Below are 57671 nucleotides of genomic sequence, written 5' to 3'. Positions count from 1 at the left end.
AGCGGTATGAACTGCCGAGCGACCCCACGCTGTACGTGGTGGCCGCATCGCGTACGGACCCCACGGTGGCTCCGCCGGGATGTGACTGCCTGAAGATTCTCCCGCATATCCCCTACATTCGGGAGGATCGCCCCTGGGGACCGCAAGATTATGAGGCCCTCAAAGACAGGGTCCTGAGCAAGCTGGAGCGCATGGGGCTCAAAGACCTGCGCAGGCATATCGTTTATGAGCACGTTCTAACGCCCCCCGATATCCGGCGCCTTTACCATTCCCATCGGGGATCCATCTACGGGGTCGTCAGCGACCGTTGGAGGAACCTTGCGTTCAAGGCTCCCAAGCAGAGCCGTCGTTACCCGAACTTGTTTTTTGTGGGCGGCTCGGTGAATCCGGGCGGCGGAGTACCGATGGTGCTGCTCTGCGGGCAGAATGTGGCCAAACAGGTGATGGCATGGGACCGGAGCTGATCCTGCCGCTGGCAGCGCTGGGAGTATCCTCGATCGGATGGGCGTTGATCCCATATCTTCGAACGCCCCTACCGGCGCCCGAGCGTGCAGGCCGACGGCGACTCACCGTGATCATTCCAGCCCGGAACGAGGAGCATAACCTTCCACGGCTCCTTGAATCCCTTCGTCGGCAGCCTGCTCCACCCGACGAGGTGATCGTGGTGGATGACGCTTCCACGGACCGTACCGCTGCCATTGCCCGGGCTCACGGTGCCCGGGTGATCTCCTCAGCACCGCTTCCCGATGGCTGGCGTGGGAAACCCTGGGCATGCCAACAGGGCGCGGACGCGGCCGGCGGAGAAATCCTTTTGTTTTTGGATGCCGATACGTGGTTTGAGGCCGGCGGCTTGGACAGGGCGTTGTCCATGTATGCCGGAGGCGCTTTCTCCCTGGCCCCCTATCATGTAATCCGTAAGCCCTACGAGGAATTGTCCATGTTCTTCAACATCCTTATGGCCCTGGGAGCGGCGGGGACGACTCTGTTCGGCCCCATGTTGTTGGTGGATCGGGAGAGCTACCGGCGTGTGGGCGGGCATGCACGTGCAAAGGAACGTATTCTGGAAAATGTGTGGTTGGGCGAGGCTTTTCGTGAGGCCGGTGTGCCTGTGCACAGCGGCGTGGGGCGGGGGATTCTGTCCTTCCGCATGTATCCGGGAGGGGTACGAGAACTGGTGGAGGGTTGGCTGAAGGGATTTGCCTCCGGAGCGGGTAAAACCGGCAGACTCAGGCTGTTCATGATCATCACCTGGCTGACAGGCCTGACGGCCGTGGCGCTGGGCTGCTGTGTTACCCAGGGGGCATGGCCCTGGGCGGTTGCCTATGGTGCGTGCGTTGTTCAGGTTGCCTGCCTGGCCCGTCGGGTGGGCTCGTTCGGAATTCCCGCGGCCGTCTTATACCCGCTTCCGCTGCTTTTCTTTTTCGCGCTTTTCCTGACGGGAACGGCGCGCCGCGGTGGGGAGGTGTCGTGGAAGGGACGAACCATCCATGCTGACTGAGCTTCCCACCTGGCTGACTGCTTTGTTGAACGTGATCGGATGGCCGGTGATCCAGTTGGGTTGGGCATGGATCTTTACCCGGCTGCCGTCCCGGTGGTTCCACCCGCCGCGCGGATTTGCCTGGGAAGCACAGGGACGGCTCTACGAACGCCTGTTCGCCGTCCGTCGTTGGAAGGATCGACTGCCGGATGGCGCTGCCTGGTTTCGGCACGGTTTTCCGAAATCGGCTTTGAGATCCTCACAAACCGACTACCTCCGAGCCTTTCTCGTGGAGACGTGGCGGGGCGAGCTGTGTCACTGGGCTGCACTGGCCTCCACGCCGGTCTTTGCATTATGGAATCCTCCCTGGGCCATCCTCATCATGACCCTTTGCGGGCTGCTGTTGAACATCCCGTGCATTCTGGCCCAGCGCTATAACCGGATCCGATTGCGGCGGCTGGTCGAAAAGCGCGTCACCACTTCGTCTTGATGCCGCAGGCCCGCAAAAGGCACCAGCCGCGTGCGGCCTCGTACAGGCAGAATACCCCGAGCACGGCCAGCAGGGCGGCCAACCGACGATCCTGACCAACCGCCCACCAGGCAACGCCAAGCAATACAATCCCGACCGCGGCTCGCAACCATCGGCCCGTGGGCCCAATATTGGGTTGAGAAGACTTCACGGTCGCAATGTAGCACTTCACAACAACCGGTAAACACGGCAGGTTCGCCAGCCCCGGCGGGTATGCGGAACAGCACTTCTCGATCGTGGCCTGAGACCCGGACGGATTGTAGGCTGGCAGGCGGGTGCGACGGTCCACTTCGGTGAACCGGCGCCGCGAACTGCAGTTGGACCCTCGTGAATTCCCGGCACCCTCACGGCTGCCGTCCAATGACGCCCTGACGCCTGATCCTCGCCAGGGGCTCACGAATTGTGCAGGCCCTCCAGAACGGCAGACTTGAACAAGCGGGTCGCTTGGGGTCTGCTGGGGCCGTTGGTATGCGAACGTGCATGCTCCGTGGCTTGTTGTGGGTTCCGGGCCTGCTGCTTCTGACGAGCGGGATGGTGCTCAGCGCGCACGCCGTGGATGCGACAGCGGTGAAACGCCTTCTCGCCGACCCGCCCCGCCATTACACCAGCGCGCCCCTGTGGGTGTGGAATGACGCGATGACCGAGGAACAGGTCCGTGACACGCTGCGCGACCTTTGCAGCCAACAGATCCGACAGGTGTTCATCCACCCCCGGCCGGGCTTGATGACCCCCTACCTGGGGCTGGAATGGTTCCGGCTGTGGAAGGTGGCCCTGGACGAGGCCGAACGCCTGGACATGAACGTTTGGATCTACGACGAGAACTCATACCCGAGCGGTTTTGCCGGTGGATGGGTGCCGGAGCTGATGCCCGAGTCCCGCGGCATGGGCCTGCATTTCTTCGAAACCAACGCCCCGCCCGAATGGACTACCGACACGGTGGCCGTGTTCCAGCTGGGGGATGACGATGCCCGCGATGTGTCCGGCCGGGTAAGGTCGGGCGAGACTCTCCCGCACGGTCGGTATTGGGTGGCCGTGATCCGGCAGGCCGAAAATTCACCATGGCACGGCAACCGTTTCTACGTGAACCTGCTGACCGAGGGCGTCACGGAGAAGTTCCTTGAGGTCACGCTCGGGGCCTACAGGCGGGAGGTGGGCGGCCAGTTCGGCCATCGGATTCCGGGAGTGTTCACCGACGAGCCGAACATCCGGCCTGCGGGAGGATTCCCATGGTGTCCCGACCTGCCGGAGCAGTTTGAAAAGCGGCGCGGCTACGATTTGTTGGCCCATCTGCCGGCACTGGCGCGCGAGCTGGGGGACTGGCGGCGGGTGCGCCATGACTACTTCCGCACCCTCAACGAGCTTTTCATTGAGCGGTGGGCCAGGCCCTACTACGAGTGGTGCGAGGCGCACGGATTGAGCTTCACCGGCTACTATTGGGACCACGAATGGCCTCAATGCCTGAACGTTCCGGATAACATGGCCATGGCCGCCTGGCAGCACATCCCGGGGATCGATTGCCTGATGAATCAATACGCCGAACACACCCGTGCCCAGTTCGGTAACGTGCGGTTCTGTCGGGAAATCTCCAGTGTGGCCAACCAGCTCGGCCGCAAACGCACACTGGTGGAGCTCTATGGGGCCGGGGGATGGGACTTGCGGTTCGAGGATATGAAGCGCATTGCCGACTGGCTCCTGGTGTTGGGAATCAATCTCATGGACGAGCACCTCAGCTATGTGACCCTACGGGGCGCCCGTAAACGCGATCATCCCCAGAGCTTCAGCTATCACGAGCCCTGGTGGGAGGCCTACCAGGTTCATGCGCGCTACCTGGCGCGGCTCTCGGCCGTCATGTCCCAGGGCGAACAAATCAACCGCATCCTGGTGCTGGAACCGACGAGCACCGCCTGGATGTACCAGGGCCATGAGGCCGGGCTTCGGCAACTGGGCGATTCGTTTTTCAACCTGTTGATGCGCCTCGAGGCGGCCCAAATCGAATATGACCTGGGTTGCGAGTCCATTCTGGCCGAGCACGCCGCCGTGGAAGGCAACCGGCTTCGTGTGGGCCGGCGCCTCTATGATGTGCTCGTACTGCCGCCGCTGTGCGAAAACATTTCATCCAATCTGCTGGAGCTGGGGGATCGTTTCCGGGAGGCTGGCGGCCGGGTGTTGTGCCTGAGAGCGGCCCCTGCGCGCGTGGACGGTGCACTCTCACCGCGCCCGGCCCATTGGGCGACCCGGACTGGATGGGTTGCCACGGACCCATCCCGCGTAGTGGAAGCACTCCATCGCCTGGCGCCTCCGCAGGGGGTTCGGATCATCCGCGCGGCGGCCGACCGGGGCATTCTTTTCCATCACCGCCGTCACATCGACGACGGCCAGATCCTGTTGCTGGTGAACACCAGCATGCAGGAGCCCTCGGCCGGCACCATTGAATCGGACCTTCAGGGTGTGGAAAGATGGGACCCCTACACGGGTGCCGTGGAGCCGTACCCATTTCAGAACACTTCGAACGGGCTCAGGGCCGACTTTCGGTTGCCGCCATCCGGAAGCCTTTTGTTGTTCCTGTCACGGCAACCGCTGGAGCCCGGACGACCGGTGAGGGAGGAAATACGTCCGGTGCCGCCCATCCGGTTGGCCGGAGGTTTGGCCACCCATCCGGCGGGACGGGAAGAGGACGTGGATGCCTTTCTGGAAATCCAGCGGCTGGAACCCAACGTGCTGACGTTGGATTACGTGGACGTGTCCGCAGCCGGGGAGACACGATCGAACGTGTATTTTTACCGCGCCAACCAGTTTGTGTGGCAGAAACATGGTGTGGAACGCAGCCCGTGGGACAACGCCGTTCAGTTCAAGGACGAGTTGATCTCCAGGACGTTTCCGCCCGATAGCGGCTTCACGGTCAGCTACCGTTTCTCCATTGAAGGCGCCGTGCCACCCGACCTGGCTCTTGTTGTGGAACGACCCGACCTTTACACCATCACCTGCAACGGCCGGGCGGTGGAACCGGTACCGGGTGCCTGGTGGCTGGACAAGGCTTTCGGCCGCATCTCCCTGGCTTCGACCGCACGAACCGGAGAAAACGTGGTCACGCTCACGGCCCGGCCCTTCACCATGCTGCACGAGCTGGAGCCGGCTTATGTGCTGGGCAGCTTCGCCCTCAAACCGGTGGCGCGGGGATTCGCGATTACGCCGGACACCCCGATCCAACTGGGCAGAGCCCAACCCCGACCGGCTCACGGCTACAACCCTGACGGGACAGCCTGGCTGACCGTCGGCATCGGATTCCAGGAGGGCCGGGAGGACCGCGCTCCATACGTGATCTTTGATCTGGGCCAGGTGACGAATGTGAACCGGATCAAGATCTGGAACTACAACGAGGCGCACGTGCGCGACCTGACGTTGCGGGGCGCCGGGAGGATCCGAATCAGAGCCGGCGCGGAGCCGGACTCAATGAACGAGGAGCTGGGCACGTTCCATCTCCGGCGGGCTCCGGGCGGTGCTTATGACACGCCCGACATCCTGCCCGTGAGCGACCGGGCGGTGCGGTACGTGCGCCTGGACATTTTGTCCAACCTTCGTGGTGTTGAATACCCGGCCGAAGGTACGCCGGAGGACCACGGTTTTGTGGGCCTTTCGGAAGTTCAGTTCTACACCGCTGAGGACCATCGATTGGCGAACGTGAGAGTGCATCAGGTGTCCAGTGAACTGGCATCGCACCGGCGAAATGCCATCCATTTGGTGGATGGCAGTGGTCTCGACGAAACCCATGGACTGGGTTGGAATACCCAGGGCCACCCGTTCTATGGTGCGGGGGTTGCCTATCGCCAGCGATATGCGTTGCCCCACCCGGAGGGCCGGTACTTCGTCCGGCTGCAGGGCTGGCAGGGCAGTGTGGCGCGGGTGAATGTTAATGGCCAACGGGTTGGATATATCCTGGCACCGCCCTGGGAACTCGAGGTTACCCGGCAACTCCGTCCCGGCACCAACGTGGTCGAAGTTGTGGTGATCGGTACCCTCAAGAACACCCTCGGCCCCCATCATGGGGATCCCCGTCCGGGTAGTGCATGGCCGGCCATGTTTCAGGAAGGTCCCGAAGAAGGCCCGCCACCCGGCGTGCGCTACAGCACGATTGCTTATGGTTTGTTCCGGCCATTCCGGCTGGAGCAGCACCTGCCGCGGACCGACCTCCGGCCGGAAGGGTTGTGAGTCGTCGTACGGTACACGGTTGGATCTGGAACTGATTTGACTTCTTACCAGGTTCCACAGACCAACCGGTTGGGATCACAGGACAGCATGGCCTCTTGCTTGTCGTGAATCTTTCGCGGGTGCATGCGCATTTTGGTGTGATCTTTTTCACGCGAAACCACGGAAAAACCCGGGCCATGGCGCGGTCCGGCCATTGAGGCGCCCGCGTTGAGTCTGAGGTTCTTGCGGTGGCAGTTCCGAGGGTGCCGCAGGCGTTGCCGGGATCCTCAGCGTACAAGGCCCTGGTGACTGAAATGTTTGCACCAAGATGCGGGATTTTCCGCGATTCAAAATGGCGGAACAGTATCAGCACCGGCCTGACGCGAAATGCGATGGGTGCTCTCCGGGCGACCGTGCCTGGAGGGGCATCCGGTCCCACGGCGTGCAGAGACGACACGGGGAGTGAGGACCCGACCGACCCGAACCAGATGACCAGGTTTTACTGCTCAGATCTGGCCCATTGCCCGATCGGGTGTAGAAGCAGCGCGAATCCGTACTCTTGACCGACCGTTGACACCGTGACTCGGGCACGAACGGTCGCCCGAGGGGAGCGGTCCCCGGGTCCGGCAGCACCTGCGGGCCGTCGAACAACGGTTGTTCTGTTCTTCGACCCTATGAACAGATCGTTGGCGGCCACCCACTCGCGCAGGTTGGGTGGGAGCAGCAGTGGGGCATCGCGGTCAATGGAAAGAAAGCGTGTCGCCTAACCTTTCAGATGCGGTCAGCCGCGCTCCTGTTAAACGGTGGGATAAAAACATCGCCCTCCCCAGGTCCGACAGGCTGCCAGTGGACCGCCATGCTTGGCCCGCGCCAAGACTTGTCGTTGCAGCTTTCGTGGTGGTTCGGCTGGCGTGCTGCGAGCGGTCAGGGCTTTGGTTTGGCGCCCCGTGCGCATCCACACTGACCTATCCGCGGGTGAGGCTTACGGACGATTTGGGGCATGACGTGGCATGAACAAGTGCGAGCGGGGTGGCATTGGCGGCGCACTGGAAGACGCGGGTGGGGCGAACCGGCGACCGGGCGGCTTGGGGCAACTGGATGGGCAACCATGCCGGGCTTATCGGGCTGATCCTTGCCCCGATCGGGCTGCCGGTGCACCGGGCAACGGCCGGATCCGCAGTGGCAAAGGCGAAGGGAATTGGATCCGGGACGGCCGGGCCGGACCGGGCGCTTCGGCACCCTGGGAGGTGGACGCCAGGGGTTAAGGCCCCTCTGGGCGTGTCATGGACTTCGGGCCCGGTTCGGCTGCGGGCCCTCGAGCCTCGCGCGCCTTTTCGAATTCCTTCGGATTCTGCGTCCGCGGGCTTGTATCGGATCCAGGCCGATTTGGGGCGCCTGACGGCTCGTTTCCCATCGAGTGCAAGTTCCTCTTGAAGCGGGGGCAGGGTTGGCGCAGAGTGAGAGGCGCCAGGGCCCACGGAATGCGGACAAACGAACCCCGCCAGGGCCGGAAGGCAGCAACGGTAGTTTGCTCTGCATCTGCCGTGGTCACCCTGGCCTTTGGATTTTCCCGTCTCCACGGGGGGCGTTCCTGCTGGAGGCGCGGTTTTCGACCCCGGTCATGTCTTATCAGGTCATAGCGCGCAAGTATCGGCCGCAACGGTTCAGCGAGGTGGTGGGTCAGGAGCATGTGACGCGGACCCTGGCCAATGCCATTGCCCAGAACCGGATTGCCCATGCGTACCTGTTTTGCGGGCCGCGGGGCACGGGCAAGACGACCATTGCGCGGATCTTTGCCAAGTGTTTGAACGCCACCAACGGGCCCACGGTGGAGTTCTCCGATGACGATCCCCGGTGTCGCGAGATCGCCGAGGGCCGTTCCCTGGACGTGCTGGAAATTGACGCTGCCAGCAACCGGGGCATTGACGAGATTCGCAGTCTTCGTGAGACGGTCCATTATGCGCCGGCCCAGTCCCGATTCCGCATCTACATCATCGACGAGGTGCACATGCTGACGCGGGAGGCGTTCAATGCGTTGCTCAAGACGCTGGAAGAGCCCCCCGATCACGTGAAGTTCATGTTTGCGACCACGGAGCCGGAGAAGGTTCCCGCCACGATTTTGTCCCGTTGCCAGCGATTTGATCTGCGGCGCATCCCCACCGCGCTGATGGTGCGGCACCTGGCGCACATCGCGCGGCTGGAGGGGGTGGAGATCGACGAGGCGGCTCTGTACGCCATTGCCCGCGGGGCGGACGGGGGGCTGCGGGATGCGGAGTCCACGCTGGATCAGTTGATCAGCTTCTGCGGCAGGCGAATTCAGGAGAGCGACGTGCTTTCGATGTACGGGCTGACCGCCCGGGACCAGTTGCTGGGTCTCAGCGGGGCGATCCTGCGCGGCGACCGCATCGGGGTGGTACGGTTGCTGGATCAATTGCTGGGGCAGGGCAAGGATCCGGGGCGCCTGTTGGGCGACCTGGTTGGGCATTTTCGCAATTTGATGGTCTGGCAACTGGCGGGGGACGATGCCGAACTGTTGGACCTGTCCGAGGCGGAGCGGACTGCCTTGAGGGAACAGGCGGGGTTGGTGACCTGGGAAGGGGCGGCGCGGATTGTGGAGGTGCTGGCGGATGCCGAGAACCGGCTGGGCGACGCGGTGTCGCGGCAGGTGATGCTGGAAGTGGCGCTCTTGCGGGCCATTGAGGCTCGGCAGGCGGTGAGTCTGGAGTACGTGCTGGAGAAGCTGCGAGCGCTCCGGAATGGTTTGGAAGTGGAATCGAGGGAGTCGGCGACGAACCCCGGCTCGACGCCGTCCGCCGGTGGGTTTGGGGGGCAGCAGGACCTGGAGACGGCTGCGGTGAGTGGGCTGGATCAGTCCGTCCCGGATGCGCGCCCGGCTTCTGCCACCGCCGCTGCGGCTGGTCCTCTAGCCTCCGGAGCCGCACCAGCCTCCACGCCCACCTCGGACGAGGCGTTCTGGGCCCGGCTCCTTGACACTGTGGGCCGTGCCAGCCCGTTTTTGCGGAGCTATCTTGAGCATGCGTACCTGGCCCGGCGCGAGGGTCAACGAGTGGTGATTGGCTTCCCGCGGGAGTGGCAGGAGTACAAGGCGTTGGCGGACACACCGCAGTTCCGCCAGGTTTTGGAGACCAAGCTGCGGGAGCTGGGGATGCCAACGGCTGAAGTCACGTTTGTGGTGGCAGACCCGCCGGTGACGCAGCCGAGTCCGGGGTTGGCGGATGCACCGGCGACCGGAGTCGGGGCTGGCGGTGCTCCGCAGACGCCGGAGGCGGGGGCGGGGGCTGTCGGTGGCGCGTCGGGGACGAGTGGGACCCGGCCTGCGGCCCGTGCGCGCAAACCCGCCGGTGAGACGCCGGCGCCGCCCCTCAAGCTGGACCCGGAGGAGTTCAAGAACGATCCGTTGATTCGGCAGGCTTTGGAGATGTTCAAGGCGCGAATCGTCAAGCAAGGTTGAGCGGAGCAGGTCGGGACGGGGCTGAGCCCCTCGGCCGCCGGCCGCCTCGGAGAAAGGAGCACGTCCATGTCGAGCCTGGGTAAAATGATCAAGCAGGCGGCACGCCTGCAGCAGCAGATCGAGCAGGTGCAGAATCAGTTGACGCAGCGGACCGTGGAAGCGACCAGCGGGGGTGGCGCGGTCAAGGTGGTGGTTCGCTGCGACGGTACGCTGGTGAGTCTGAAGATTGACCCGCAGGCATTGAACCCTGCGGATGCCAGCCTGGTGGAGGACATGATCCTGAGCGCGGTGAACCAGGCGCTGAACCGGGCCAAGGAGATTGCCAATGCGGAGATGGCCCGGGTCACCGCCGGTTTTCAGTTGCCGGGGCTGATGTGAACGGGGTCCATGGGCGGCAGGGAGGTGCCGGAGTTGAAACCGGAGCTTGCATGAACGGTTGGCCGGAACCGTTGACAGCCCTGATCACGGCGCTGACGCGTCTGCCCGGTGTGGGGCGTCGCTCGGCGGAACGGATGGCGCTGTTTCTGGTGCAACGCGAACCGGCGCTGGCGCAGGAGCTGGCCGACGCGATTCTCCGCGCCCGCGCGAGCATTCACGCCTGCACCCGTTGCGGGGCGTTGACGGAGGCATCGCCCTGCCGACTTTGCACGGACCCGCGCCGGGACGATTCGTTGCTTTGCGTGGTGGAACGGCCGACGGACGTGCTGAGCATCGAGCGTTCGGGCAGCTACCACGGTCGCTACCATGTGCTCGGGGGGCGGATCTCGCCGCTGGAGGGGGTCGAGGCGGACGACCTGCGGATTGCCGCCCTGGAACAACGCCTGCAGGCCGAGCCGGTGCGGGAATTGATTCTGGCCCTGGGAACGGACGTTGAGGGCGAGGCCACGTGCCACTATCTGGCCAGGCGGCTGGCCCGGCCGGGTCTGCGAATCACGCGCATCGCCCACGGCCTGCCGGCGGGCACCGGGTTGGAATACGCCGATGAAGTGACCCTGGGCCATGCCCTCCAGGGCCGGCGGGAGATGACCTGAGCCGGAACCGGCGGGTCTGCGGACGAGTTTCCATGACAACTGTACGACCTGAAATCGTGGTGTTCGACCTAGGAAAGGTGCTGCTGGACTTTGATTATCGGATTGCCGCGCGACGGATTGCCGAGCGCAGTCGGGCGACCGAAATCGAGGTTCGGGATGTGCTGGATTCCCCGGATCTGCTGTGTCGGTACGAGAGCGGTCGGATCGGCCGGGAAGAGTTTTTCGAGACGGTGCGGGCACGCACCGGGTTCCGCGGCGACCTGGCCGAGTTCGCCCATTGCTTTGCCGACATTTTCTGGCCCATCGAACCCATGGTGGCGGTGCAGGCCCGTCTGCGGGAACGCGGGATTCCCACCTGGTTGTTTTCGAACACGAACGACCTGGCCATGGAACACATCCGCCGGCATTTCCCCTTCGTCCACAACTTCGACGGCGTGGTGCTCTCGTACGAGGTGCGGTCCATGAAGCCGGCTCCCGGCATGTACGAGGTCCTGGAACGGCTGACCGGCAGGCAGGGCCCGCAGATTGCCTATTTGGACGATCGACCCGAAAACGTACAGGCGGGTTTGGACCGCGGTTGGCAGGCGTGGGTTCATACCGACCCGGAATCCAGCCGGCAACGCCTTGCCGAGTTGGGGCTGTTGTGATCCGGTCCCCCGGCCGCCGACCGGGTGAAACCGGCAATGGGCGGGATCCCTGGCACGGGCCGCTTGTGGGGGGTGGTTGGTGGCGCCGCCCGGCAGGGGGTGGGGGACTGCGGCCGATGCTTTTACGGTTGCCGGTGCCTGGATTTTGGCCTAGCTGTAGGGCCAAACCAGAACCTGAGGAAGGAGGGCGTGATCATGAGCGTGTTGGCATGGATCGCATTGGGTTTGTTTGTGTTGGTGTTGCTTGCGGTGTTCTGGCTGATTGGTGCCTACAATCGGCTGGTCACGTTGCGCAACCGGTTCAAGAACGCGTGGGCGCAGATCGACGTGCAATTGAAGCGTCGTTATGACCTGATACCGAACCTGGTGGAGACGGCCAGGGGTTACCTGAAACACGAGCGCGGCACGTTGGAGGCAGTGATCGCCGCGCGCAACGCCGCCGTGCAGGCCAGCGGTCGCGTGGGGGCCAATCCGGCCGATCCCGAAGCCATGAAAGCCCTTGTGGCGGCCGAGGGAACACTGGCCGGCACGCTGGGCCGGTTGTTCGCCCTGGCCGAGGCCTACCCGGATCTGAAAGCCAATCAGACCATGGCGCAGCTGATGGAGGAACTGACGTCCACCGAAAACAAGATCGCCTTTGCACGCCAGGCATACAACGACGCCGTGATGGTTTACAACACGCAGCGGGAGAGTTTCCCCACCAACATCGTGGCCGGAATGTTCAACTTCGGGCCGGCTGAACTGTTCCAGGTGGAAAAGCCCGAGGAACGTGCTGCGCCGCGGGTGTCGTTCAGTTGACCGGTGGCTTTCGCGGGCTGCGCGTACCGGGACGGTTCCGGTTTCCCTGCCCCTGACGATTTCATGGCACGGGATGCACGGCAGCTCGGAGAAGGCCGGCAACAGTGGGAAGATTCTCCGCGATAGTTCCGGGCCGTTGGTTCATGGATTTCTTTTCCGCACAGGATCAGGCTCGAAAGCGAACCCGCCGGCTCGTACTCCTCTTCACCCTGGCGGTCCTGGGGATTGCCCTGGCTGTTTATGGGGCCATTTGGGGTTGGTTGCGGCTCATGGAAGACCCCGGGTCGCGGGGCAGAGGGGCGCCGGCACGGGCTTCATGGTGGGAACCCCGTGTGTTTTTGTTTTGCGTGGGCGGCACGCTGGCCGTGGTGGCGACGGGCAGCTGGATCCGGATCCTCTCGCTCCGGTCCGGCGGGCGCAGCGTGGCGGAGAGCCTGGGTGGGCGGTTGATTCGTCCCGACACCCGGGACTTTCACGAACGCCGCCTGCTCAACGTGGTGGAAGAAATGGCCCTGGCCTCGGGTTTGCCGGTGCCTCCCGTGTATGTGTTGGATGATGAGCCCGGGATCAATGCATTTGCCGCAGGGTATCATCCCACCGACGCGGTGATTGGCGTGACCCGCGGTTGCATGCAGTTGCTGAACCGGGACGAGCTCCAGGGCGTGATTGCCCACGAATTCAGTCACATTCTCAACGGCGACATGCGGTTGAACATCCGGCTGATCGGCTGGATTTTTGGCATCCTGTGCCTCAGTGAAGTGGGGCGGATTTTGTTGCGCTTTCGGGGCCGCAACAATCCGGCGCCTTTGTTGGGGTTGTTGCTCATGGTCCTGGGATCGCTCGGGGTCTTTTTCGGGCGTCTGATCCAGGCCGCGGTCAGCCGTCAACGCGAGTACCTTGCCGATGCTGCGGCGGTGCAGTTTACCCGCAATCCCCAGGGCCTTGCCGGTGCCCTGAAGAAGATCGGGGGACTGGTGCACGGGTCCGTGGTGCGGCACCCCCGGGCTTCCGAGGCGGCCCACCTCTTTTTCAGCTCGGCCCTGTACAGGGCCACCCTCTGGTGGGCCACGCATCCGCCATTGGAGGAGCGGATCCGCCGACTTGATCCCGCGTGGGACGGAAAGTTCCCCGTCGTGACCCTGACACCCTCCGGCGAACCGTTGGGGCGCGAAACGCTCGCCCGCGGGGGGCCCGCGCCGGACCTGGCAAGTGCGCTTTGGGGTGGGGGACGTGTGCCGGCCGGGGCCGTGGCGGCCCGGGTGGGTCGGCCCGGACCGGCTCAGCTGCGTTTTGCTGCGGCTCTGAAGTCCGTGCTGCCCCATGAGGTATTGGAAGCGGCCCGCGACGTGATCGGCGCCCAAGCCGTCGTGCTGGGCGTGGGGCTCAGTGCCGACCCCGAGTTGCGGCATCAGCAGAAGATGGGACTTCAGACCCGTGTGCCGCCCGGCGTGTACAATCGCCTGTGCGCCCTGGAACCCCTGCTGGCAGGGATACCACCGGGGGCCCGGTTGCCGCTGGTGCAACTGGCCCTGCCGGCGCTCCATGGCATCGAGGCGGAAGATTTTGTCTTGTTCAGCCACGCCCTGCGCTGGTTGATGGAAAGCGACCGGCAAATTGACCTGTTCGAGTACACGCTGCAACGAATGGTGCGGCGCCACTTGACGGCCCGGTTTTACCCCGAGCGCGCCCGGCCGGTGCAATACTACGCACTGCGGCCCTTGGAGCCTGCCGTCCGGGTGGTCCTTTCGGTCCTGGCGCGTGCGGGTCATTCGGATCCGCGGCAGGCCGAACACAGTTTTCAGGTTGGATGGCAGTCCTTGTTTGGAAACGCTCCGGCGCCGCCCCTGCTGCCGGCCGAATCCTGCGGTCTGGCGCAGCTCGATGCGGCGCTCGAACGTCTCGCCCACGCTTCACCGGCGATCAAACGCCGTGTTTTGGAAGCTTGTGCGGCAGCAGCCTCGGCGGACGGGCTGCTCGAGGTTCAGGAGGCCGAGCTGCTCCGTGCCATCGCCGACGCGTTGGATTGCCCTGTGCCACCCTTCGTGGAGGGCCTGCAGCCGGCGTCTTGAAGCGTGCCACGCCGCTGCGGCCTCCACGGTGACCCGTTTTCAATCCGGGCTGCGGGCGGGGCCGATGTACTTCGTTGCGACGACCACGTTGTCGAATTCCACGACATTGGTGATCTGACGGGCCCAGCGGTCGGTGATGTAGGCCTCCAGCGTGAGTGCGTTGGCCTGCAGGATGTCCGTCCGGCGCCAGGAAATGCCGGTCCAATGCCCCTGCAGTTGGCCGTCGATCCAGAACGCCTGTTCGCCATCCGCAACGCCCGGTGTGTTCTGTCGAAGCATGAACTCCACACAGATCCAGCGGTTGGCGGGGATCAACGGGGCGGTGGGAACCTCAAACGTGTTACCCCAGAAGCGGCCGTCGGGGGAGGGGCGCATCCGGTACCAGTAACTGTAGAACTGCCATCGGCCCGGGGCCGGCCACCGACCCCAGTTGCCCCACGGTTCCAGGGCCGTGGAGAACCGTTCGTCGCCGGCAGGCTTTTGGCCGGCACCGCCAAACCCGGACCAACGATCAGCACCGCGGAGGCCACGGTTGCCCCGCAGGGTCACAAAGTGGTGGATGTAGTCGCAGGGAGGGACAAAGCGTGTGTAGAATCGGACGAAGACCGTTGGAGCGGGTTGGAACCACCGGGTGAGACCGCCCCCGGTGTCGCGATCCAGGTGCGCTTCGACCCGCAGGCACCGTTGACCCAGAAAGGCCGGCCCGCCGGGCCGGCTCCAACGCAGCACCGCCCCGGCCGGATTGCGAACCTCATCCCACCGGTTTTCCAAAGGCCCCGTTTCGAAGTCGTCGGTAAACCGGACGTCCGGGTGTTCGCCGAGACCACGATCTGCTACATGGGCAGCGGCAAGGCCCGGCCCCTGGGGCAGCGCACTTTGGACCACCTTCCGGGGATTGTCCTCCTCCGGCTGTGCCGGCAGTGATGCGGTTGCGGCCAGCGCCACGAGCATGCCCAATCCGATCCTGCAAGGCCCCAACACCAACCCCTTGACCGACCGAGAGTTGCACAACGTTCCCGCTTTTCGCTGTGCCGCGACGTGGTCCCGGCGTTTTCGCGACGGGGCAGGTTCAGGCAGCCGCCACCGCGGGTCGAGGAACAGCTTCACGGAGGGCAGCGTGCCCACGGCAGCCTCCACGTTGCAAGCCCCGGCGTAGCTGCGCAGGGGGCTTGATCCGGTTCGGAGCCAATGGACCTCGGCGCCGGGCGCCCGGTGCGAGGCAGCTCTTTCCTCCAATTCCGGTCAGTAGGGGAGGGGGAATCGCGAGGTGAGCTCCCGCACCCGCTGTCGGACCTTGGCGATGGCTTCGTGATTGTTCAGGTCCATCAGCACCTCGCTGATCATGTCGGCAATGGCGGCCATCTCCGGCTCTTTCATCCCCCGCGTGGTGACCGCCGGTGTACCGATGCGGATGCCGCTGGCCAGGAAAGGGGACCGGGTTTCGAAGGGGATGGTGTTCTTGTTGACGGTGATGCCGGCTTCGTCCAGTGCGGCCTGGCAATCCTTGCCCGTCAAACCCCGTGCACCCACGTCCACCAGCATTAGGTGATTGTCGGTGCCGCCGCTGACCAGCCGGAACCCGTTTCGCTTGAGTCCCTCCGCCAGGGCCCTGGCGTTCTTGAGGATCTGTTCCTGATAGGCGCGGAAGGACGGCTGCATGGCTTCCTCGAAGCAAACCGCCTTGGCCGCGATGACATGCTCCAGCGGGCCGCCCTGGATGCCGGGGAACACCATGGCGTCGATTTCCTTGGCGTATTTTTCACGGCACAGGATCAATCCGCCCCGCGGCCCGCGCAGGGTCTTGTGCGTGGTGGTGGTGACAAAATCCGCATACGGCACCGGGCTGGGATGCAGTCCGGCCGCCACAAGGCCGGCGATGTGCGCGATGTCGGCCAGCAGATAGGCTCCGACCTCCTGGGCGATCTGGGCCATCCGGGCAAAGTCAATGATCCGCGGGTACGCACTGGCCCCGACGGTGATCATGCGCGGCCGATGCTCCCTGGCGAGTCGCAACAACTCATCGTAGTCAATCAGCTCGTCCTCGCGCCGGACGCCATAGTGGATGACCTCGAAAAACTTGCCGGAGAAATTGGCCCGGTGCCCGTGCGTGAGATGGCCCCCGTGGCTCAGGTCCATGGTGAGGATCTTGTCGCCCGGCTTCAGGAATGCGAAGTACACGGCCATGTTGGTGGCCGAGCCGCAATGGGGCTGCACGTTGGCGTGTTCGGCGCCGAAGAGTTTCTTCGCGCGGTCAATCGCCAGTTGTTCGATCTGGTCCACGAACTCGCAACCGCCGTACCAGCGCCGGCGGGGATAACCCTCGGCATACTTGTTCGTCAGCACGGATCCCTGGGCTTCCAGGACGGCCGGGCTGGCGAAATTCTCACTTGCGATCAATTCGAGGTTCTCCTGCTGGCGCAAACGCTCCTGTTCAATCAGGGCGGCCACGGCCGGGTCCACGTGCCGAAGGCCGGTTCGACCGGCGCAACAACTCTCCAGCTTGTGCACCCGGCGTTCGTGTCGGCCCCCTTCGAACTGGGCCTGGAGGAACGCGTCAATCATGGCCAGCGCCTGCTCCGGAGTGGTGCGCCGTCCGGAGAAGCAGAGCACGTTGGCGTCGTTGTGACGCCGAGCCAGGGCGGCTTCTTCCACGTCATGCACCAGGGCGGCCCGTACACCCGGCACCTTGTTGGCGGCGATGCTCATGCCGATGCCGGTGCTGCAGCAGAGGATCCCCCAGCGAGCCCGCCGGTCGGCCACAGCCCTCGCCACCGCGTGGGCGTAATCCGGGTAATCCGTGGAATCAGGGCTGTGGGTGCCAAGGTCCAGAACCTCCGTGCCGCGTTGCTGCAGGGCCTGCACCAGTGCCTGTTTCAGGGCAAACCCGGCATGATCGGCGCCCACGGCCACCGGCCCCGCCTCCCAGGCGGTTCGCTGCGCCTCCATCAGATCGCGTTCCAGGACGGGCAAAAGGGTCTGGATGGCGTCGCGGATCTGGTCCCGGCACCGGACGTACACCTCATAGGAACCGCCGATGGGGTCGCTGATGTCCTTGTCGAAACCCTCCACCGAATCGTCAAACTCACGCAGCAAAAAGGTCTTTTCGGCGGCTTCGGGAAACAGCAGGAGAATCCCCTCCACATGGCCGTGCGTCATGCCGAAGATGTAGTCCGCCTGGGCCACCAGATCGGCCGTGAGCGAGCGGCTTCGGTGGCCGGAAATATCGATGCCGAGCTCCTTCATGGCCTGGACGGCATGGGCACTGGGGGGTTGACCTTCGAGGGCGCCCAAGCCTGCGGAGAGGACCCGATAGTCGCCGCGGCCCTGAACCGCATGGCGGAAAAGCCCCTCGGCCATCGGACTGCGGCACACATTGCCCGTGCAAACAAAGAGAATCGTCTTCATTCAACCTTCGCAAACGGAGGGTTTAGTTTGGCGCCCCTGGACGGTTCGTCAACGGCGAACTATGCAGTCGGGACCGTGCATTCGCAACCGGCCCTGGCGGAGCGATGAGACGGCGACTTCCGGAGCCCGGTCCGGGGACCCGGGCGCCCGGGTGAATCGGGACTGGCGGCCAACCCGACCGGCGCGGGAGCAGGTGGTTTTCTTCCATTCCCGGCGGGCCCGGCGGGCCGTTTTCCCGCCCGCCCTGGCGGACAAAATTGGGTTGCACTGGCGCAAAAAAAGTGTTGGCCTGAACCGATCACACGGGCAGTCTCCTGATCAACTGTGTTGTCTATGCAAAGGTTGAATCGTATGCGGGCACTAACAACGGCGATGATGCTTTTTGGGGGCAGCTTCGTTTCGGTCATGGCCAGCGAGGCGGAATTGAGGCTGCCGAGTTTGCGTGAGGTTCATTTTCCCGCCCTGGGCGGGGTCAGTGGCTACGCCCTGATGCTCCTGGGCATCGCGGTGTGCGCCATCGGGGCGCTGTTTGGGCTGGTGCAGTACCTGCAGACGAAGGCGTTGCCGGTGCACGAGGCGATGCGGAATGTCTCCAACCTCATTTGGGAGACCTGCAAAAGTTACCTGATCCAGCAGGGGAAATTCCTGGCCCTGCTTTGGGCGCTGATCGGGATCTGCATCATTTATTACTTCGGATCGCTGCGGCACATGCCGGCCGGTAGCGTGTTGGTGATCCTGCTTTCCTCGGTCCTGGGGATCCTGGGCAGTTACGGGGTGGCCTGGTTTGGCATGCGGATCAACACCCAGGCCAACAGCCGTTCTGCGTTTGCCGCCCTGAAGGGTTTGCCCTGGCCGCCTCTGGCGATCCCCATGCGCTCCGGCATGAGTGTGGGCCTGCTCCTGATCAGTGTGGAGCTGTTCTTCATGATCTGCATCCTGGTCTTCCTGCCGCCGGAGCTGACCGGTCCGTGCTTCATCGGGTTTGCCATCGGCGAGTCGCTGGGTGCATCGGCCCTCCGTATCTGCGGCGGCATCTTTACAAAGATTGCCGACATCGGGTCCGACCTCATGAAGATCGTCTTCAAGCTGCCGGAGGACGACCCGAAGAACCCGGGCGTCATTGCCGACTGCACCGGGGACAATGCGGGCGACTCGGTGGGGCCCACGGCGGACGGGTTTGAGACCTATGGCGTGACGGGGGTTGCCCTGATTGCGTTCCTTGCGCTCACCTTGGGGTCCGAAGGCCTGACCGGGGCCATTTGTGCCAAGCTGATCACGTGGCTCTTCGTGATGCGCATCATGATGATCGTGACCTCGCTGGTGGCCTACGGGCTCAACCAGGCCATCTTCGGGGCCAAATACGGCACGGCCCGGGATTTCCACCCCGAAAAGCCGCTGACCTGGTTGGTGTGGTTGACCTCGGCCATTTCGATCGTTCTCACCTTTGTGGTCAGCAAACTGATGCTGGGTGACTTCCAGGATGTGCATGGTCAGCCCCAGCCGGATCTGTGGTGGGTGTTGTCGGTGATCATCTCCTGCGGTACTGCGGCGGGCGCGCTGATACCGGAGTTCACCAAGATTTTCACCAGCACCAACGCCAAGCACACCCAGGAGATCGTGACCGCCTCACGGCAGGGCGGCGCCTCGCTGAACATCCTGTCGGGTTTTGTGGCGGGCAATTTCTCGGCCTTCTGGCAGGGCTTGTTGATGCTGACCCTCATGCTGGTGGCAGCCCTGATGGCGGGCCATCAGGCGCTTCAATCCATCATGCCCGAGGGCATCGGGTTCGCCGCGCCGATCTTCGCCTTTGGCCTGGTGGCGTTCGGCTTCCTCGGCATGGGCCCGGTGACCATTGCCGTGGACAGCTTTGGTCCCGTGTCCGACAACGCCCAGTCGGTGTACGAACTGAGCCAGATCGAGTCGGTGCCCAACGTCGAACAGGACATCCAGAGCAAGTTCGGGTTCAAACCTGATTTCAAGGCCGCCAAACACAATCTGGAGAAGAACGACGGGGCGGGGAACACCTTCAAGGCCACGGCCAAACCCGTGCTGATTGGCACGGCCGTCGTGGGGGCCACCACGATGATCTTCGGGATCATCCTGTTGTTGGACAAGGAATTCGGCGACGTGATCAGCAAGTTGTCGCTGGTCCAGCCCGAGATCGTGCTGGGCTTCCTGATGGGCGGAGCGGTGATCTATTGGTTCACCGGGGCATCGACGCAGGCGGTGGTCACCGGTGCGTATCGCGCCGTGGTGTACATCAAGGAGAACCTTGACCTCAGCGCCAAGGCGGCCTCGATGGAGGACAGCAAAGAGGTGGTCCGGATCTGCACCGTGTACGCCCAGCGGGGCATGATCAACATCTTCATTGCCATCTTCTGCATGTCCCTGGCGCTGGCCTTCTTCAACGCCTACTTCTTCATCGGTTATCTGATCTCGATTGCCTTCTTTGGTTTGTTCCAGGCCGTGTTCATGGCCAACGCCGGTGGTGCCTGGGATAATGCCAAGAAGATCGTGGAGGTGGACCTGCGCCAGAAGGGCACCGAGCTTCACGCCGCCACCGTGGTGGGCGACACCGTGGGTGATCCGTTCAAGGACACCAGTTCGGTGTCCATGAACCCCATCATCAAGTTCACCACGCTTTTCGGATTGCTGGCCGTTGAAATCGCCGTGGCCATGCAGAAGGCCGGGAAGGTCGGGCTGAAGACCGGGATTGCGGTGGTCCTGCTGATCATCGCCCTGGCCTTCGTGTACCGTTCCTTCTACGCCATGCGGATTCCCGAGGAGAAGTAAGCGCACTCTGGCTCAGACAGCGGCCGGGTGGTTGGCGAGCCACCCGGCCGTCGCTTTTGGGGGAGCTGCTTTTTTCACCTCAATCAACCAAAAACCACGAACGCGAACTGCGCCTCCCAGCACCTCCGGCCCGGATATTCCGTCTGCCCATATGCCCGGCCCGGACCGTCACGCCCCGATCCACAGCAGCGGCGCAGCGTCCCGGCTGGCGCCGGTCAGGGTACCTGGTTGGAGCGCCCGGCTGTCGGGGTCAACCGGCAATTCGCCAGCTCAATGACCTGGCCCTTCAGCCCTTTGAGTCTTCCCTGAACAGTCACGTCCTGGCCAACCCGCAGGAGCGGACGCCGGGCACCGGACCGGTCTGCAGCCATCAATGCCGTGCCCGCCTCTGCGACATAGACACCCTGAAGTTCATCCGGGAGCTCGACCACGCACCGAATCCGCATGGCAGGCTGACCCGTTTCCAGCAGGACATGGAAGTTCCGTGTCAGGAGGGGCTTCTCGAAACCTGCGATGCGCCCGCGGACCTGCAACCGAAGATTCGAAGGCACCAAACGGGCCCCGGCAGCGTCGCCATGGAAGTAGAGGGCGAGGGTTTCCGCCGGCACCAACTGGCCCTCCCGCAAAGCGGGGAGGGGAATGTTCGAAGGCTGTCCTGCGGTGTTGGGACGCATCTCGGCCGACCCCGCTGCGGTCGGGTGCGTGGGCGGCGTTGCATGGGTGTCGTCGGCCGATCGGGTCTCGGCGTGGGCGGTCGCGGATCGAAGTCGCTCCAGTTCGGCTTCCTTTCGCAGAAGCTCCTCGTAACGCCAGCGGGGCAGGGTGACCGTGTCCTGCTCGCCGGCTGCGTCCGTTGGGTGGACCTGACCGACGACGAGCAGTGCGGCCGTCCACGCCAGGGAGAGATTCCGGTTTCGCATGGCCCTGCCATAGCCCCGGGCACGCTTGATGTCAAACCGGCCGTTCGGGGTAATGGGACGATGGCAGGGCCGGAAGGCATTCCGGCCATGGTGAACCAGCGGTCTCGCTCCCGCCGGGGCGAATCAGGCGAAAAGATCCTGCAGGGGATTCAGGTGGACTTCACCCTTGGGGTTCAAAACCTGCCTCAGGTACTGAACCGCATCTTGCGGGGTCCGGACCGAGCGGGGCAGGGTGGCCGCAGCCGCGTTGGGGTGCCCGCCGCCTTGCAGTCGGGCGGCGATGGCCGAGGCTTCACCGTGACGACTTCGCAGGCTGACGGCCATGGCGCCATTACCGCGGCGGACAAGGGTCATCAAGACCGAGTACCGCACGCCGGGATCATCCAGCAACGCGTGCATAATGAGGTTGGGATTGCCCACCACGGTTTCGACGAGGCCCACGCCGGGGGCGATCTCCACGATGTTTTCGCGGCTCCAAGCAAGACCGATGGGGTTTTCGACCTGTCGTTTGACCCGCATCACCTCCAGCAACGGGTGGTCCAGCAATCGTTCGATCTGCTCGTCCACCAGAGTCATGAGATTCCAAAACCCGTAAATCTTGACCAGGTTGGCATAGTCGCTGGCCAGCTCGAAGTCGGGGTCGCTGTCCAGAAAGAGGTCGGCCACGTTGCTCAGGTGCACCAGCCGGTCGAGTTGGGGCGAACCGAGGCCGGCCTGCCGGCACAGCTCGTAACAAAGCAAGGCGGCGGACTTGTGCGGATCATGAATCAGGTGGGCGTGCTTGGGCGGGGTCTCGTACGGGTGATGATCGATGATGACCCAGTGCGGACGGTCCATCCGACTTTCCCAGCTCAGGTCCGTGACCCAGGCGACTGTCTCATGCATGGGGCGTTGCCGCAAGCCGTGATAACTCCACGCCTCTAGGCGGGGGCGTTCTCCGAACTCGGCCTCGGCCAACCGACGGAGCAAAACCCCCGCCAACAGACCGTCCAAATCACTTTCATGCGTCAGAATGACGTCCGGCTTGGGCAACGGCACCATGGAGGCAACCTTAGGTGAACCCATCGAGGTTGGCCAGCCGCGTTTCATTCGGGCTGGAGGTTTTGGGCCTGCGAAACCCCGCAGAGCAGCCGAGGTCGGCCTGCCGGCGTCAGATCAGGAACCGCCTCCGCTGTCGAGCCGGACGCTCAGTCGGTAATAACGCGCACGGGAGACGCCCAGGGGCACGGTCCACGTTCGCACCGAGGAGTCCAGGTCCACTGCGCCGGAAACCCGCGCGTACGGTCCATCGGGCGACTCGGCCTCCCACAGGGTGTACAGGCGGCCGGGTTGGGGGTCCCACTCCAGTCGCAAGGTGGCCGACTCCAATTCCGGCCGGATTTCCAACCGCAGCTGACTGGCAGGGTCGGACGGGTCTAATCCGGCGATGTACGACTGCCACAGCGGCAATCCGTTGGCGCCCGTGCTCTCGACAGCCGTCTCAAAATCATTCGTATAGCCGAGGGCCGCCAGCCACCAAAGAGGTGTGGGATGATTGGTGGTGGTGAGCTCAACAAACCGTGCCACCAGCGTCATGTCCTGCGTCACGACCAGGGTGATCGGATTGGTGGTGGCCCGGACGTCTCCACCCCATTCCGCAAAGGCAAACCAGTTCCGCGGCACGGCCTGAAACGTCACGAAAGCGCCTTCTGTGAAGGTCCCGCCCCCGGGTTGAACCTCACCCCAGTCCGGCGGTTCCGACGTGACCTGGACGAGGAACTGGCGGGGTGCACGTACTTCGAGGCTGACCGGGCGTGGAATCGGACTTTGGCTGGCTGAAAGATTTTGGAAGCTCAGCGTGGCGGTGTAGATCCCCGGTGCCAGGCCCGCGGCCTCCGGGGTGAGGGTCGCCTGCACAAGGCGACTTTCGCCGGGAGCCAGGTCTGCCTCGTGGGGCAGCGCCTGTAACCAGGCTGCGTCCGATTCCACGGCAAACCGAAGGCTCGCATTTCCGGAGTTCGTTACCACATACACCGCTTCGGCCGGGGTGAAGGGTCCGCCCTGCGGTCCACCGGCCGCCCAGCCTTCTTCCGGAAAAACCGCCAGGGTAGGGGATTCCGGCGCTGCAACCCGGACCTCAAAAGTGCCCAAAACCGTCTCCGGCGTGGCGTGGCCCCAGACATCCTCAACAGCGCCTGCGACCAGGGTCACGGTGTAAATCCCGTTGTGCTCGGGTTCCCATGCCCCGTTGGGAGCCGGAATCGAGTAGGTGGCGGTGATCCGGGCCGCGTCCATGGGCGCGTCCGCACCGACAAAGGCCGCCCATTCCGCATAGCCATTGGGGCCGGTGATCCAGAGGTCGGCCGAGTCCAGGCTTGCCAGGCGCACGGCGGTTTCGTCTTCAAACTCCACGGTGCAAGAGTGCGTGATTGTACCCGCCAGGGTGATGTCGGAAACCCGGAGAACCGGCCGCGGTGGGGCTTGATCCCATACACCCTGGCCCAGCACCTGTACGTCGTCCAGGTGCCAGCCCAGGTCGGACTGGGATGGGTTGGAACCCAGGCCCCAGCGAACCTGCACGGCCCGAGCGCCCACGACCGGGGCCGGCAGCTCGTATTGCACCTGTCGCCATGCGTTGTCGGTGACAGCTCCGTTTGCAGACCAGACCCTTATCCAGTCCGTTCCATTGGTGGAGACCTCGATCACGGCGGAATCGCCGCGCCGCAGGCGCAGCCACCGCTGAAAACGCAGGCTCAAGCTGGTCGCTCCCACGGTGGAGAAGGGCGGGGTGGTGGCGTAACGCATGGGCAGGTTGTTCTCGTAATTCCCGGACAGGTTGTACCCGATGATCCGCGATCCGGTGGCGCCGCCGGTGGGCCCGCCGCTGGAATACGCGGGAACGCCGTATTGCCAGAGCGGATCCAAAGTCCAACCCGGATCTTCGTCCATTCTGGCCTCGTAATAAACAATGGGGACTGCCACGGTAAACCGCCCCAGAAGCCCGGCGGACACCCAGCCCCCCTCGATATCGCCGACCGCGCCGCCCACCATCCACACCTCGTACGTTCCATTGTCCGCCACAGACCATGCGAGCCCGTTCGGAGGGGGCAGACTGTAAACGGCCGTGACCGAGGCCGCGTTCGTGACGGGATTGACGCTTTCCAGCCGCACCGGCTGCGCGTATCCGTTGGGCCCGGTCACCCACAAATCCCCATCGCCCACGGTGCTCACCTGGATGGCGGCATTGTCCGAGTAGACCACGGTCAGGAGTTGCCGAGCCTGACCGGGCTCGGTGATGTCGGCCACGGTCAGCTCGGCCACCGGCGGCACCACAACGCCCGAGGGATCCGTGACCCAACCTTCGATAAAGTACTGGCCGAGGCTGCCGTAGGCGGAGTAACCGGACGGAACCGGTGCGAACGGGTCACCGGCACCGCTGTTGCGGACGACCAAGAAGTACATACCGGCCTGTAACTGGGTGGAGATCGTAGCGGAAGTGGTATCGGGCGGGTTGTTCGTGAGCAAAAGATTGCCGGCTGAGTCGTAAAGTTCCACGGCCAGGTCAAGATTCCCGCCCCGCGTGCCGGACGGCATGACCCAGGGCCAGACGGTCAGGCGAACCGGCCCGGTCCCGGTCACTAAGGAGAACCAGTCCGCGTCGTCGTTTTTTTCGATTACGCCCTTGTTGGCGCGGTTGGTGTTGGCGGGATCGGTTAGAGGGGTTGTGGAAACGATGTTGGTGCCTCCGGTCAGTACCAGGGCCGTGGCCGTTGCGGGCGTTTGGCCGTGGTCGTCGGGCCGGTAGGTCAGCTTGGAGGCAATCACCGCGAGATCATCCTGGGTATTGTTGGCCAGATAGTATTCGCCCTTGCTCCACTGCGTAACGTTGCGGTTATAGCCGGCCCCCATGATCGGCGCCCAGGAAATGTCGCCGGATCCGTGTCCGGCGTAGTATTCCACGCCGTCGGTCCGGCCATCGTGGCTGAGACCCAGGTTGTGCCCGGCCTCATGCGACGATGCCTCTGCGATGTACGATTCCACGAATCCCAGGTTGTTGGCATACACCCAGCAGGGCCGGTACCGGGCGTAGAAAAGGGTGCCGAACACGTTCACGTAACTGACACCGCCGGCGTCGCTGGACGGGTTGGGGTCTCCGTTGGCGTCGGTGTTTCGAGTGATCAGCACCATTGCCGTGCGATTGTTGAACACGGCCGGACGCTCCGTGGTCACGTCCACGTCAAACGGTGCATAGTCCTCGGCCACTCGTTGCCAGACCGCCCGGATCACCGCCTGCTCACTGTCGCTAAAGGTGGTAAAGTCCGCGTCCATGCTGAAGGGCAGGGCCGGGATGACCGCTCGGCCCAGGTCGGTATTCCACTGCGTGTTGGTCACCGTCTCCCCGGCAAAATTCAGGAAAATTACGTTGGGCGCGCCCGGCCGGCTGTGGAACTTGAGGGAATCTGGAAACGGGCTTACCGGAAGGGGGGCCTGCGCTGTCCCCGGGCTCGGCTCAGCCGGAGCTGCGGACGCCGGCATCGGCGTCACAACAAAGCGGCACCGATAAAACACCCCGCCGTCGGCATCAACTTCAAGCGAGTCGCAATCCGCGCCGGTGAACTGAAAGCTTTGCAACCATGCCACAGCCCTCTGCCGCGCCTCCGGAGCCAGGCGTGCCAACGAAGCTCGCAACCGGCTTTCGGGAAGCTCCTCCCAGCTGCGCCATTGACCGGGCACAAACTGTTGGGCTGCCGGTAGCGGGACCGCGGCATTGGCCGGGGAAAAACCTCCACAGCCCATGGCAAGGAGAAGCATCCAAAGGCCCCATCGCAACTGGCTCTGGTTAAAAGACCTGTGCTGCCGACTCATGGTCATCTCCGTAGATTTTCCAGCGGGTGGCTGCGTCCAACGCCCACGCATTACGTTTACATCACCTTCAATCCATATACCATCGGCACGGCACGGCCCTTCTTGAGGGCTTTTACACCCGATCCTGAACCGCGGTTCCAGGGACTTGCCGGCTGCCGAAATCCTGCCAGGTCAGCTCCCTCCAAGGCGTAATGGTACCCGGCGCCCTTTGCCGTTTCACCGGGATCTGCGGATCCATCCACGTAAAGGCGCGATGGGGCAAGGTCGGTTCCCTCATGATCGGCCCCGGACAGGCCTAACCCTGGTCCAAGAGGACATCTGCAGAGGAGACCCGCCGGGCTTGGTCCGACTCCCTGGGGTTGGAATGCGTGGTCAATGGCCAAGGGTGCCCATCACTCAAGCCGCGCCCCTACGAGGCCCGCGGCCATGGCATGCTGGCTGAGCGGTTGAGACCCCAGCGCCTGCCCACGATCTGCCCGGTTTGCAGGAATACAGAGCCAGGGAACCCAACCCTGCCGCCGGCCGCAAACCGCATCCACGCCCACGGCTCGGGCAGGCCTCGCCGCGATTCGGAATGGGCACCGACCGACCCGCTCAGGCCACGGGGCCGTACACAGACTCGATCACCTGCCGGAACTGGTTCTGTTCCGGCTTCACGATGGCCATTTCCCGGGCTGCATTTTGTGGAGAATCGCTCGCGTGGGCGGCGTTGACCATGACATTGGACCCAAACTCCCTCCGTATGGAGCCCGGCGGGGCCTTGGCCGGATCGGTGGGCCCCAGCACGTCGCGGATTTTGGCCACGGCATTCACGCCCTCGTAGACCAGGGCGATGCACTTCTCCGTACCCGGCTCATGCCACCGTTCTTTGGGCCATTCCGACGGAGCCCGCCCGGACATGAATCGAACAATGTTTTCGAACTGATTCTCTCCGTACAAAGGGCCGAGCAATTCACCCAACCCGGCCTCCACTTCTACGGGGAGGCCAAACCCCAGCTCCCGCTCCAGTGCCGCACGGGCCCGACCACCAACCACACCCTTCAGCTTGGTCCGCAGCACCTCCCGAACCGGCCCGTAGAACTCCACTGCCTCGGCAACGCTCATGCGGTGGACCTTGATCGCCACGATGTAAAGGCCCGTGCGCGAAAAGAAGTCTATGACATTGCCGGGCCGACCCGTGGGGAACCGGAAATTGTCCGGTTTCAACAACACCAACGTGCGCTCGGGCACCTCCCCGGGAGCGTACTCGATAACGTTCTCCAGCAAGCCGCCGTCCGTGTCGGAGTACCGGGCCCAAAGCTTCAGGTGGTTCTCCGCCTGGACCGGATTGACCGGAATCAGCACCGCCGGCTCGAAATACCGCACCTGGCCGGCATCGTCGCAAACCAGGTCACCATAGGTATCCCGGATGGTTTGGCCGGCGTACCGGTTCCGAGAAAAGAAACCCACCACGTCCCGCAGCTTCTGCACCGCATTTTCGCCCTGGAACACCAGCATCATGACCCGTTTCCGGCGGCCGGTCCTGGGGTCCGGGCCCATCCGTTGGCGGACATAGTCCTGGAACAGTTGCTGGATCAGCGGCTCCTGCGGATCATCCGCCGAGGGTAACGACGCTGCGTACCGTTCCAGCAAGTCGGCGGATGGGGCAAACATCCGGGCCGCCACAAAGTCCAAGCCCGTCCGGGCAATCAGTCGACTCAAGATGCCTCCGGTTCGGGACTTCAAAAGCGAATAAGGGGTGATCAGCGCGTACGTCAGTTCCTGACTCATGGGGTTTCAGTGGAAGTTTCCGTTGATGCAGCCGGATCCACGGCCGAAGGGCTGGAAGGCGCGGACGCAACCAGCCGCCCACCCAACATCTTGAACATCACCGTGCCGCAGGTCGGGCACTTACCCTTGATGGCCTTGCGCCCGTTCTTGAGCGTCTCCTCCACGGCCTCGGCGATCTCCTTCTTGGTCTTGCACTTGACGCAGTAACCCTCTGCCATGGGATTTGGTCCGTTGCTGCACGGCACCCCCGCGGTGCCGTCCAAGCCGGACCAAGCTACCGACGCCACACCGGCACCGTCAACTGCAAACCGGCCATGGAAAGCGCCGCCAGACACATAACCATCAGAACGACAACAGGTTGCGTCGGGTCCCACCCAAAGCACCGGCACCGCCCGAACATGAAGGGGAGGCTTTTAGCCTCATTCCGTAGCCCGGCCAGCCGGGCCTCTGGACCATCGCGGCCGAACCTTGCTGAAAGACGCCCCGGTTCCGCTTTTCCAGCATTGCCGCCCGACGAGCGCGGGACAGGGGCCCTTGGGCGAGGTGGCCCCGCCAGTGTACGAGTTGGGGTTGGACAGGGGCCTGGATGCGAGACCGGCCAGAATGTTTGACAGAAACAACGGCGGATGCTTAGTCTCTGTAGCCCTCAAAAACAAACGGGCAGTTAAGGGACGTCACGCCTGTGGCTGAGAAAGACGATTATTTGATTGATTTGCTGGTGGATCTCGGATTCGTCACCAGCGACCAGGTCGAACAGGCCCGCAAGGAGGCGCAGGCCGCCGGGGTGGGGGTGGTTGATTACATGGTGGCCAACGGCATGCTGCGGCCGGCGGACGTCACCCAGGCCAAGGCTGCCCATTTCGGCGCCGAAGTGGTCAATTTGGCCGGCATGCAGATTGACGACGCGGTCATCGCCGCAGTCCCGCGTCACATCGCCAAAAAGTACCGGGTCGTCCCTGTTTACCTCCACGACAACACCCTGACCGTGGCAATGTCGGATCCCTCCGACCTTGCCACCATCGACTCCCTGACCCACCTCCTCAACAAGGAAATCGTGGTGATGGTGGCGTCCGAGCCGGAGATCGAGGCTGCCCTGGCCAAATATTACGGCGGCCAGCGCAGCGTCGTGGACGACGAAAAGTTCAAGGGCGTCATCGAAGAGCTCACCCGGGAACACGTCGAGGTAACCGGAAGCTTTGGACAGGATCAGGAAGCCGAGGTTGACGCCGATGCCCCCATCATCCGGCTGGTCAATTCGATCATCACCGACGCGGTCAAGATGCGGGCGTCGGACATTCATCTGGAACCCTTGGAAAAGCGGTTCCGCGTCCGGTATCGCATCGACGGCATCCTCCACGAGGTCAAGGGTCCCCCCAAACGACTTCAGGCCGCCATCATCAGCCGCCTGAAGATCATGTCCAACATGTCCATCTCGGAACACCGGATTCCCCAGGACGGCCGGATCCAGACCAAGGTGGGCAACAAGGTCCTCGACCTGCGTGTTTCCTGCATTCCGACCACGCATGGCGAAAGCATCGTCATGCGTATCCTGGACAAGGAAGGTCTCAAACTGGGACTGCCCGAGCTGGGATTCTTCACCGACGATCAGCAAACCTTCGAGCGGCTGATTACCCTGCCCGACGGCATCCTTCTGGTGACCGGGCCGACGGGCTCGGGCAAAACGACCACCCTCTACGCAGTCCTTCACTTCATCAACCGTCCAGACCGCAAGATCATCACCGTCGAAGACCCCGTGGAGTACATCCTGGCCGGTATCAACCAGGTCCAAGTCAACGAGGCGGTGGGCCTCACCTTCGCCACAGCCCTCCGTTCCATCCTGCGTCAGGCCCCGAACATCATCATGGTGGGTGAGATCCGCGACCTGGAAACGGCGACCATCGCCATCAACGCCTCCCTGACGGGGCACCTGGTGTTCTCCACGCTCCACACCAACGATGCCCCCAGCGCGGTCACCCGTCTGATTGACATCGGAGTCAAGCCCTTCCTGGTGGCCTCCTCCACCCGCGCGATCATGGCGCAACGGCTCGTCCGGCGGGTCTGCAAAAAATGCGCCGAACCGCGCCAGCCCACCGAAGCCGAAATCCGACAGCTCAACCTCGATCCCGAACAGCTCGCCACCGCCAAGTTCATGGCCGGTCGGGGATGCGCCGAATGCGCCAACACCGGTTACCGGGGGCGCATGGGAATTTTTGAGATTTTCGTCGTGGACGACGAGGCGCGAAAACTGATTTACGAGAAGGTCCCGGCCTCGGTCCTCCGCAACCGGGCACGCGAAATGGGGATGCGCACCCTGCGCGAGGACGGTATCCGCAAGGTCCTGGCCGGTCTGACCACACCGGAGGAGGTCATCCGGGCCACCGTGGGGGATGAGGCCTGAACCACAGTCGCACAAGGCCCGGCGGACTGGAGGTTCGAACGCCTGCAGTGGCCCGGTCCGCGCCCCGGTCCCGACCGCAGGGAGGAACTAGACAGCCATGTCGTACTCGATGTCAGACCTGTTGCAGTTGGTCGTGTCGGAAGGCGCGTCCGACCTGCACATCCGCGTTGGCACACCACCGGTCATCCGGGTGCACGGCATCCTGCACCGTGTGGAGGGGCCACCTTGCAAACCCGAGGACACCGAGGAATTGATGCGCAGCATCACCTCGGAGGAACACATCCAGCACGTCCGGGAACGCGGCGGCGCGGACTTCGGGTTCGCCTTCGGCGACCTGGCCCGCTTCCGCGTCAGCGTCTTCAAGGAGAAGGGCAACTTCGGTCTGGTGCTCCGGCAGATCCCGAACAAGCTCCTGACCATGGAGGAAATCGGGATCCCGCCCTCGGTCAAAGAACTGCTCTACAAACCCCGGGGCCTGATCCTGGTCACGGGACCGACCGGCTCGGGCAAGAGCACCACGCTGGCCTCCATGATCAACGTCATCAACGAGGAGCGCGAAGAGGTCCACATCATTACCATCGAAGACCCCATCGAGTACTACCACACCCACAAGAAGGCCATCGTCACCCAGCGCGAAATCGGCGTGGACGTCCCCAACTTCGCCGAGGCCCTGCGCCGGGCCCTCCGTCAGGACCCCGACGTCATCCTCGTCGGCGAGATGCGCGACCTCGAAACCATCGATGCGGCCATCACCGCCGCGGAAACCGGGCACCTGGTCTTCGGAACGCTCCATACCACCGGTGCCGCCAAGACCATTGACCGCCTTGTCAACGCGTTCCCCACCAACCAGCAGGAACAGATCCGAATCCAGCTGTCCACCGTGCTCCAAGCGGTCATTTCCCAGTTGCTCATTCCGCGGATCGACAAGCCCGGCCGTGTGGCCGTGTTCGAAATCATGATCAACACCCCCTCCATCGCAGCCCTGATCCGCGACAACAAAACCTTCCGCATCCAATCCGACATCCAGACCGGGGCCAAATACGGTATGGTGACCCTGGATAGCTTCTTGCTCGAAAAGTACCAGCAGGGCATCATTGCAAGAGAAGAGGTCATCACCAAGGCCATGGACCCCGTCACCGTGCAACAAAAACTCCAGGAACTCGACCTGGCCCGGGCCGTGGGCGAAAAAGGCCGCGGCAAGGGGCCCAAAGCCTGATCCCTCCCAACCATGGCGGAAGAATTCCACAGCCCACTCCTGGCCCTGCTCAAGGAACGCAACCTCATCGACGACCTCCAGTACGAAGAGGTCGTCAGCGAATGCAAGCGCACCGGCAACCCGGTGCTCCAGGTCCTGCAGGACTACGGCGTCATGGACCTGGACACAATCCTGCAGGTCATTGCCGACCATCTGGGGACCGAAGTGGTCTCGCTGAGCGGACGGCAGATCCCTGCAGACGTGCTGGAGCTGATGCCGGCCGAGACGGCCCGGCTTTACCAGTGCATCCCCATCGAGGACGACGGTACCACCCTCAAGGTTGCCTTTGCCGATCCCCTGAACCCCGCCCAGATCGACGAGGTCAGTTTCATCGTCAAGCGCGAGATCCAGCCCGTGGTGGCCGACCCGGCCGAGATCCAGAAGCTCATCGAACGGTGCTACGGGGAAGAGGCGTCCAACGTGGCCGAGGTTCTCAAGGAACTCGGCGCCGATGCCGAGCTGGCCCGCGAAGCAGCCGAGGCGTCCGAGGACATTTCCGTGGCCGAGGACCTGGCCAACCAGGCCCCGATTGTCAAATTCGTCAACCTCGTCCTCCAACAGGCCATCCAGGACCGGGCCAGCGACATCCACTTCGAACCGTTTGAGGACGAGTTCAAGATTCGCTACCGCGTGGACGGGGCCCTGTACGAAATGACCCCGCCGCCCAAACACCTGGCGCTGCCGGTGATCTCCCGCATCAAGGTCATGGCCAACCTCAACATCTCGGAGCGCCGCCTGCCCCAGGACGGTCGCATCACCCACCGCATCGGCGGCCGGGTGGTGGACCTCCGCGTGTCCACGCTGCCCACCCAGTTCGGCGAATCGGTGGTGCTGCGTGTACTCGACCGATCCACGGTCAACCTCGAACTGGAAAACCTCGGTTTCCCGAAGTTCATCTACGACTACATGACCGAGGTGATCCAGCGGCCCAACGGCATCATCATCGTCACCGGCCCCACCGGTTGCGGCAAGACCACCACCCTTTACGCCTGCCTGCGACGCATCAACACCATCGACTCCAAACTCCTCACGGCCGAGGACCCCGTGGAGTACGACATCGAGGGCATCATGCAGGTGCCCATCAACGAATCCGTGGGCATGACCTTCGGCCGTGCCCTGCGCGCCTTCCTGCGTCAGGACCCGGATGTCATCATGATCGGTGAGATGCGCGACCTGGAAACCGCCCAGATCGCCATCCAGGCCTCCCTCACCGGTCACCTGGTCCTCAGTACCCTGCACACGAACGATGCCCCCGGCGCGGTCACCCGGCTCATCGACATGGGGGCGGAACCCTTCCTGATTTCCTCCACCCTGGTGGCCGTCCTGGCCCAGCGTCTGGTGCGCAAGATCTGCCGCGACTGCCGCACCCCGTTTGAACCCACGGAAAGCCAGCTGGCCCTGCTCAACCTGTCCCCGCACGACCTGGGTGAAAAAGTCTTTTACTACGGGCGCGGCTGCGCCAATTGCCACGACACCGGTTACAAGGGCCGGAAAGGGATCTTCGAGCTGCTCGTCATTACCGAACCGATCCGCACACTGATCAACGAGCGCGCCCCCACGGTCGTGCTCCGGCAAAAGGCCATCGAACTGGGCATGACCACCTTGCGCGAAGACGGATTGCGGAACATCTTTGAGGGAGAAACAACCATCGAGGAGGTTGTGAAGTACACCTGAACCACCGCAAACCTGCGCCAACCACAGGAGCCGCCATGCCCAAATACAGCTATGTTGCCATGGACGCCCGGGGCAAGGAGGTCAAGGGCGTCATCGAGGTCGCCTCCCAAAATGAGGCCATCGGCCGCATCCGCGAGATGAACCTCTTCCCGACCAAGATCGTGGAGGTCGATGGCGCCAAGGAAACCAAAAAGGCGGCCCAACCCGCACGAGGGGCCCGGCCCACCGCCAGGGGCAAGAAACGCAGCGCACTCGACATCGAAATCAAAATCCCCGGCTTGGGCGGGCGGGTGAAACCCAAGGTCCTCATGACCTTTACCCGTCAGTTGGCCACGCTGGTGGATGCCGGCCTGCCCTTGCTGCGCGGATTGCGCGTGTTGGAAAAACAGGAACGCAACGCCACCCTCCGCCGCATCATCGGTGAGCTGGCCCTTTCCGTCGAGGGAGGAAGCACGTTCTCGGAGGCACTGGCCCAGCACCCGAAGGTCTTCAACCGCCTGTACGTCAACATGGTGCGCGCCGGCGAGATGGGCGGTGTATTGGAAGTGGTGCTCAACCGCCTCGCCCAGTTCCAGGAGAAGGCCCAAAAAATCAAGGGCAAGGTCGTGGCCGCCATGTTCTACCCGATCGCCGTGTTGATCGTGGCCTCCGCCATCATCACGATCCTCACGGTCTACGTCATTCCCAAGTTCGAGGAAGTGTTCCAGGGCCTGTTGGAAGGCGAGGCATTACCGGCGTTCACCCGCCTGGTGCTGAATGTGAGCCGAACCATCCGGGAGAACCTGCTGACCACATTCCTGTGTATCGTGGGCCTCTTCATTCTCCTGAAACTGGCCACGAAAACCAAGCTGGGCCGCTACGCATGGGACAAGTTCAAACTCAAAATGCCCGCCATCGGCCCGCTCATTTCCAAACTCGCCATCGCCCGCTTCACCCGGACCCTTGGAACTCTGGTCAGCAGCGGCGTGCCCATTCTCCAGGCACTCAACATTGTCAAGGAAACAGCCGGCAACGTCGTGATCGCCAACGCCATCGGAGCGGTCCACGACAGTGTCAAAGAGGGCGAAACCATCACCGCACCCCTGGAAGCCTCCGGGATCTTTCCGCCCATGGTCATCAGCATGGTTGACGTGGGCGAGCAAACCGGCGCCCTGCCGGAAATGCTCCTCAAAATCGCCGACAACTATGACGACGAGGTGGACAACGCCGTGGCAGCGATGACCTCGCTGCTCGAACCCATCATGATCGTCGGCCTGGCCTTGATCGTGGGGAGTATCGTGATCGCCATGTTCCTGCCGCTCATCAAACTCATGGAAGGCGTGGGCGACGTGGGCCGCAAGGGCGACGGCGGAGACTAATCCGGCTTGTCCACCACGGTTGCGAGCCCGCAGGAAACGCCCGGGTCGGTTGCGCCCCGCCGCCTGCCATTGCCCGTGGTGAAGAGCACGGCGGCCGGGGTGCCCGGTTTCTCCTTCCTTGGGCACGGTTCGCGGCCGACAAGAACGGGTGGGTTGTGTCGCCGGGCTTTGGTTCTCACCTTTGTCGCGCCGGGTTTCGAACGGTCTGATGGACGTGGCTGAGGCAAGAACCCCGAAACCTCGGCAGGACCTGCCCTGCTCTCGCCCCGCGACCGGCCTTCCTTTCACTTCACTGTTCCCCGTGGTTGCCGTTGGCTGCACGTCTCGAGGGGCAAACCGCGACCAGGACCGGGCCCGGGGCGCCACGGCCGTCCGGCCGGATAACGCTCGGAAATCCCGGAGGGCATTATTGCCCACCACGGCGCCGGCAGCGGAGGAAAGCGCGCAGCCCTCTCTCCGCGAACTGTGCCTGCCCCTGAGAACGGTGCTTTCTAGTACCCGGTGGGGTGGGGGACCCGGATCGAATCTCCGCCCGGTGCGACCTCGCCGGGTCTCATGGCACCTCCGAGACCATGGGGCCAATGGTTTGCCTGGACGGTTTGTTTCAGACAACGACCCCTCGGGTGACGAACGACAGCCCGTGGTCTTCCACACTCCCGGCCGGGCCTCGAGGGGTGGTGGGCCGGGGCGCCATACCCAGCCCGCCTGCGGAACGCATTCGCGTGCGCTCTGAAATGGATCCCTGCACCGCAAAGACCCGCAGACTCGCAAAAACAGCGCAGGATCCGGCCCCTGGCATCCGACGGCATGAGCCCTGGTGATTCCCGAGTTGGGGACGGCGGAATGAACACGGCCTGTACGGCGCGGGCACGCGGCGCAACCGGCTTCCCGGCAGAGGGCTGTGCAACGCCCTCCCCGAATCCACACGTCCGAGGGCTGATTCACCGGACGTTCCCCCGGTACGAAGCCTGGCGCCGTTGGGAAAAGCTGCGCGTCAGCCGCACCGGATGGACAGGACATTGGCGGGATGGCGATCGTGCGGCACGACAGCCTCGGGGCGCATGCAACGATTCTGCCGCCCCGGTGCACTGAACTTGACGAGAGCATACCAATTGAATCTCATGGGTGCCGCGACCGTCTCTACAGTGAGGCATCGCCCTCGAAGGGAAAGGCAAGCTTATGAAACGTCAGACTTGTTCGAACCGGTGGGTCCCGGGGTTCTGCGCGGGCCTGTTGGCCGTGGGTTTGTGGGCACCTTCGTTCGCGGGCGCGGAACCAAAACGAGTCCTTGTGGTGGGCGTCACGGAGGGTTTCCGCCATAGCAGCATCGAGGTGGGAATGCAGGTGATCAGCCAGCTCGGCCATGATTCCGGCCTGTTTGTCGTGGACGTCGCCAACGTCAACCCGAACGCTCCAGAGTTCCGAGGACCCGACGGCAAACCCGACCGGGCCAAGGTGCAGGAAGCCAACCGGCGTATCCTGGCAGAAAAGATGAGTCCCGCCGCCCTCGGACGGTACGACCTGATTATCTTCAACAACACCACCGGCGATCTGCCCATTCCGGACGTGGAGGCCTTCCTTTCCTGGATCCGGAGCGGCAAGGGCTTCGTGGGGATCCACGCCGCCACCGACACGTTCCGCGGACATCGGCCGTTTCATCCCTACGTGCGCATGATCGGAGGCGAATTCAAAACGCACGGTCCCCAGGTGGAGGTGGACATTCTGAACCAGGACCCGCAACACCCCGCTTGCAAACATCTGCCGGCCTCATGGAAGGTTTTTGACGAGATCTACATTCTTGACGGCTTCGAGCGTTCCGAAGTCCATGGCTGCCTTGGCCTCGACAAACATCCCAACGAGAAAACTCCGGGTGATTATCCCATCGCCTGGTGCAAGACCTACGGCCAGGGCCGCGTGTTTTACACCTCCCTGGGACACCGGGAGGACGTTTGGGACCCCAACTGGACCGAAAACGGTCAGCGCAAAAATCCTCCGGCTGTGGCCGTGGCGTTTCAGAAGCATCTGCTGGGAGGAATCCGGTGGGCTCTGGGACTCGAATGAGCCGAACGGCACTTTGCGCCGCGCCCGGGTTGCACGAAGCAGGGCACCTTTTTCTTCTTGCCCGTGGACCGCGCGCCGGGCGGCTGATTGCGTCAAGCTGATCCAACCAACCAGTTGAACACGTGACGTTGCAATAACGAAGAATCATGAGCGAGCAGAACTCAGGCATGCAATGGAATCGCAGGGACTTTCTGAGAGGCAGTTCCCTCGCTGCTCTGGCCACGTTGCTGGGTGGAGTGCGTCTGGTTCGGCCGGCCGCATCGGCCGCCGAAACGGCTGCACCCGGCGGAGAACGCGTCAAGGTTGGACTGATCGGGCTCGGCCAGTGGGGTCGTGACCTGCTGGACCAGTTGCTGCGCCTGCCGGCGGCCGAGGTGGCCGCCATATGCGACAATTACGCGCCCATGGTCCGGCGCAGCGCCAAAAAGGTGCCCGATGCCGTGGCCACGGAGGATTACCGTGCGGTGCTGGACAACAAGGACATCTCGGCCGTGGTCGTGGCCACCCCCACACATCGGCACAAGGAGATCGTGCTGGCTGCATTGGAAGCCGGCAAGCATGTCTACTGCGAAGTTCCCCTGGCCCATACGCTGGAGGACGCCCGGGAGATCGCTCAGGCCGCGCTGAAACGTGTGCGGCAGGTCTTCCAATCCGGGTTGCAGCTGCGCTCGGACCCGCAAAGGCGGTTTTTGCTGCCGTTCATTCGGTCGGGTGCCCTCGGGCACATGGCCCTGGTCCGCGCCCAATGGCACGCCAAAACCAGCTGGCGCTTGAGTTCGCCCAACCCGGAGCGCGAAGCCGAGATCAACTGGCGGTTGTCCCCGGAGATTTCGCCCGGATTGCTGGGCGAGGTGGGCATCCATCAGATCGACCAGGTGAGCTGGTTCCTCAACCAATGGCCCACCACGGTTCACGGATTCGGCTCCGTGGCATTCTGGCGGGATGGGCGCCAGGTGGCGGACACCGTTCAGGCGGTGCTGGAATACCCGGATGGCGTCCGGCTCCTGTACAGCGCGACCCTGGCCAACAGCTACGAAGCGGATGCCGAGGTCTATTACGGCAGTGACGCCGCGGTCCTGATCCGCGGTAGCAGCGCCTGGATGTTCAAGGAGGCCGACGCACCCTTGCTCGGTTGGGAGGTTTACGCGCGCAAAGACGCATTTTACAAGGCGACCGGAATTTCGCTCCGGGCCGACGCCTCCAAGTTGAAATCCCAGGGAAGCCAGCCCGAGGCCCAGACGGAGGCTGCCGATCCGCCGGTTTATTTTGCACTGGAAGCGTTCCTGCGTAATTGCAGGGAGATCAGCAACGCGGTGAGGGACTTTGAGTCTCTTTACGGCGACACCGATCCCAAGGCGCTGGCCGAGTACCTGACCAAAGAAGCCCGACGGTTACCGGCTGCGGACGCCCTGGACGGCTATCGGGCCACGGTTCTGGCGCTCAAAGCCAACGAGTCCGTCGTACGCCGCCAACCGGTGAGCCTGTCCCCGGAAATGTTTGAATTGAGCTGAAAATCTTGCGTCGAATCTTATGATGAAACTGATCGCTCGGAACCAACAGGGCACCTCGAAAACGCGGGGTGTGAACGTTCGGTTGCCTTCTCGTTGGAACGCGGCAGTGTGGGCATGGGTGCTGGCAGCCACGGTGCCCCTGCTGGCCGCGGAGGGCTGGACAAGCCTCGGCCCCAAACCGGGCGGCAAGTCCAAGGTGCGCATCGAAGGCACATCCACCATCCACGATTGGCAGGTCGAAGGTTCATTGATCGGCGGCTCGCTGGAGTTGGGGCCGAACTTTCCCAAGTCTCCTGATCAGGCCAAACCGGGAAAACTGGACGTTCGCGCCCAGGTGTTCATCCCGGTGAGCTCGCTCAAGAGTGTCAAGGCCGACGGCACCCCATACAGCACGGCCATGGATGACATCATGTACGGGAAACTCCTCAAGACCGAGCACCCGCGCATCCTCTACACCTTGCAGGAACTCACCCTGAAAGAGGGTGGTGCAAAGGAGGCCGGCCAGTTTGAGGCGGAAGCCGTGGGTGACCTGGTCGTGGCAGGTGTCACCAACCGGATTACGTTCCCCGTACAAATTCAGGTGCATCCGGACAACCACGTGACGGTCAAGGGTGAGGTGGCGCTGAAAATGACCGACTTCAAGATCGAGCCGCCGGCGCCCAAGGTCGCCCTCGGCCTGATCAAGACCGGCGATGACGTCAAAGTGAAGTTCCAATGGGAGGTGTTCCCACGCTGACGCGGAAACCGGCTGCGCCTCCGACAGGTTCCTGACAGATCTTTAAAAGAGCCGGCCCGGACGTGAATCCGGGCCGGTTCGGTTTGACGGGGCCGCGTCCTCTCGCAACGGTACCCGTGGGTGCGCGCCCGCTAAGCCAGTGGGGATGTGTCTGAGAGGGCCCGACCGCGTTGGAAGTCGGACCCGAGCGGCACCGTTCGCGATCGATCCCTTTTGCGACGCCCGCCGCCGCCTCCTGGGTGTACTGATCCATACCGGCGGGCCGTCCCCGACGATCCCTGGCACCCTTAGGTTCACCCTTCGGCCGGGACCGGCGGACGTTGCCTTCCGACCCTGCGGCAGTGCGCGGGGTTGAAAGCGGTTTGATGCATTGCCGGCTCGCAACCGGCTCCGGGCCGGACCGCTGCTCGGCCTCTGAGATGGAGTTTGTGTGGCTTATTTGGCCGAGCCGTTGACTTAAGTCAAAGGAATAACCGAAGTGCCGTTGCGGTCGTTTCCACCGTGCGTACATTGGCGGCGTCATGAAATGGCAGACATGGGCCGGGATCGGCATGGGCGTGATGATTGGAGTGGCTCTGGGCACCGGGGCCTACACGTTCATCTACGCCCGAGGCTATTCCTACCTCTCGGACGATCCGGAGGCGTGCGTGAACTGCCACATCATGCGGGAGCAGTTTGACGCCTGGCGCCACTCCAGCCATCACGCGGTGGCCACCTGCAACGATTGCCACACCCCCGCCGGGTTTGCGGCCAAGTGGTGGACCAAGGCCCAAAACGGTTTCTGGCATTCCTACTACTTCACCCTGGGGACCTTCCCGGACCCCATCCGGATCACCGAGCGGAACCGTCGGCTAACGGAGGAGGCGTGCCGCAAGTGTCATGCGGACATCGTCCATGCCATTGAGATGCCGGCCGGACGAACGTTCGCGCACACCGAGCGGCTTTCCTGCACGCACTGTCACCGGGATGCCGGCCACATGCACTGACGCGTTGGATTTGTAAAAGGAGGCGAACGATGCAAACACGAGTCGGACGATCGGAGTCGAAACGTCGGGGCGGTCAATTACTGAAATATGGTCTCGTGACCGGGCTTGCGGCCGTGATCACCGTGGGCGCCCTGGCGCTGCTGGTGAACATTCTGGAGCGCAAACGGGAAGCCAGGAACCCGTTCTTCCGTGTGGTGGAACTTCACGACGGGATCACGGACCCGGCGGTTTGGGGCAAGAACTTCCCCATCCAGTACGACAGCTACCGGCGAACCGTGGATCAGGTCCGCACCCGTTACGGCGGCAGTGAAGCCCTGCCCCGGACGCCCACGCAGGCCGACCCGCGTTCGATTGTCGCCCAGTCGAAACTGGAGGAGGACCCGCGCCTGAAGACCCTGTGGGCCGGGTACGCCTTCGCCCTGGATACGCGGGAGGATCGCGGCCATGCGTACATGCTGGACGACGCCACCTTCACCGGTCGTCAGGCCAGGCCCCAGCCGGGGGCATGCCTGAACTGCCACTCCTCGGCCTATGCCGCCTACAAAAAGCTCGGCGAAGGCGACATCATGAAAGGATTTGAGCGCTTCAACGCCCTGCCGTTCGCCGAAGCTCGAAAGTTGGTCGAACATCCCGTCGCCTGCATCGACTGTCACGATCCGGAAACCATGCAACTGCGCATTACGCGACCGGCCTTCATCGAGGGCATCCGTCAGCTCAAGGCAAAGGAGGGCATCCCCGATTATGACGTCAACCGCATGGCCACCCGTCAGGAAATGCGCTCCTATGTCTGCGCGCAATGCCATGTCGAGTACTACTTCAAGGGCGAGGAAAAGCGGCTCACGTTCCCCTGGAAACACGGGCTCAAGGTTGAGGACATCATGGCCTACTATGACGAGAACGGCGTCAGGGACTGGGTCCATGCCGAGACGGGCGCGCCCGTGTTGAAGGCGCAGCATCCGGAGTTTGAGCTCTGGAGTCAGGGGATTCACGCACGGTCGGGCGTGGCCTGCGCGGACTGCCACATGCCCTATCAGCGGGTTGGCGCCTTTAAGGTGAGCGACCATCACGTCCGCAGCCCGGTCCTCAATGTTCATCGCTCCTGCCAGACCTGCCATCCCTGGCCGGAAGAAGAACTCAAGGCCCGCATCTTCACCATCCAGGAGCGAACCCATCAACTCCGGAGTCGGGCACTGGACGCGCTCATGGACCTGATCGCCGACATCAAGGCCGCGCGGCAGGCGGGGCGCACTGACTCGCAACTCAAGGAGGCCCTTACCTACCACCGCAAGGCGCAGTTCTACATCGACTTCATCGAAGCCGAAAATTCCACCGGATTCCATGCGCCTGAAGAGGCTGCCCGGATCCTGGCGGAAGCCATCGATTTCTGCCGGCAGGGACAGATCGCTGTCCGCAAACTGAGCGAGAAATCGGTTTCGTCCGGCCCTCCGGTGGCGCAGAACCGCACCGAGGCACCGTGAGCGTAGAGGGCTTTACATCGGAGTTCTGCATGGGCACGCCTCCTGACCCCGGACATTGAGCCGGGCGGCTACCGGGCGTGTCATGCAATGGGCGTATCCGATCCCGGCCAATCTCCGATGGAGGTTCGGCAAGGACCGGCCCGTCCAAACCCGGAAAGCCGGGCCGGCCCTCCGCATGATCCGGAAACGCGCAACTCGGCAGTTCGGCATTGGTGGCACTGATCGGAGGGCCGAAGAGAGACCTCCAGACAAAGGGAGCAACGCCGGGAATTCGGATTGTGCGAAAACCTGAGCCCTGGTTCTAGACGCCTGCTGGGATGCCAAGAGCGGTTGAGCAGTCGGTCCGGGAGCATGTTGGCCGGCAAATCGGCGGGCCAAGCCGAGCTGCTCTGGACTCTGCAAACCCGTTGCAAACAGTACCCAGGCCGACAGCGCTCGCGCCTGCGCAAAGCCATTGCGCAAAGGCTGCACCTTCCGCGTCAGCCTGCTATTGCCCCGGGGCAGCCTCCATTCAGCCTTCAGCGGAGGCCGAGACGCCAGCCCGCAGCAATGAGGCCACCGCATGGTTTCTCATGCGTCCAACGCCGGGGGAGGTGGTGCCTGCGGGCCCTTGAGTCTTTACCCGGCGGAGGAGCCCTTCATCTGTTTGCCGCGGCTTTCCAGGTCGGCCGGGGACGATGGCATCGCCTCAAGGCTGCGTGGATGACGCATTGGGAACGGGCCCTGCCACCGGCTCGGCTACCCAACGGATCGCCTGCTCCAGCAGTTGCCGATAGGCCGGATGCTCCCACGCATGCCGGTCGTGACCGCCCTGGATGTAAACCCACCGGGAGAGACCGTTGGTCTTGGCCCAGCCCACCACCGGGGTGCTGGCGGGGTCATCAGTGAGAAGGAGTGGTTTCACACCGGGTGCGACCCAGTAGTCCTTGTAGGTCTCGTCCAGGATTTCGTAGTCGGTCACACCGCGCGTAACCGGGTGGTGAGGATCGGCCACACGGACCCGAAATCGGACGTCGTGACGGTAACTGGAGGCGGGATATTGTCGACCGTCGCGCTGCATGGGGGCGAATAGGTATCTTCCCCCCAGCAATTCCGCGTAATCGTCCCAGCCGGGGTAGGCTGCCAGCGCGTGGTGAAGTGCCACGACGCCCTTTCCAGAGGTGGTGGTGCGCACAAAATGGGCGCGATCTTCCGGAGTGATCTCCCGCCACATGTCGTATAATACCACCACGTCGTATTCGCCGGACCGCTCGGGGCGGAACCACTCGTGCGCCCGAGGATGCTCGACGATCCGAAACGTCATGTTGCTCAGGCCTGCAAAGAGGGCGTGGAAGGGCAGCCGGTCGAATCCGTGTCCTCCGGTGACCACCAGAAGCCGCAATTGGCCCGTTCGCCTCGTTTGTCGCTCCTGCAACCTGCGTTCCCAAAATGTGTCCCGGGGGGCTCGAACCCGGGCGGTGACCCACAAATCGGCCAACATTTGCGCCGCCCGAACCACCTGGCCCTCGAGGAATGGTCGACCTTCCTGGCCCAAAGGCCCCACACCGCTGAGCTTCCCTTCCTTTTCCAAGCGGTACAGGGGTTCCACTTGGCGGTGTTGTTCTTCCAACCAGCGGAGCAGCAATCGAAAAGTGCTCTCGGGATCCCTGGCTTCCTCCAGCACGCGGGCCGGGCGCATCCGGGCGCGGAGGCTTTCGACGGGCACGCCGCCTGTGCGCTGGAAAAAGCCCCCGTCAATCCAGGCATGGATGCCCCGGTTCGTGGTGTAGCCGTGAGGGTTATCACCCACCCACCCGTGGTGGTGTCGGGTGGTGTGCAACGGTTGGGTGGCGTCGCCCACGAAATGGCTCAGCACGCCCATCGCGTAGAGCACGTTGGCGCGGGCGTTTTCGATTTCCTCCGGATATCCACCCGCGGTTTCGCACGCCTGCAGGAAGGAAAACGCGGATTGCAAACGGCCCATCCCTTCGACGATCGTCCACGGAAGGAACCCCGGGAATGCCGCCGTGCGGTCGCGATCACGGGCGGCGTCGATGGGCTTGAATCGTTCGGGGTGACGGGCGCGCGTTTCCAGCACGCGCGCAGCGAATTGGTAGCGGAAGAGCGGCAACTCATCCAGACGCAGGCTCAACGGTTCGAGCTCTTCGATATCCAGGTAGTGATCGGCAGCGGTGGCGTGGCTGAAGGCAACCTCCGTCGAGGCGTTGCGCCACCGGTCCGGCTCGCCGGATAGAAACATCAATCGTTCTTGAGCAGCCGGCGTGAAGACAAACGCCGGAAAATTGGTTGGCAGGGCGCCGAGTGCCAGGTCCACGATGGCCCGGTGCACCTCATAATCCCAACCCCAAGCGTGCGGTGCCGTCGTGCGGGCAACCAGCAATGCCAGACAGGTCCAACGGATGATCTTCATGTCGCAACCCCAGCGTAGTGGGAAGGCGCTTCCAAAGCAAACGGTCAGCAGGGGACCGTCACCATTGCGTAGCGGTAAGCGGTCCCGCATGGGTTCACCCGCTCGATTGCCAACTTCGAGCGCTTGCTGGAACCGGGGTCTGCCGGGCTGGATCTTTGAATGAAGTCCCGCTTGCGAAGGTGTTTGTCCCGGTCCGTACGTGGAGGGGACCGGGTTTGGCAGGGTGGGGGAGCCTTCACACGGTCCAAGGCCAGAAAAGGCCCACCGGTCGCAACGGGGCGCCCAACCGTTTCACCACGGGTACCCCCTACCATGTTCGGCCTCGTGCCGGCCGAGGCCGGCTGGTTCCGGCGCTGCGGTTCGACGGTCCGGGCTGCCCACCGGCCACGAGCGCGCTCGGGTGGCCGCCTGCGACGTGTCTGCGCCTTCGGCAGCAAGGGCCTGCGACCGTTTCCCGGGCCTTTGCAAGGCTGCGGGTTCGGGCAGTGCGGGCCCGTTGGATGCCGTTGCGGGACTGGACGGGCGACACTCCTTGGCCTATGCTGCGCCAGAAATATGGCCAAGACGCCCAAATCTGACGCCCCCGCGGCTTCCGAGGAACTGACGTTCGAGGCAGCTCTCGGACGTTTGGAATCCATTGTGGAGGCGATGGAAGGCGGACAGATGCCGCTCGAACAGATGTTGGCCCGGTATGAAGAGGGGATGAAACTGGCCGCCTTGTGCGCGCGCAAGCTGGCCGAAGCAGAATTGAAGGTCCAGCAGCTGGAGAAGGCGGCAGAAGGCCAATTCCGGCTCCGACCGTTCGGACCCGGGGAACCGGTCGATGAGGCCGATTCCAGGGAGGCCGGACCGCCGGAAACCTGACCCCAGGAACTCAACACTGAGTATGAGCCGCTACCTCGACATGGTGGACAGCCCCCAGCATGTGAAAAGCCTGACGCTGGAGCAATTGACCGTGCTGGCGCAGGAGATCCGGGAGGAACTGATCCGGGTGCTCTCGGTCAATGGCGGTCATGTGGGCCCCAACCTGGGGGTTGTGGAGCTGACGCTGGCACTCCACCGGGTGTTTGATACTCCCAAGGATAAATTTGTCTGGGATGTCAGCCACCAGTGCTATGTGCACAAGATGTTGACGGGCCGGAAAAACCGGTTCCACACCATCCGGACCACGAACGGGCTGAGCGGATTTGCCAGCCGCAGTGAAAGTCCGCACGATTGCTATGGGGCGGGTCATGCCGGGACCGCGCTGTCGGCGGCCCTGGGCATGTGTGCGGCCCGGGATCGTCTGGGGACCGACGAGCACGTGGTGTGCATTTTCGGGGACGCTGCGTTGACGAACGGCATTTCCTATGAGGCACTAAACAACATTGCCCAAACCACCCGGCGGTTCATCGGCATTCTCAATGACAATGCCTACAGCATCGCCCGCAACGTGGGTGCCATCGCGAACTACCTGAACCGACTGATTACCCACCCGCGTTACAACGCCTTTTCCCGTGAATTCCAAAAGTTCCTGTTGCGTCTGCCCAAGGGCGAGCTGGCGCTCAAGCTGGCTCACAAGGCGGAGGAGGGTTTCAAAGGAGCCCTTGCGGGCCTGGGCTTGCGTCCGGCGGGTGAAGGGGAGGATCCTGCTGCCGGAGCCGACGGCCGCGGCGGCTACGGCAACCCGGTGCTGTTTGAGGAGATGGGACTGCGGTACCTCGGCCCCATTGACGGGCACGACCTCGAAATGCTGATCACCACGTTGGAGTTCGCCAAGACCTGTCAGGAGCCCGTGGTGATTCATGTCCTGACCCAGAAAGGGCGGGGTTTCGAAGCGGCCATCAAGAATCCGGAGAAATTCCACGGATCGGGTCCCTATGATATCCGCACCGGCGACTCACCGCCGGTCAAACCCGGGACGCCCCCCAACTGGCAGGATGTCTTCGGTCAGGTCCTGGTCAAGCTCTGCCGGCAAAACAACTACCTCGTGGGCATCACCGCAGCGATGCCCAGCGGCACCGGACTGAAATACCTCGAGAAGGCCTTCCCGGATCGTTATTTCGACGTGGGCATTGCGGAGGAGCATGCTGTGATTTTTGCCGCCGGCATGGCCACCATGGGCATGCGCCCCGTTTGCGCCATTTACTCCACCTTCCTGCAGCGCGCCTACGATTGCATCCATCATGACGTTTGCCTGCAGGATCTGCCGGTGATCTTCTGCATGGACCGCGCCGGTCTGTCAGCCAACGACGGGCCGACGCACCACGGGCTGTTCGACATTGCCTACCTGCGCTGCCTGCCCAATGTGATCGGCATGGCCCCCAAGGACGAGGACGAGCTCCAGGACATGCTCTTCACGGCGACCCTGCAGTCGCATCCGTGTTTCATCCGATACCCCCGGGGACCCGCTGAGGGCGTTCCCATCAAGGAACAGCCCCAACCCATCCCCATCGGACAGGCCGAGGTGTTGGAACCGTTCCGCGGGCAGGGCCGCCCGAGGGCGGCGCTGTTTGCCCTGGGCAACATGCAATCGGTGGCCCGTCGCGCAGCCGAGCTGCTTCGGTCCGAAGGGTGGGACGTTGCCCTCATCAATCCCAGGTTTTTCAAGCCCCTCGATGCCGGGACCCATGAGTTCTTCGGCCGCACGGCCGATGTGGTGGCCACTCTGGAGGATCATGTGCTCATGGGCGGATACGGCTCCGCCGTGTTGGAGCTTTACAGTGACCGTGGCATCACCACGCCCGTGGTGCGACTGGGTTGGCCGGATCAATTCATCGAGCACGCCAGCACCGTGGAACATCTCCGGCAGAAATACGGGCTCACGCCGGAACGGCTGGTGGAGCAGATCCGGGCGGCATACGAACGCGCAGGGGGTGGCGGGCTCGAGTTGGACACAGCTCCGACGGTTCTGCCCGGAGCGCTGCGAGCCTCCTGACAGTCTGGCGGATCCCTGGGTTGAAACATATGGCGGGCTGAGAAGCTTGGAACTCAGAGATGCAGTCATGGCAAAAAGCGTTCGATCACTCAGAGCCTCTCCCATGAACATCAGTCTCAGAATTACAGCTCTTGCCGTTTGCTTCACAGCTAGCTCTTCCGTGCTCGCGGAACAGTGGGCTCTGCAGTCCCTCGCGAAGTACCGGGCAGAACTAAATGCCTGCCGCCAAACGTACGGCGGTACGCGCGAGCTTCCCGACGTGACATTTTTCCTTTTCGGAATGGGCGCACGCACGAAACTACTTTACCGGGACGGCATTCTTTTCGACGCGAGGAGCGGGCGCGAGTTGCAACGGTGGAAGGTGCGGCGCGAAATCATCGTCCCGCCGGACTACACCGTTTCGATTGAGACGGAGGACGGCACCTTCATCACCCTGCGCGAGGATTCGGAGGCCGTGTGGCTGGAGCAGGATGGGCAGCGCATAGCACTGGACGGAACTCGATCCCCTGTAAGACTGCCGGACTTTGCGGGCAAAAGATTCCCGCGTGTGCTGCGCGTTTTACATCAGGAAATTCTTGTCAATTTAACCGATGCCGGACCCGTGCCGAATTTCTTCGTGTATCAGAGACCATGGTATCGCGACGCTGCCATGGCAGCGCTCGCCCTGAAGGAGACGGGAAACCTGGACCTCCTGAAGCCGCGGATTCTCGGGCTCCGCGATCCCTTTGACCGAAACAACAACGGCGAGACCGAGCCGGACAATCTCGGTCAGGTCCTATTTCTCATCTCGCTGGTTTCCGACAGAAACCACCCACTTGTGCCCAAGGTGCTGGCCGAAGTGCAGCGCTTTGAGAAGACCGGTGCCGAGGGCAAATACATTCTCGGTCGCACCGACTTCGCCGAACACCCCGTGTATCAAACCAAGTGGCTGAAATACGGCCTGCGTGCGCTCGGCCTGCCCGATCCCTACACCGTGCCGAGAGTCGCCGACAGCTACAGCGCGCTGTTCTGGATGGATTACCGGGAGCAACACGTTCCCGGAAACGATAGTGACGACCGCGGCGCGTACCCGTATCTGGGCTGGGCCTGTGACCATTTTCACGGAACCAGGAAAAGCCCGTTGAGCAATCGTGACTACCCGCTGACATGGGAGTCCCGGGCCAGCCAGGCCGATTACAGTGGAATGGAGCTTGTCTCGCCCGCCTATGTGAAGCAACGAACCTCCGCACCCCAAATATGGCACGCTTCCGAGGCATTTTTGCTAATTCTCGCGGAGCAGGCTTCGGCATCACAATAGCATCAAGAGCTATTCATAATCGAGGAAACTGCACGAGTCGACAAGAGCAACACGCTGGTAAAAGCAAGTGCTTGTCATAGAAAATTGATCAACCTGACAAACATGAAAATACCGATCGCGCACGTTGGAAATTTAGTAGTCCCGGGCCTCCTGCTGGGTTCTCTTGCCGGGTTCCCAGGCCAAAGCCAGGGCCAGGAATTGAACTACTCGATCTCGTGGATCGGTAACACCTTTCCCGGGGGAGACGAGCGGTGGGTGCAGAACTTCATCATCGAAGTTGCCGTGACACCAGACGGAACCGTGTACTGCTCTTCCGAATGGGATGAGGCCGGTAGATGCATTGGGGCTTACAAGGATGGCGATGTGAACCGCCGGCTGTTCAAGCAATACGACGGCCGGGGGGGCATAAGGCGTGGGGCTGGGGCACGGCGGGAAAAGCCGTGGCGGCCGACGAGAAATACTTGTATGTTGTGAACACCGAAGGCGAGCTTCTCCGCTTCCGCCGGGAGGACAGCGGCTACGTCGACCAGACCAGTGTGGGGGGCAAGGCCGTTGACATGACAACCCGAAGCGGTGTGCTTTACATCATCATGGAAACGGGGGATGTTCAGCTCCGTAGAACCACCGATTTCGATCTTATTGGGTCGTTCAAAGTGCCGGGGGCGGCCGATGTGGCGGTGGCCACGAATGGTGTAATCTGGCTGAGGATCGGCAAGGAAGTGCGAGCCTTCAATCCCGACGGCAGCCCGCGAGCGGAAGTCATCGAAGGCTTGGAAGATCCATCCGACATCTCGATTGCTCACGACGGCCGCCTGATCGTCTGCGACAACGGCACCCGGTGTCAGGTGCTCTTCTACAACCTAGTCGGTGCCCCCCGACTCGAAGCGGAGTTTGGCAAGCGGGGGGGCCTTCGGGCCGGCATCCCGGGCGTTGTGGAGGGCGAGCCGCTCAAGCTGTGGGCGATTCGGGGGGCAGGTACCGACGCTGAGGGAAACCTTTACGTCGCTTTCGGCAAGAACATGAGTATCATCCGCAAGTACGATCGGAACAGGAAGCTGGTCTGGGAAGTCCAAAGCCTGTTTTTCGTGGATGCCACCTCCATCCTGCCCAGCAGTGAGGGTACTGTGATCTACGGCCGGGAGGAGATCATAAAGTACGACTACAACGCCCCGCCCGGCCAACGTGCATGGAAGCTCTATGCGGTTACGGCCGATTTTGACCGGAACCCCGAGGACGCGCGCAAGGATCCCGCCGGTATGGGCCGGATTCGAGAGGTCGACGGTCACCGTCTGTTGTTTGTGAGCGGCATGCAGACTGGGCCAATGTCAATCTTTTACTGGAATACCAATCTAAATGGAGAAATCGCACTCGATACCGGCTTGCGAAAAGGCCCCGGGTGGGCGTACTGGGCTGACTCCAGAGCAAACGTCTGGTACACCGAGGGATCCCAGATTGTGTGCGAGCCGCTCACCGGCTTCCACCGTGAAGGTATACCGATCTACGGACCGCGGAAGACGTTCCCCATTCCTCCAGAATTTCGTTCGGTTGAGAGGATTGTCTATGATCCCAGCAATGACACGATGATTCTCACCGGATTCACCCATGATCATCCGGATCCAGGGGGAGCGTGGGGCTTGGTCGGCACGGAGATCTTCGCCTACGACGATTGGTCCAAGGCTCCCCAGCCCCGCTGGCGAACGAAAATTCCGTTCAAGACCTGGCCGGGCGGCAGCGCCCCGGAGATGATTATGCCCAAGTGTATCGACATCGCGGGGGATTACTTGTTTGTTGCCTATGTCTGGCGCGGGGTGGGCGAGGGGAACAATCCTCCGGTCCGGATCTATCGTCGGGACAACGGTTCGTTTGTGGGGGAATTAAGGCCAGGTGGCGTGGTCGGCACTGCTCATGGATGGATCGATATGGTTCAGGCCATCAGCGCGTTTAAAAGGTCTAATGGCGAGTATGTGATTCTCGTCGAAGAGGATTACAGAGGCAAAAACGTCCTTTACCGATGGACGCCGAGATAAGAATCGTTGCGCAAGGCCCACGAAACCGAATGTTCGCACTGACGAGCGCGTATCGCTCCGGGGAGCGGGAAAGGGAATGTTTCCAAGCACAGTCGGAGCGCCTGGCGAACGTCGTCACGGAGGCCGCATGGGCGTGAAGCTCCTGGGGCTTTCCCTCCTCTTTGAGAACCGCCAGGAGCACCGCTCGAGACCGGCCCGCTGACCGCCTCCCGTAGCGTGTGCAGCCGAGGACTCTCACGCAAGGATCTCGGCTACATTCTGCTCTGGTCTCTCGACCGGGCGTTGATGAGCGAGGGCAGGTGTGTTCACAGGGCCTTTGTCGGGACATTTCAGCGGGTTTTCTACGCCGAGGTGGCCAGGCTTCTCCCCATACATACAAACTGTTCATTGACTACAAGCTCAACCTCCGACGACCCCTTTAGGGCCGCCGGCACGGTGATGAGAGCCAGAGTCCACAAACCGTACGCCCGGACCTTCCAGATTACATTCCACAGTCCTGGCCGAAGAGGGCCCCGCGTCCAAAGGCAGGACGTGGGTGTCGGCGCGCTACCACAAAACTCAACATCACGAACGCAACGAGCAGCCACCATGCTGAACCAAAACAAACACCCCACCTCCTGTCCGACAGGGCAGAACACTCTCCAAGCAGGTTGGACGCCGGAGGCTCACCCACGCCGCCGCCAAGCTTGGAAGAACCCTTCGTAGTTCCCAATTAGCCCCTTGGTTTCCAGTATACCAAACCCGTTATTGGCACACGCTAACCATGTGTTGCCATTCTCAACAGGTTCTGACGGGGAATCCCCACAAGCCCACCATGAAGGCCGGCGCCCGGTGTTCACATGCCGGGACGAATCGGCACGGACACTTTCCCTGTGAGCTCTAGCAACGCCGGGGTGGCACCCACATCCGACGCTTCTTCGCCCTGGCCCCCAGGTTTTAATGAATTGGCCCACGAGCTCCCAGCGTCTGGCTGAAGCCCCACCATGACCCCGACTCGGTACACACGACAACACCCACGCTCAGCCTGTCACGTCCTGGACAAACGCGTCTGTCGCTACCGTAACCGATCTGCTCGACTTCACGAGGAATCAACCCGGGCCAGCCGGACATCAGCAGACAGCTCGATGCGAAAGTTACCAAAGTCAGTTCTGCGACCGCCCCAAAGCGGTGTACAGAGCGTTGATTAGTAGAGCGACCGTGCTGTTGTCATAGCAGTTCGTTCCGGCAGTGCTCTCGCATTCGCGTCCGGTTGCGCCCCTCGACATGTGCATTGTCGTTCCTGCGATACGGCTGCATCCGGGTCAAAAGCCCCTGGCCGAGGCCGTTGGCCCAGCCAAGGCACCCGGAGATGGTCGAGGGAATCCCCGCTATTGTCGAAGTCCGGTACTCGGAAGGCCAAGGGCGGACGCGCCTCCAGATCGCGGGTCTGTGCCAAAACTGCAGGACAGATCCCGGTTTTCTCCAAGGCACGCGGACCGGCCTGGACAGCAAGCCCGCCGACCCTCTGGAACCAGAGTGGAACCGGTGTTCGGGGTCGTCAGGAGCATGAAGAGATTTCGGCTGTTCTAGTTGAGAGGGCTGCAGGAAGTGTCGTGGGAATGGACGCTGGTCTGTCTGACCTTCCACCTCAAACGCGTGCACCAGCCGGGCGCGGTGCGAAAACGGGCGGTGGGCAGCTGAAACCGCGAGGAAGAAGAGCCCGGCTATGGCGTTCACGCCTTGGGAGCGGTGGAAAAGCCGTTGAGAACGGTTGCCGGAATTGCGCCGCCAAGCTGAACCCCATGCTTTCAATGCACAGGCACCTCTCACGACAGCCCCACCCGCCCGGTTGATACCAAGTCCGAGAGTCTGCCATGGTGTGATCCTGCCCGGCGTTGAAGACGCTCCAGGGCACTTCGGGGGCAGTTGGGAGGGCCCGCTAAGGTCGCGCAGCGCAGAAGACCTGCTCATACACGGTGCGGATGGCGGTGCGCCACTCGGCCAGTGCCTTGCGGAAAGCCTCGGGCGACTCGAATCCACACCGGACCGATACCCTCCGGTACGGAGCCGGATCCGCCGGCAGGACCGATTCCCCTTCGTAGCTCCAGCGGCGCAGGACGCCCTCGACGCGCCGCAGACGCCGGTAATTCTCGATCAATCTTGGTCCCTCGGGAAGAAGCGCGGCTTCGGCGGCCCGCTGCAGGGCCCGCACCGTGTTGGGTTCATGCCAACCCTCCTGGAGACACAACATTTGCGCGATAAACTCGGCGTCCATCAGGCCGCCGCGCCCGGTCTTGATCGCCAGGTCGTCCTGGCCGGGGGGCGTGCGTTCCTTTTCGATCCGCATGCGCATCTTGTGGATTCGTTCCCTCCAGTCCGGTCCCCAGGCAGCGAGACCTGTTCCTGACAGGTTGTGGCGCCGTCTGCCGGACGAGAGCGTGCGGCAGGGGAACCCGGCCGCCACGTGTTCCGGCCGAAAATTGGCCAGCGCAGCCGCCAGGGACTCAAACGCTGCACCGACTTCACGGTCGCCGGCCACGGCGCGAGCGCGGGTCAGGGCCTGGATCTCCCACAGTTGCGCGCGTCGGCGGTAATACTCCTCACAAGCCTCGAGGGTGTTGACCAGCAAGCCCTTTTCGCCGTCGGGCCGCAGCCGGGCATCCATCACAAACACCAGGCCCAGTTCGGTGCGGCGGTTCAAAAGGTCCATCCATTCGGCTGCCCACCGCTGCAGTCTGTCGGGAGCATGGTGACGGGTGGCCGAAACCAGCAGGATGTCGAGGTCCGATCCGTAATCAATCTCCCCTCCACCGAGTTTCCCGAGGCCGATGACGGCAAATGGCGGTCGCCGCAGTCGGTGGCGTCGCATGATCACCTCCAGGGCAAATTGCAGGCATGCTTCGGCCAGGGCGGTCAGTTCCTCGAGGTACTGCTCCGGATCGGCCAGGCCCAGAATATCGCGAAGTCCGATGCGCATTTGCTCGGCCTGGTGATACCTTCGCAGCCAGGCCCATGGATCGGGTTCATCGCCTCCCAGCCGCAGGTCCGAGAGGATTTCCTCTGCCGACCGCCGTCGGCGCAGTCGGCCGCTCAGGACCTGGTCCTCCACCAGGTCCGGTGTCCGGATGGCCGCCTCGGCCAGGAATTCGGACCGATCAAACAACAACAGCAGCAGGTCAAACAAGGCCGGGTTGCTGTGCCACGTTTCAAACAACGTGGCCCGCGCACCGTAAGCCTGGACGTAGGAATCCAGCCGGACCAGCACCCGGTCGGGGTCCGAAAGCACCCGTCTCTCGGGCAGGAGTTCGCCGGCCGCGTTGGGGAGGTTTTCCCGTTGCTCCGGCCCGGGGCACAGGGCAAAGAAGCGTTCCAACAGGCGCCAGGCCAGCTCCGTGGTCCGGGAGGAAACGTGACCGAAACCCGGTCCCTCCACAAACTCGCGCAACCGCCGCACGCCCGGCTCGGGCTCACGGAATCCGCGTTGCGCCAGGATCTGCTTCCATTCCGACTCCCGACCCGCGAACCGGTCAGGAAAGGGCAGGGGAGTTTGCACTGACGGTGTCGGCGTGGGGAGCAAATTTTCGTAGAGGGCCCGGACCCGGCTGGTGTGTTCGCGGTACTGAGTTCGGAGCGCCTCGGCGTCCGGGAGCCCCATGAGCGCGGCCAGCCGCTGCAGGTCGCGCTCGGATGTCGGCAGGAGGTGGGTTTGCTGGTGCGCTTCCATCTGCAGCCGGTGCTCCAACTTCCGCAGAAAACGGTAGGCCGCGGCCAGGTCTGCGGCAGCCTGGCGGGGCAGGAGCTCGTATTGCGTCAGCTTTTCCAATGCCACCAGGGTTTGGGCCACCTGCAGAAACGGTTGCCTGCCGGCGTGCAACAGCTGCAGCGCCTGCACGATGAATTCGATTTCGCGGATGCCGCCCCGGCCGAGCTTGACGTTTCGGTCCAGTTCATCCGGCCGGAGGACCTCCTTCTCAATTCGCTGTTTGACTGCGGCCACCTCCTCCAGTACGGAAGGGCTGACCGACCGCGGGTATCGGAAGGACTGGATGGTTTCAATGAACTCGGCGGCCACCTCGGCGTCTCCGGCCACGCCGCGCGTTTTCATGAGCATCATTCTTTCCCATGTCTGTCCCCACTGGGCATAGTAGGTCTCATAGCTGCCAATGGAGCGCGCCAGCGGGCCGCTGTCGCCTTCCGGGCGCAGTCGCATGTCCACCCGGTACAGGTCGCCTTCCGAGGTGAGGCGTGTCACCTCTTCGATGAAGAACTCCGCCAGTCGCTGGAAAAACTGGTGGGCCGTCCACCTGGCCGCGACGGGACGGCGATTGCGGGGAGGTTCCGTCAGCACCAGTCCCTCCTCGCTGTAGACGAACAGCAGGTCCACGTCGGAACAATAGTTCAGCTCCTGTCCGCCCAGTTTGCCCATGCCCAGGACACAGGCGCGGATGGGGCGCCACCGGCCGGCGGGATCCTGTTCCCAGGGCGTACCGTGCCGGCGCAGCATTTCCCCACAGCAAAGCTGCCAAACGGTTCCCAGACAGACATCGGCGAGATCGGAAAGTTCGCGGATCACCTCGTCCACCGTGGCCAGTCCGGCCAGGTCGCGGGCCGCGATGCGCAGTTGCTGTCGCTGCTTGAAAAGCCGGATTGCTGCCAGCGCGGGAGTCAGCCCCTGACCGGCTCGGGCCAGAACCTCCTGCAGCTGCCGTTCGAGCCCTTGCCGTCGCCGGGAATGACGGAGCTCATCCGGTCTCAGGTCCTCCAGCCATTCCGGGTGGCGTGCCAACCATCCCGGCAAAACCTGCGATCCTGCCAAAAGGATCGAAAGAACGCGGGCCTGCTCTTCATCGGCGGATTCCAAGAACTCCCGGGCCGGGCTGTCCCACAAGGTCTCCCAATGTTGTCGTGCCCGGGCCGGGTCGGGCGAACGTTTCAGGGCAGGTTCCCACACGCTCAACCGTTTCATGCCCCCACCTCTGCATTTTCAAGCGGGACAGACTCCACGATCACCTCGCGGGTTGTCTTGGAACCGGGGGGGCGCAGGGGCGTGAAGCAGCCGCGCCAGAACCCGGCTCCATACAGGCAGTGTGCGGCCACGATCAACAGCGCAGCCCGCCAGACCCTGGGCCATGGATGCCGTCGCCATAGCTGGATGGCGTGACCCAACAACAAAACCGCGTAGAGCCCGAGCGGCCCGGTGGCCCATCGCCCCCAACCACCTGCACTCCAAAAGCCCAGGGGCGCTCCCGCCAGCAGCACGCCCAGGTAAAGCACAAACAAAGGGGGGACGAAGTTGAGGGCCGAGCCGGCCGTCGGCAGTCGCCGGAACTGCTCCGCGCGACCCCGACCGTAGGTCAGCAACATCCGGGCAAACCGACGCAAGTCCGGGCGCGGTCGGCGATAGACCAAAAAATCCGGATCGTACCAAAGGCGGCCGCCCCGACGCTGGATGGCGTCCAGGAGCGCGTTTTCCTCGTTGGGATAAAGCGTCTCGTCGAATCCACCCAGGTCCAGAAGGGTCTGCCGCCGCGCCACGAGGTTGCACAGGATCAAGGTCTTCTCGGAGGTGTAGCGCGGCGGGCCCACGGGGGCGTATCGAGCGCGACTGGGGCCAAAGGCCAGCCAACTGCTCAAAACCACGGCAAAAACCTGCTCCTGTTCAGGGGCGTCCTCGGGACAAAGGTTCGGCCCGCCGATCACCTGAAGTTGCGGGTCCCTGGCGAAGGCGGTGACCGCCCGTTGCAGGTTACCCGGCAGGGGCTCGGAATCATCATCGAGGAAATACACCAAATCACCCCGGGCGACCCGGAGGGCTGCGTTGCGTTGGACGGAGGGTTGTCGCCCCCGCGCCACCAGGATCTCCAGTCGATCGCGGGGATAATCCAGTCGTTGTGCCGCGTGCACCGCACGAATCTCGGTCTGCTCGGGTCGTGCGGCGATGATGACCGAAACGCTGGGCCAGGCCGTGTTCACGCCGGCTTTAGCCTAGGGGCGGGGCTGCCCGGAGCAAAGTTCAATCCGCAAACCGCCTTCGCCGGTCAGGCCATGGGGAGAGGGGCCTGTATTGCGTCTGTCTCCTGTAGGGCCACGCGGTGCGCTTTGACTCGGGTCCCGGCCCGCCGAGCCAAAAGAAAAAGGCCGGACCTCCCCAGAGGGGGTCCGACCGAATGCAGGATGCGATCGGTCAACCGGTCACAGCGGCGTATCGCCGCTCCACCTCGCGCCAGTTCACCACATTCCACCAGGCCTTCAGGTAGTCGGCGCGGCGGTTCTGGTACTTCAGGTAGTACGCGTGCTCCCACACGTCCACACCGAGGATCGGAACCCCTTCGCAACCGGCAATGGCCCGGCCCATGAGGGGGTTGTCCTGGTTGGCGGTGGATACAATTTCCAGTTTGCCGTTGTTGACCACCAACCACGCCCAACCACTGCCAAACCGGCCCAGCCCGGCAGCTTCGAATCGGGCTTTGAACTCGTCAAAGCTGCCGAAGGCCTTTTGGATTTCGTCGGCCAGTTTGCCCGTGGGCGCGCCCCCGGCGTTTGGGGCCATGATCTGCCAGAAGAACGTGTGGTTCCAGTGACCACCCCCGTTGTTGCGGACGGCGGTGCGGATCTCTTCCGGAACCGAGGCAAGATCCTTCAACAGGGCCTCCAACGACCGGGCCTCCAACTCCGACCGGCCTGCCAGGGCCTTGTTCAAATGGTCCACGTACGCCTTGTGATGCCGGCCGTGATGGATCTCCATCGTTTGCCGGTCAATGTGCGGTTCCAACGCATCTGCCGGATAGGGCAGGGGAGGAAGTTCGTGTGCCATAGTCGTGTCCGTTTTGTGTTTTTCTCGGTTTTCAGTTTCAGTTCGTCCGCCCTTGCCACCAGCGCGCGGCTTCCACGCCGGGCGCGCCACCCAACCGCAAGGGTCTTCCAAAGAAAGCACAGTTGTCGGATCGGTCAAGAAGGCGGACCCGCCCGGCTCAATCCCCGGCCAGATCCACAAAATTTCGCAGCAGCCGCAGGCCCACACGCTGGCTCTTTTCGGGATGAAACTGCGTGGCAAAAACGTTGTCCGACCAGATGGAGGAGGCGAAGGGCTCTCCGTACACCGTGCGTGTGGCCACGATGGATTCCGACTCCGGCCGGGGAAAATAGCTGTGCACAAAGTACACGTGGCAGCCGGAGGGGATACCCCGGTAGAGCGGGCAGTCCGGGCGCAGAATCTCGATCTGGTTCCAGCCGATCTGGGGGATCTTCAAACCGGGTTGCTCGCGAAACCGGACCACCCGGCCGCGAAACAACCCCAGGCCCAGAGCACAACTGTTGAATTCCTCGCTCCGCTCAAAGAGCGCCTGGTATCCCACGCAGATGCCCAGAAACGGCCGCCCACTCGCAATAAACGCCCGCAACGCCCCGAGCAGCTCCTGTCGCTCCAGAGCGCGAATGCAATCGTCGAACGCGCCCACACCGGGCAAGACCGCCGCGCGCGCGTCCCGAAGCTCCTCGGGACGCCGAACGATCCGCACCTCCGCCCCGACGTGGCGCAACGCCTTGAACACGCTGCGCAGGTTGCCGCTGCCGTAATCCACCAAGGCAATCACAGTCCGGCAGCGTAAAAGACCCGGCACCGCCCGGCCAAGCCCGGAGTGGCA

Annotated in this window: 37 protein-coding genes and 1 other RNA gene (1 of these 38 cut by a window edge); 25 read left to right on the top strand and 13 right to left on the bottom strand. The window is 63.2% G+C overall.

Annotated features, from left to right (window positions below; all coding sequences use genetic code 11):
- The 3 genes in view from G4L39_RS06095 to G4L39_RS06085 are tightly spaced (each overlapping or abutting the next) and all read left to right on the top strand, a layout consistent with a single transcriptional unit that may run on beyond the window.
- Positions 1 to 464: the final stretch of a phytoene desaturase family protein gene (locus tag G4L39_RS06095; protein ID WP_165106718.1), read on the top strand. It extends 1024 nt beyond the left edge of the window; 464 of the gene's 1488 nt are visible here — the last part of the coding sequence; its start codon lies beyond the left edge, outside the window; it ends in the stop codon at positions 462 to 464.
- Entirely contained in the window at positions 449 to 1498 is a 1050-nt protein-coding gene (locus G4L39_RS06090; RefSeq protein ID WP_165106717.1) for a glycosyltransferase family 2 protein, read from the top strand. The genes G4L39_RS06095 and G4L39_RS06090 overlap by 16 nt, the downstream gene beginning before the upstream one ends.
- Complete coding sequence (locus G4L39_RS06085; RefSeq protein WP_165106715.1) at positions 1488 to 1967, top strand: glycosyl-4,4'-diaponeurosporenoate acyltransferase CrtO family protein; 480 nt, start codon at positions 1488 to 1490, stop codon at positions 1965 to 1967. The genes G4L39_RS06090 and G4L39_RS06085 overlap by 11 nt, the downstream gene beginning before the upstream one ends.
- Here G4L39_RS06085 and G4L39_RS15750 read toward each other — a convergent pair.
- On the bottom strand, positions 1951 to 2157 hold the full coding sequence (locus G4L39_RS15750; RefSeq protein WP_165106713.1) for a YgaP-like transmembrane domain: 207 nt from the start codon (positions 2155 to 2157) through the stop codon (positions 1951 to 1953). The genes G4L39_RS06085 and G4L39_RS15750 overlap by 17 nt on opposite strands.
- 317 nt (positions 2158 to 2474) lie before the next feature.
- Between G4L39_RS15750 and G4L39_RS06075 the strand changes: the two genes are divergently transcribed.
- From G4L39_RS06075 to G4L39_RS06040, 8 genes are all read left to right on the top strand, one after another.
- Entirely contained in the window at positions 2475 to 6212 is a 3738-nt protein-coding gene (locus G4L39_RS06075; protein ID WP_205880825.1) for a glycosyl hydrolase, read from the top strand.
- A 1444-nt stretch (positions 6213 to 7656) separates the two neighbouring features.
- An RNA gene (gene ffs / locus G4L39_RS06070) (signal recognition particle sRNA small type) lies at positions 7657 to 7753 on the top strand.
- Between the two features lie 59 nt (positions 7754 to 7812).
- Complete coding sequence (gene dnaX / locus G4L39_RS06065; protein WP_165106710.1) at positions 7813 to 9663, top strand: DNA polymerase III subunit gamma/tau; 1851 nt, start codon at positions 7813 to 7815, stop codon at positions 9661 to 9663.
- 66 nt (positions 9664 to 9729) lie between these two features.
- The gene (locus G4L39_RS06060) at positions 9730 to 10041 is read left to right on the top strand and encodes a YbaB/EbfC family nucleoid-associated protein (RefSeq protein WP_165106709.1); all 312 of its coding nucleotides are present in this window, start codon (positions 9730 to 9732) and stop codon (positions 10039 to 10041) included.
- Positions 10042 to 10091: 50 nt separating this feature from the next.
- Positions 10092 to 10694 carry a recombination mediator RecR gene (gene recR / locus G4L39_RS06055; protein WP_165106707.1) on the top strand — a complete coding sequence of 201 codons (603 nt, stop codon included), beginning with the start codon at positions 10092 to 10094 and terminating at the stop codon, positions 10692 to 10694.
- 32 nt (positions 10695 to 10726) lie between these two features.
- Positions 10727 to 11341: an HAD family hydrolase gene (locus G4L39_RS06050; protein ID WP_165106706.1), complete on the top strand. Its 615-nt coding sequence runs from the start codon at positions 10727 to 10729 to the stop codon at positions 11339 to 11341.
- A gap of 195 nt (positions 11342 to 11536) precedes the next feature.
- Positions 11537 to 12139, top strand: coding sequence for a LemA family protein (locus tag G4L39_RS06045; protein WP_165106705.1), 603 nt, complete (start codon positions 11537 to 11539; stop codon positions 12137 to 12139).
- A gap of 143 nt (positions 12140 to 12282) precedes the next feature.
- A complete protein-coding gene (locus tag G4L39_RS06040; RefSeq protein WP_165106703.1) occupies positions 12283 to 14208 on the top strand; it encodes a M48 family metallopeptidase in 1926 nt (641 codons plus the stop codon).
- 39 nt (positions 14209 to 14247) lie between these two features.
- Here G4L39_RS06040 and G4L39_RS06035 read toward each other — a convergent pair whose 3' ends face one another.
- Entirely contained in the window at positions 14248 to 15159 is a 912-nt protein-coding gene (locus tag G4L39_RS06035; RefSeq protein ID WP_165106701.1) for a hypothetical protein, read from the bottom strand.
- Positions 15160 to 15450: 291 nt separating this feature from the next.
- Positions 15451 to 17613 (bottom strand): ribose 5-phosphate isomerase B, encoded by a 2163-nt coding sequence (gene rpiB, locus G4L39_RS15540; protein WP_165106699.1) that lies wholly within the window; start codon positions 17611 to 17613, stop codon positions 15451 to 15453.
- A gap of 351 nt (positions 17614 to 17964) precedes the next feature.
- Between rpiB and G4L39_RS06025 the strand changes: the two genes are divergently transcribed.
- Positions 17965 to 20406, top strand: coding sequence for a sodium-translocating pyrophosphatase (locus tag G4L39_RS06025; protein WP_240893835.1), 2442 nt, complete (start codon positions 17965 to 17967; stop codon positions 20404 to 20406).
- Positions 20407 to 20621: 215 nt separating this feature from the next.
- On the opposite strand, the gene G4L39_RS06020 is transcribed toward G4L39_RS06025, so the two are convergent.
- The 5 genes from G4L39_RS06020 to G4L39_RS15895 form a co-directional block, all read right to left on the bottom strand.
- Positions 20622 to 21326 (bottom strand): hypothetical protein, encoded by a 705-nt coding sequence (locus G4L39_RS06020; RefSeq protein ID WP_165106698.1) that lies wholly within the window; start codon positions 21324 to 21326, stop codon positions 20622 to 20624.
- Positions 21327 to 21449: 123 nt separating this feature from the next.
- Entirely contained in the window at positions 21450 to 22367 is a 918-nt protein-coding gene (locus G4L39_RS06015) for a DHHA1 domain-containing protein (RefSeq protein WP_165106696.1), read from the bottom strand.
- Positions 22368 to 22481: 114 nt separating this feature from the next.
- Positions 22482 to 26171 carry a T9SS type A sorting domain-containing protein gene (locus G4L39_RS06010; protein ID WP_165106695.1) on the bottom strand — a complete coding sequence of 1230 codons (3690 nt, stop codon included), beginning with the start codon at positions 26169 to 26171 and terminating at the stop codon, positions 22482 to 22484.
- 594 nt (positions 26172 to 26765) lie between these two features.
- Positions 26766 to 27941, bottom strand: coding sequence for a nucleoside-diphosphate kinase (locus G4L39_RS06005; protein ID WP_165106693.1), 1176 nt, complete (start codon positions 27939 to 27941; stop codon positions 26766 to 26768).
- A complete protein-coding gene (locus G4L39_RS15895; protein ID WP_165106670.1) occupies positions 27938 to 28159 on the bottom strand; it encodes a DUF5679 domain-containing protein in 222 nt (73 codons plus the stop codon). Before G4L39_RS15895 ends, G4L39_RS06005 begins: the two co-directional genes overlap by 4 nt.
- Positions 28160 to 28623: 464 nt before the next feature.
- Here G4L39_RS15895 and G4L39_RS05995 point away from each other — a divergent pair, with 464 nt between their 5' ends.
- The 9 genes from G4L39_RS05995 to G4L39_RS05955 all read left to right on the top strand — a co-directional run bounded on the left by G4L39_RS05995 (position 28624) and on the right by G4L39_RS05955 (position 41398).
- Positions 28624 to 30339 carry an ATPase, T2SS/T4P/T4SS family gene (locus G4L39_RS05995; protein ID WP_165106692.1) on the top strand — a complete coding sequence of 572 codons (1716 nt, stop codon included), beginning with the start codon at positions 28624 to 28626 and terminating at the stop codon, positions 30337 to 30339.
- A gap of 97 nt (positions 30340 to 30436) precedes the next feature.
- Complete coding sequence (locus tag G4L39_RS05990) at positions 30437 to 31555, top strand: type IV pilus twitching motility protein PilT (RefSeq protein WP_165106691.1); 1119 nt, start codon at positions 30437 to 30439, stop codon at positions 31553 to 31555.
- A gap of 12 nt (positions 31556 to 31567) precedes the next feature.
- Positions 31568 to 33268, top strand: coding sequence for a type II secretion system ATPase GspE (gene gspE, locus G4L39_RS05985; protein ID WP_165106689.1), 1701 nt, complete (start codon positions 31568 to 31570; stop codon positions 33266 to 33268).
- Positions 33269 to 33303: 35 nt separating this feature from the next.
- On the top strand, positions 33304 to 34626 hold the full coding sequence (locus G4L39_RS05980) for a type II secretion system F family protein (RefSeq protein WP_165106688.1): 1323 nt from the start codon (positions 33304 to 33306) through the stop codon (positions 34624 to 34626).
- Between the two features lie 1179 nt (positions 34627 to 35805).
- Entirely contained in the window at positions 35806 to 36687 is an 882-nt protein-coding gene (locus G4L39_RS05975) for a ThuA domain-containing protein (protein WP_165106686.1), read from the top strand.
- 146 nt (positions 36688 to 36833) lie between these two features.
- The gene (locus G4L39_RS05970; RefSeq protein ID WP_165106685.1) at positions 36834 to 38198 is read left to right on the top strand and encodes a Gfo/Idh/MocA family protein; all 1365 of its coding nucleotides are present in this window, start codon (positions 36834 to 36836) and stop codon (positions 38196 to 38198) included.
- A gap of 22 nt (positions 38199 to 38220) precedes the next feature.
- On the top strand, positions 38221 to 38934 hold the full coding sequence (locus G4L39_RS05965) for a YceI family protein (RefSeq protein WP_165106683.1): 714 nt from the start codon (positions 38221 to 38223) through the stop codon (positions 38932 to 38934).
- Positions 38935 to 39455: 521 nt separating this feature from the next.
- Positions 39456 to 39920, top strand: a complete 465-nt coding sequence (nrfH, locus tag G4L39_RS05960) for a cytochrome c nitrite reductase small subunit (protein WP_165106682.1) — start codon at positions 39456 to 39458, stop codon at positions 39918 to 39920.
- 29 nt (positions 39921 to 39949) lie between these two features.
- The gene (locus G4L39_RS05955) at positions 39950 to 41398 is read left to right on the top strand and encodes an ammonia-forming cytochrome c nitrite reductase subunit c552 (RefSeq protein WP_165106681.1); all 1449 of its coding nucleotides are present in this window, start codon (positions 39950 to 39952) and stop codon (positions 41396 to 41398) included.
- 688 nt (positions 41399 to 42086) lie between these two features.
- On the opposite strand, the gene G4L39_RS05950 is transcribed toward G4L39_RS05955, so the two are convergent.
- Positions 42087 to 43808, bottom strand: a complete 1722-nt coding sequence (locus G4L39_RS05950) for a ThuA domain-containing protein (protein WP_165106679.1) — start codon at positions 43806 to 43808, stop codon at positions 42087 to 42089.
- Between the two features lie 555 nt (positions 43809 to 44363).
- On the opposite strand from G4L39_RS05950, the gene xseB reads away from it, so the two are divergent.
- The 4 genes from xseB (at position 44364) to G4L39_RS05930 (ending at position 50049) form a co-directional block, all read left to right on the top strand.
- Positions 44364 to 44672 (top strand): exodeoxyribonuclease VII small subunit, encoded by a 309-nt coding sequence (gene xseB, locus G4L39_RS05945; RefSeq protein WP_165106678.1) that lies wholly within the window; start codon positions 44364 to 44366, stop codon positions 44670 to 44672.
- Positions 44673 to 44694: 22 nt separating this feature from the next.
- Entirely contained in the window at positions 44695 to 46725 is a 2031-nt protein-coding gene (locus G4L39_RS05940) for a 1-deoxy-D-xylulose-5-phosphate synthase (protein ID WP_165106677.1), read from the top strand.
- A 103-nt stretch (positions 46726 to 46828) separates the two neighbouring features.
- A complete protein-coding gene (locus G4L39_RS05935) occupies positions 46829 to 48022 on the top strand; it encodes a hypothetical protein (RefSeq protein WP_165106676.1) in 1194 nt (397 codons plus the stop codon).
- A 470-nt stretch (positions 48023 to 48492) separates the two neighbouring features.
- Positions 48493 to 50049, top strand: a complete 1557-nt coding sequence (locus G4L39_RS05930; RefSeq protein WP_205880823.1) for an NHL repeat-containing protein — start codon at positions 48493 to 48495, stop codon at positions 50047 to 50049.
- Positions 50050 to 51967: 1918 nt separating this feature from the next.
- On the opposite strand, the gene glnE is transcribed toward G4L39_RS05930, so the two are convergent.
- The 4 genes from glnE to hisH form a co-directional block, all read right to left on the bottom strand.
- Positions 51968 to 54994, bottom strand: coding sequence for a bifunctional [glutamate--ammonia ligase]-adenylyl-L-tyrosine phosphorylase/[glutamate--ammonia-ligase] adenylyltransferase (gene glnE, locus G4L39_RS05925; RefSeq protein WP_165106674.1), 3027 nt, complete (start codon positions 54992 to 54994; stop codon positions 51968 to 51970).
- Positions 54991 to 56001 carry a glycosyltransferase gene (locus G4L39_RS05920; protein ID WP_165106673.1) on the bottom strand — a complete coding sequence of 337 codons (1011 nt, stop codon included), beginning with the start codon at positions 55999 to 56001 and terminating at the stop codon, positions 54991 to 54993. The genes glnE and G4L39_RS05920 overlap by 4 nt, the downstream gene beginning before the upstream one ends.
- A 211-nt stretch (positions 56002 to 56212) precedes the next feature.
- On the bottom strand, positions 56213 to 56842 hold the full coding sequence (locus G4L39_RS05915; protein WP_165106672.1) for a superoxide dismutase: 630 nt from the start codon (positions 56840 to 56842) through the stop codon (positions 56213 to 56215).
- A gap of 157 nt (positions 56843 to 56999) precedes the next feature.
- On the bottom strand, positions 57000 to 57620 hold the full coding sequence (gene hisH, locus G4L39_RS05910) for an imidazole glycerol phosphate synthase subunit HisH (RefSeq protein WP_165106671.1): 621 nt from the start codon (positions 57618 to 57620) through the stop codon (positions 57000 to 57002).
- Between the last annotated feature and the right edge of the window lie 51 nt (positions 57621 to 57671).

The sequence above is a fragment of the Limisphaera ngatamarikiensis genome, from assembly GCF_011044775.1.
GTDB lineage: Bacteria > Verrucomicrobiota > Verrucomicrobiia > Limisphaerales > Limisphaeraceae > Limisphaera > Limisphaera ngatamarikiensis.
Note: the sequence above shows the minus strand (reverse complement) of the source record. Positions and strands in the feature narration are given on the sequence as shown.

What these genes read in the sequence shown, in the direction of transcription:
- G4L39_RS06090 (WP_165106717.1), top strand. Translation starts at nt 449, where the DNA reads ATGGGACCGGAGCTGATCCTGCCGCTGGCAGCGCTGGGAGTATCCTCG.
- G4L39_RS06085 (WP_165106715.1), top strand. Translation starts at nt 1,488, where the DNA reads ATGCTGACTGAGCTTCCCACCTGGCTGACTGCTTTGTTGAACGTGATC.
- G4L39_RS06075 (WP_205880825.1), top strand. Translation starts at nt 2,475, where the DNA reads ATGCGAACGTGCATGCTCCGTGGCTTGTTGTGGGTTCCGGGCCTGCTG.
- dnaX (WP_165106710.1), top strand. Translation starts at nt 7,813, where the DNA reads ATGTCTTATCAGGTCATAGCGCGCAAGTATCGGCCGCAACGGTTCAGC.
- G4L39_RS06060 (WP_165106709.1), top strand. Translation starts at nt 9,730, where the DNA reads ATGTCGAGCCTGGGTAAAATGATCAAGCAGGCGGCACGCCTGCAGCAG.
- recR (WP_165106707.1), top strand. Translation starts at nt 10,092, where the DNA reads ATGAACGGTTGGCCGGAACCGTTGACAGCCCTGATCACGGCGCTGACG.
- G4L39_RS06050 (WP_165106706.1), top strand. Translation starts at nt 10,727, where the DNA reads ATGACAACTGTACGACCTGAAATCGTGGTGTTCGACCTAGGAAAGGTG.
- G4L39_RS06045 (WP_165106705.1), top strand. Translation starts at nt 11,537, where the DNA reads ATGAGCGTGTTGGCATGGATCGCATTGGGTTTGTTTGTGTTGGTGTTG.
- G4L39_RS06040 (WP_165106703.1), top strand. Translation starts at nt 12,283, where the DNA reads ATGGATTTCTTTTCCGCACAGGATCAGGCTCGAAAGCGAACCCGCCGG.
- G4L39_RS06035 (WP_165106701.1), bottom strand. Translation starts at nt 15,159, where the DNA reads ATGCTCGTGGCGCTGGCCGCAACCGCATCACTGCCGGCACAGCCGGAG.
- rpiB (WP_165106699.1), bottom strand. Translation starts at nt 17,613, where the DNA reads ATGAAGACGATTCTCTTTGTTTGCACGGGCAATGTGTGCCGCAGTCCG.
- G4L39_RS06025 (WP_240893835.1), top strand. Translation starts at nt 17,965, where the DNA reads ATGCGGGCACTAACAACGGCGATGATGCTTTTTGGGGGCAGCTTCGTT.
- G4L39_RS06020 (WP_165106698.1), bottom strand. Translation starts at nt 21,326, where the DNA reads ATGCGAAACCGGAATCTCTCCCTGGCGTGGACGGCCGCACTGCTCGTC.
- G4L39_RS06015 (WP_165106696.1), bottom strand. Translation starts at nt 22,367, where the DNA reads ATGGTGCCGTTGCCCAAGCCGGACGTCATTCTGACGCATGAAAGTGAT.
- G4L39_RS06010 (WP_165106695.1), bottom strand. Translation starts at nt 26,171, where the DNA reads ATGAGTCGGCAGCACAGGTCTTTTAACCAGAGCCAGTTGCGATGGGGC.
- G4L39_RS06005 (WP_165106693.1), bottom strand. Translation starts at nt 27,941, where the DNA reads ATGAGTCAGGAACTGACGTACGCGCTGATCACCCCTTATTCGCTTTTG.
- G4L39_RS15895 (WP_165106670.1), bottom strand. Translation starts at nt 28,159, where the DNA reads ATGGCAGAGGGTTACTGCGTCAAGTGCAAGACCAAGAAGGAGATCGCC.
- G4L39_RS05990 (WP_165106691.1), top strand. Translation starts at nt 30,437, where the DNA reads ATGTCGTACTCGATGTCAGACCTGTTGCAGTTGGTCGTGTCGGAAGGC.
- gspE (WP_165106689.1), top strand. Translation starts at nt 31,568, where the DNA reads ATGGCGGAAGAATTCCACAGCCCACTCCTGGCCCTGCTCAAGGAACGC.
- G4L39_RS05980 (WP_165106688.1), top strand. Translation starts at nt 33,304, where the DNA reads ATGCCCAAATACAGCTATGTTGCCATGGACGCCCGGGGCAAGGAGGTC.
- G4L39_RS05975 (WP_165106686.1), top strand. Translation starts at nt 35,806, where the DNA reads ATGAAACGTCAGACTTGTTCGAACCGGTGGGTCCCGGGGTTCTGCGCG.
- G4L39_RS05970 (WP_165106685.1), top strand. Translation starts at nt 36,834, where the DNA reads ATGAGCGAGCAGAACTCAGGCATGCAATGGAATCGCAGGGACTTTCTG.
- G4L39_RS05965 (WP_165106683.1), top strand. Translation starts at nt 38,221, where the DNA reads ATGAAACTGATCGCTCGGAACCAACAGGGCACCTCGAAAACGCGGGGT.
- nrfH (WP_165106682.1), top strand. Translation starts at nt 39,456, where the DNA reads ATGAAATGGCAGACATGGGCCGGGATCGGCATGGGCGTGATGATTGGA.
- G4L39_RS05955 (WP_165106681.1), top strand. Translation starts at nt 39,950, where the DNA reads ATGCAAACACGAGTCGGACGATCGGAGTCGAAACGTCGGGGCGGTCAA.
- G4L39_RS05950 (WP_165106679.1), bottom strand. Translation starts at nt 43,808, where the DNA reads ATGAAGATCATCCGTTGGACCTGTCTGGCATTGCTGGTTGCCCGCACG.
- xseB (WP_165106678.1), top strand. Translation starts at nt 44,364, where the DNA reads ATGGCCAAGACGCCCAAATCTGACGCCCCCGCGGCTTCCGAGGAACTG.
- G4L39_RS05940 (WP_165106677.1), top strand. Translation starts at nt 44,695, where the DNA reads ATGAGCCGCTACCTCGACATGGTGGACAGCCCCCAGCATGTGAAAAGC.
- G4L39_RS05935 (WP_165106676.1), top strand. Translation starts at nt 46,829, where the DNA reads ATGAACATCAGTCTCAGAATTACAGCTCTTGCCGTTTGCTTCACAGCT.
- glnE (WP_165106674.1), bottom strand. Translation starts at nt 54,994, where the DNA reads ATGAAACGGTTGAGCGTGTGGGAACCTGCCCTGAAACGTTCGCCCGAC.
- G4L39_RS05915 (WP_165106672.1), bottom strand. Translation starts at nt 56,842, where the DNA reads ATGGCACACGAACTTCCTCCCCTGCCCTATCCGGCAGATGCGTTGGAA.